The organism is Aquimarina sp. RZ0 (assembly GCF_008370685.1).
In the GTDB taxonomy this organism is placed as follows: domain Bacteria; phylum Bacteroidota; class Bacteroidia; order Flavobacteriales; family Flavobacteriaceae; genus Aquimarina.
Map to the genome: position 1 here is coordinate 1 of NZ_VTZU01000064.1, position 40,760 is coordinate 40,760.

Annotated in this window: 28 protein-coding genes; 15 read left to right on the forward strand and 13 right to left on the reverse strand. The window is 33.3% G+C overall.

Annotated features, from left to right (window positions below; genetic code table 11):
* Positions 1 to 249: 249 nt before the first annotated feature.
* Both dnaE and dinB read right to left on the reverse strand, forming a co-directional pair.
* Positions 250 to 3,240, reverse strand: coding sequence for a DNA polymerase III subunit alpha (dnaE, locus tag F0000_RS20515; protein ID WP_149626597.1), 2,991 nt, complete (start codon positions 3,238 to 3,240; stop codon positions 250 to 252).
* Positions 3,241 to 3,243: 3 nt separating this feature from the next.
* Entirely contained in the window at positions 3,244 to 4,458 is a 1,215-nt protein-coding gene (gene dinB / locus F0000_RS20520; RefSeq protein WP_149626598.1) for a DNA polymerase IV, read from the reverse strand.
* Between the two features lie 652 nt (positions 4,459 to 5,110).
* On the opposite strand from dinB, the gene ytxJ reads away from it, so the two are divergent.
* A complete protein-coding gene (gene ytxJ / locus F0000_RS20525; protein WP_149626599.1) occupies positions 5,111 to 5,506 on the forward strand; it encodes a bacillithiol system redox-active protein YtxJ in 396 nt (131 codons plus the stop codon).
* 25 nt (positions 5,507 to 5,531) lie between these two features.
* Here the strand turns inward: ytxJ and F0000_RS28140 are convergent, their stop codons facing one another.
* The 3 genes from F0000_RS28140 to fahA all read right to left on the reverse strand — a co-directional run bounded on the left by F0000_RS28140 (position 5,532) and on the right by fahA (position 10,153).
* Positions 5,532 to 6,953, reverse strand: a complete 1,422-nt coding sequence (locus F0000_RS28140) for a DUF4157 domain-containing protein (RefSeq protein WP_223148928.1) — start codon at positions 6,951 to 6,953, stop codon at positions 5,532 to 5,534.
* Positions 6,954 to 7,430: 477 nt separating this feature from the next.
* A complete protein-coding gene (locus tag F0000_RS20535) occupies positions 7,431 to 8,612 on the reverse strand; it encodes a hypothetical protein (RefSeq protein WP_149626600.1) in 1,182 nt (393 codons plus the stop codon).
* A gap of 260 nt (positions 8,613 to 8,872) precedes the next feature.
* The gene (fahA, locus tag F0000_RS20540) at positions 8,873 to 10,153 is read right to left on the reverse strand and encodes a fumarylacetoacetase (protein ID WP_149626601.1); all 1,281 of its coding nucleotides are present in this window, start codon (positions 10,151 to 10,153) and stop codon (positions 8,873 to 8,875) included.
* A gap of 204 nt (positions 10,154 to 10,357) precedes the next feature.
* On the opposite strand from fahA, the gene glyA reads away from it, so the two are divergent.
* Both glyA and F0000_RS20550 read left to right on the forward strand, forming a co-directional pair.
* The gene (gene glyA, locus F0000_RS20545; protein ID WP_149626602.1) at positions 10,358 to 11,632 is read left to right on the forward strand and encodes a serine hydroxymethyltransferase; all 1,275 of its coding nucleotides are present in this window, start codon (positions 10,358 to 10,360) and stop codon (positions 11,630 to 11,632) included.
* Positions 11,633 to 11,942: 310 nt separating this feature from the next.
* On the forward strand, positions 11,943 to 13,187 hold the full coding sequence (locus F0000_RS20550) for an outer membrane beta-barrel protein (RefSeq protein WP_149626603.1): 1,245 nt from the start codon (positions 11,943 to 11,945) through the stop codon (positions 13,185 to 13,187).
* Between the two features lie 137 nt (positions 13,188 to 13,324).
* Here the strand turns inward: F0000_RS20550 and F0000_RS20555 are convergent, their stop codons facing one another.
* From F0000_RS20555 to F0000_RS20565, 3 genes are read right to left on the reverse strand one after another with little or no spacing between them, the layout of a single operon-like run.
* On the reverse strand, positions 13,325 to 13,930 hold the full coding sequence (locus tag F0000_RS20555) for a carboxymuconolactone decarboxylase family protein (protein WP_149626604.1): 606 nt from the start codon (positions 13,928 to 13,930) through the stop codon (positions 13,325 to 13,327).
* A gap of 5 nt (positions 13,931 to 13,935) precedes the next feature.
* On the reverse strand, positions 13,936 to 14,466 hold the full coding sequence (locus F0000_RS20560) for a hypothetical protein (protein ID WP_149626605.1): 531 nt from the start codon (positions 14,464 to 14,466) through the stop codon (positions 13,936 to 13,938).
* 1 nt (position 14,467) lies between these two features.
* Complete coding sequence (locus F0000_RS20565; protein WP_149626606.1) at positions 14,468 to 15,001, reverse strand: GNAT family N-acetyltransferase; 534 nt, start codon at positions 14,999 to 15,001, stop codon at positions 14,468 to 14,470.
* 397 nt (positions 15,002 to 15,398) lie between these two features.
* Here F0000_RS20565 and F0000_RS20570 point away from each other — a divergent pair, with 397 nt between their 5' ends.
* From F0000_RS20570 to F0000_RS20595, 7 genes are all read left to right on the forward strand, one after another.
* Positions 15,399 to 15,752, forward strand: coding sequence for a DUF6348 family protein (locus tag F0000_RS20570; protein WP_149626607.1), 354 nt, complete (start codon positions 15,399 to 15,401; stop codon positions 15,750 to 15,752).
* A gap of 155 nt (positions 15,753 to 15,907) precedes the next feature.
* A complete protein-coding gene (locus tag F0000_RS28640; protein WP_223148929.1) occupies positions 15,908 to 16,108 on the forward strand; it encodes a DUF6348 family protein in 201 nt (66 codons plus the stop codon).
* 514 nt (positions 16,109 to 16,622) lie between these two features.
* Positions 16,623 to 17,393 (forward strand): hypothetical protein, encoded by a 771-nt coding sequence (locus tag F0000_RS20575; protein WP_149626608.1) that lies wholly within the window; start codon positions 16,623 to 16,625, stop codon positions 17,391 to 17,393.
* A gap of 731 nt (positions 17,394 to 18,124) precedes the next feature.
* On the forward strand, positions 18,125 to 18,997 hold the full coding sequence (locus F0000_RS20580; RefSeq protein WP_149626609.1) for a DUF5777 family beta-barrel protein: 873 nt from the start codon (positions 18,125 to 18,127) through the stop codon (positions 18,995 to 18,997).
* Between the two features lie 32 nt (positions 18,998 to 19,029).
* A complete protein-coding gene (locus tag F0000_RS20585; protein WP_149626610.1) occupies positions 19,030 to 19,569 on the forward strand; it encodes a YceI family protein in 540 nt (179 codons plus the stop codon).
* A gap of 8 nt (positions 19,570 to 19,577) precedes the next feature.
* Positions 19,578 to 19,979, forward strand: a complete 402-nt coding sequence (locus tag F0000_RS20590) for a hypothetical protein (RefSeq protein ID WP_149626611.1) — start codon at positions 19,578 to 19,580, stop codon at positions 19,977 to 19,979.
* Complete coding sequence (locus tag F0000_RS20595; RefSeq protein ID WP_149626612.1) at positions 19,976 to 20,824, forward strand: hypothetical protein; 849 nt, start codon at positions 19,976 to 19,978, stop codon at positions 20,822 to 20,824. Before F0000_RS20590 ends, F0000_RS20595 begins: the two co-directional genes overlap by 4 nt.
* 12 nt (positions 20,825 to 20,836) lie before the next feature.
* Here F0000_RS20595 and F0000_RS20600 read toward each other — a convergent pair whose 3' ends face one another.
* On the reverse strand, positions 20,837 to 21,139 hold the full coding sequence (locus F0000_RS20600; protein ID WP_149626613.1) for a hypothetical protein: 303 nt from the start codon (positions 21,137 to 21,139) through the stop codon (positions 20,837 to 20,839).
* A gap of 262 nt (positions 21,140 to 21,401) precedes the next feature.
* Complete coding sequence (locus F0000_RS20605) at positions 21,402 to 22,973, reverse strand: hypothetical protein (RefSeq protein WP_149626614.1); 1,572 nt, start codon at positions 22,971 to 22,973, stop codon at positions 21,402 to 21,404.
* A gap of 252 nt (positions 22,974 to 23,225) precedes the next feature.
* On the opposite strand from F0000_RS20605, the gene lpdA reads away from it, so the two are divergent.
* A complete protein-coding gene (gene lpdA / locus F0000_RS20610) occupies positions 23,226 to 24,632 on the forward strand; it encodes a dihydrolipoyl dehydrogenase (protein ID WP_149626615.1) in 1,407 nt (468 codons plus the stop codon).
* A 145-nt stretch (positions 24,633 to 24,777) separates the two neighbouring features.
* Positions 24,778 to 25,791, forward strand: a complete 1,014-nt coding sequence (mgrA, locus tag F0000_RS20615) for an L-glyceraldehyde 3-phosphate reductase (protein ID WP_149626616.1) — start codon at positions 24,778 to 24,780, stop codon at positions 25,789 to 25,791.
* An 889-nt stretch (positions 25,792 to 26,680) separates the two neighbouring features.
* Here mgrA and F0000_RS20620 read toward each other — a convergent pair.
* Both F0000_RS20620 and F0000_RS20625 read right to left on the reverse strand, forming a co-directional pair.
* Positions 26,681 to 26,917, reverse strand: coding sequence for a CDGSH iron-sulfur domain-containing protein (locus F0000_RS20620; protein ID WP_149626617.1), 237 nt, complete (start codon positions 26,915 to 26,917; stop codon positions 26,681 to 26,683).
* Positions 26,918 to 26,988: 71 nt separating this feature from the next.
* Positions 26,989 to 28,362: a DUF3179 domain-containing protein gene (locus F0000_RS20625; protein WP_149626618.1), complete on the reverse strand. Its 1,374-nt coding sequence runs from the start codon at positions 28,360 to 28,362 to the stop codon at positions 26,989 to 26,991.
* 1,213 nt (positions 28,363 to 29,575) lie between these two features.
* On the opposite strand from F0000_RS20625, the gene F0000_RS20630 reads away from it, so the two are divergent.
* Positions 29,576 to 36,307, forward strand: a complete 6,732-nt coding sequence (locus F0000_RS20630; RefSeq protein ID WP_149626619.1) for a fibronectin type III domain-containing protein — start codon at positions 29,576 to 29,578, stop codon at positions 36,305 to 36,307.
* 50 nt (positions 36,308 to 36,357) lie between these two features.
* Here F0000_RS20630 and F0000_RS20635 read toward each other — a convergent pair whose 3' ends face one another.
* On the reverse strand, positions 36,358 to 37,002 hold the full coding sequence (locus F0000_RS20635) for a hypothetical protein (RefSeq protein WP_149626620.1): 645 nt from the start codon (positions 37,000 to 37,002) through the stop codon (positions 36,358 to 36,360).
* 102 nt (positions 37,003 to 37,104) lie between these two features.
* Between F0000_RS20635 and F0000_RS20640 the strand changes: the two genes are divergently transcribed.
* The gene (locus tag F0000_RS20640; RefSeq protein ID WP_149626621.1) at positions 37,105 to 38,436 is read left to right on the forward strand and encodes an aspartate kinase; all 1,332 of its coding nucleotides are present in this window, start codon (positions 37,105 to 37,107) and stop codon (positions 38,434 to 38,436) included.
* A gap of 396 nt (positions 38,437 to 38,832) precedes the next feature.
* Entirely contained in the window at positions 38,833 to 40,371 is a 1,539-nt protein-coding gene (locus F0000_RS20645; protein WP_149626622.1) for a YifB family Mg chelatase-like AAA ATPase, read from the forward strand.
* The last annotated feature ends 389 nt before the right edge of the window (positions 40,372 to 40,760 follow it).

Genomic DNA, 40,760 nt, shown 5'->3' on the forward strand with positions numbered 1-40,760 from the left:
CGATTATTGAGTAAAGTCTATTGGGAAGAGTGGGGGAAAGAAGGATAAAGAAAATTACGAGTTATTGAATATTTTTTTGTAAACCAAGCATACTACTACTACTACTTATTATTATTATTAAACGTGGGATTACTGCACAGCTTCACATTCATCACAGATTATTATAGTAAAAATAATGTTCTGTAGACTTATCTCAGTAAAATTTTAATGAACAAGCTGTTTCCCAATTTAATTATTATTTTAAAAAAATTATGAACATATATTTTTGTTCGAATTTTCAGGTGTATGAAACCGAGGGTCAGGAACGATTGCTTGTCTTTCGGCTTTATCTGCTACAATATAAAAATATCCCAATTCTTCTATAACGCTTCCAAGGATCTTATATATCCCTTTACTTTTCATTGGGTATTCTAAAGCTACCTTTGGAAAGAGAACAACATCGAATATATCGCCTTCAGAATCTAATAAAGTTCCGAATATCATCATTTGATTTTTATTCGTTTTCACCCTTTTAGCAGTTATCAGATTTCCATAAATAATGACTTTTTTAGCAGAAAAATTTTTAAGAGTATTAGCCTTTAGCATGCTACTAGGTTCTTCTAATAGTAATTGAAATTGTGAAACTAATGGAAAACCTAATAACTCTATCTGATCATAGGCATCAATAACAAAATTACTAGAGATTTCAGGAAGTGTATAGTCTATCTTCTTCGGTTTAAAAAGAACAGGATGTATTTGAGTTGTTTTAGACGATTTACATTGCAAATATGCTTCCCACATTAAGTGATGTTTATCTATTGTTGTAAATCTAAAGGCATCAAGACGAATTAATAAAATCAATTGTTCTAAGCTAATATGAATTCGGTCAACAAATTCACTAAAAGACGTGAAACTTCCGTATAATTGACGTTCATTCAATATCTTTTGAATAGTTCTGGTTTCTATATCCCGAATCATTCCAAATCCTAAAAAAACGGTTTTTCCGATAATACGATTTGGATGATCACTCGTATTAATACAAGGAGGCGCCACAATACCCCCGCATTTTTTTATCTCATTAATATACGTAGGAATATTGTAAAATCCACCCCCATTATTCAAGACAGCCGTCATAAACTCCAATGGAAAATATTTTTTAAGATACAGACTTTGATAGCTTTCTACTGCATAAGAAGCAGAATGTCCTTTGGCAAAAGCATATCCTGCAAAAGCCTGTATTTGATTCCACACACTTTCTGTGTCTTCGGGAGTATACCCTTTCTGTATACAGTTCGTTTTAAACTTTTGAGCGATTCTAAGAACTTCTCCTTTAGAACGACTTTTACCTGATATGCCTCTCCTTAAAATATCAGATTCAGCTAAGGATAATCCTGCAAATTTATGAGCTACTTTCAGTACATCTTCCTGATACACCATAACACCATAGGTATCTTCTAAAATTGCTAACAAGACAGGATGAGCTTCTTTCTTTTTTTCTGGGTATCGATGTCTAAGGATATACTGATTTTTCATACCTCCATTTGCCACTCCCGGTCGTATAATAGAACTGGCAGCAACTAGTCCCAAATAATCCTGCGTTTGTAGTTTAGTCATCAAGGTTCTCATAGCAGGGGATTCTACATAAAATACTCCCATACAATCTCCAACCTTTAGTAAATTGTTAATTTCAGGATCAGACTTAAACTTATATACATTGTCAATATTTTCAATACTAGCTTCAGGTTGGTTTTCTCTAATGATAGTAATGGCATCTTTAATTTTTGATAACCCACGTTGTGCCAGAATATCAAATTTGTAAATACCAAGGTTTTCTGCAATATTCATATCAAACATAATGGTCTGAAAACCTTTTGGAGGCAGAATGGTTGCTGTGTAGTAGTATATAGGTTTTTTGGTAATTATAATACCACCCGAATGTATACTGATGTAATTTGGAAACCCATGAATCAATTTTCCATATTTGTGGATCAGCTTAAAAAACTCGTCATTCTTAGGATCAATAGTATAGCCTTTTAAGAAAGTATCAACTTCTATTTTTGGAACTCCAAATACTTTGGCAAGTTCTCTAACCACGGCTTTATACTGAAAGGTGACATAGGTTCCCATTAGCGCGGTATGCTCGAAGCGTTCAAAAATGTAACGCGTCACATCGTTCCTATCTTTCCAGGAGAAATCAATATCAAAATCAGGTGGTGAGGATCTATAGATGTTTATAAAACGCTCGAAATATAAATCTAAGTCTATAGGATCAACGTTGGTAATACCTATAATATATGCAACGATGCTATTTGCACCTGATCCTCGACCGATAAAAGGATACTCTTTGGAGATGGCATACTGAACAATGTCATAGTTGATTAGAAAATACGATACAAAATCCATTGTTTTGATCGCTTCTAATTCTTTCTCTACTCGTTCTATGATTGTTGGTTGCGCTTCAGGATAACGAGAATATAATTTGTCATAGCACAGTTTTTTCAGGTAGTCAAAATCCTGTTCTTTAGTGTTAAAATATCGATCTTGGTTCTGGTTAGTTCGATCATCATTAAAGAAAAAGTCAACCTTACATTGCTGAAGTATACGTTTGGTATTTTCAATCATAGAAGGATAATCCGCATATCTGGTTAACAAATCATCCTTTGTATGCATTCGGTCTGTTTTATTTCCCTGTTGGCTTTCGGGTAATTTGCTCAATACTATATTGAGATCAATAGCTCTTAATAAACGATGTGCGTTATAGTCTGATTGATTCCTGAAGGTGACAGTCTGGTGGATAACTAGTTTGTCCACATAGCCTTTGTACACAGAAAAAGGTAATTTATTCAAATCCTTTACAGAAATCCCAATAAACTCATTTGCTTTGAATTTTATTTTTTCCAATTCAAGTACTTTTTCAAATGGATAAATAACAAATGTATTTTCCAGTTCTGGTGCTTTTTCAGGAAAATCAGATTTGGAGTGAAGATGCTCTGATAGAAAAGTATTAATAGTCTGAAATCCGATATTATTTTTTGCTAGTACGACATACTGCTGATCTACACCATTCCTGAAATCTACTCCAATAATCGGATATATTTTATAGTTTCCTGATAGCTGTAAAAAACTTAATACAGCTGTAGTGCTATTGATATCCGTTAATGCTACATATGTGATATCATTTTTTTTTGCCATTTCCAAAAGTTCTACCTCCGAAAATGTTCCATATCGTAAAGAATAATATGTATGGCAATTGGTATACATTGCTTACTGTTTACGGTGAGCTAATAAAATTGGTGGTTCTCCATTGAACGGATTTCTATTATCCCTTACTGTTTTCACATCCAGAGTAGATGCACGCATTACACTCGCAGCTCCATACCGTTTTCTAAGGTGATCTAATGCAGCATACAAATTCAATTGCTTTTCGTTGTCATCAAATAAATTAATTTGATAATTACCTCCAGCCAAATGAGAAAATTTGACCCCTATCAGGCGTATCAATACTCTGCGTTTATACAACTTTTTAAATAATTCCTGAACCATGGGCAGTATCTTGTGATCCGCACTTGTGTATGGAATTTTTGCTTGTTTGGAATAGGTACTAAAATCAGAATATCGAATTTTTACCGAAACACAAGAAGTGAGTTTATCTCCCATTCGGAGTTGGAACGCCAAATTTTCAACCATTGCAATGATGGTAGATTCTAATTTCTGGATATCAATAGTATCTTTATTGTACGTCCTTTCGGTTGAAATTGACTTACGCTCATTATATGGTATGACTAATGAATTGTCAATTCCATTAGCACGTTTCCAGATAGTTTCTCCGTTTTTTCCTAAAACAGAAATAACCATTTCAACGGGCATTTCCTGCAATAATTTTATGGAATGCACTCCTAGATTTCTTAAAGTTTGTGCAGATATTTTGCCAACCATTGGAATTTTACGGATAGCTAGTGGTGCAAGGAAGCTTTTTTCAAATCCATAATCGATTTTGAGCTGATTGTTAGGTTTGGCTTCTCCGGTAGCTACTTTAGAAACTACCTTATTTTGAGATAACCCAAAAGAGATAGGTAAGCCTGTTTCTTTAATTACTCGTTGTCGTAATTCCTTTGAAAATTTATAACAGCCAAAAAAGCGATCCATTCCGGTTAAATCCGCATAAAACTCATCAATACTAGTTTTCTCAAAAAGAGGTACTTCTTCCTTGATAATGTCAGTTATCGCATTGGAATATTTCATGTAGGTTCCTGAATTACCACGGATACAAATGGCTTCAGGACATAACTGTCTAGCCATTTTCATAGACATCCCTGAATGGATACCAAATTGCCGGGTTTCATAACTGCAAGCCGCTACTACGCCACGACTTCCAGTGCCTCCTACTAGTACTGGTTTTCGTCGCAGTTCAGTATTGAGTATGCGTTCTACAGACACGAAAAAGGTGTCTAAATCTAGATGTAAAATTGATTTCTTCATTTGTATTTCCCTTCCCTGTTCAGGAAATACAAAACTAATCAAAAAATGCATGTAAATTGGAATTATTCCAAAAAAATGGATATATTCCTAGTTGTAATGGTGAGGTTGTATTATATCTAAATTGATTAAGAAGCCTTCAAAAATACTTGATCTCAATATTTCTTCTGGAATAAAATACGTCAAAATTTTTAACCTTTAACTTTTCTACACTCCAATCCTTACAAGTAAGCATATTCTAAAAACGTATATTTGGTTTACAACCCTTAATAATTCATAATGAAATAGGATGTTTACTTTCCTTGTTTTTTACCTTTGGAAAGAAGAATCTCGATTGATGTCATATGTTTTACTCGATAATCGAGATTTAAATGCTCCGAGGCTAGCCTTCGAAATCAAAATATTTTTTTTCAATAAATGTCTTGTGGACTTATCCCTAGGTGGTTTCCTTATGATTATAAGCTAAATAAGAAGGCTGGTTTAAGCATAGGAAAAACAATCGAGGTCATTTGATATGCTATTATTTTAGTATCTCGTATTGTGAACACACGATGAGTTTAATAACAAAAGATTAGTTAATCGATAGACTTATTATTAGTTATAGCTGTAATTTTTATTATTTTTATCCGACTTTTATATCTAGAAATTAGAGTTTATGGGAATATTTAATAAAATATTTGGATCAGAAAATAAAGAGCCTAAGGAAGAAAAACAGGCTTTACCGTGGCAAGAGTTAAAATCAATTGATCAGTTATCTGCAATTAATAAAGCATCAAGAACTAAGACGCAAGCTATTTTTAAGCATTCTACACGATGTGGGATTAGTCGAATGGTCATTAGAAATTTTGAAAGTGGTTTTGACCTTACCGAAGAAGATATTGATTTATACTATTTAGATCTGTTAAACCATAGAGATATTTCTTCAGAGATTTCTGCAAAGTTTCAGGTGTACCATGAATCTCCTCAATTTATAGTTATAAAAAATGGGCAGGTAGTACATCATTCTTCTCATAGCGCTATAACACCACAGGTTCTGCACCAGTTTGTTTGACAATAACAAAGAGAACTTTATTATATTATACGATTTTAGCATCAATCCAACCTTTGAGTGCGTTGATACGAGTATTGTCATTAACCGTGAGGTCACTGATTTTATTGGCAGTCTTTGTTAAAAATGATTTGGCACTCCTCAGTGCAAGTTTTTTGTCACTGGCATTCGTGATAAACCAATCGATGTGCTTAACTCTATCTGTTACAATATCGATTAATATATTAACCTGATCATTATGGGTTGCAGCTTTTAAGACTGTATTTTCCTGAGCTTGTGCCAGCACCGCATTTCCTGCAGCGAGGTTTTTATGTTCTGCATCATCAGTTCTGATGCTCATAGAACCTGTAATTTTTTCCTTTAAACTAGGGATAGAAGCTTTAGCTAGTGTTTCCATTTTATTCAGGTTTTCCATAGCTTTAGTAGCAAGACCGGTATGTGCTTCTATTTCGTGTACTAATATTCCTTGCCAGGTAGTCACAGCATTGGCAGCAGCTGGAGGAGATCCCTGAAGCCGACCTCCGGTTTTTACAGAGGTAGTGATAAAAAATGTATAGTCCTGTAATGGATACTCAAGACTATTGATCGTTGCTATAGAAGCTGCATCTAGTAAATCAAGAGAACCTTGGCGTACAGCATTTTTATCAGTGTATTGTAGTCTGATATTAGTACTTCCATCACCTCCAATTGTATTATCAAACCGAATACGAAAAGTTACGTGAGGACTATTCAAAAGAGCTTTCACTTTGGGCGAGGATGTTTTCATAAGCCATTTCAATAAGTTTGCTCTCGTTATTGGAGCTACCGTTGTAGCTTCGCTGGACATAAGCATTGTACGCTGGATAGGAGTATCTTTTTCTGAACTTGATGTGCCAACCGCAGTAGTATTTTTTACAGTAGTTATATTTTGAGACCACATAGCTTTTGCTCCCATAACATCGGCTTCTTTTTCTAAACCTTTATCGTCGTTAATATTTACTCCTTTTTTCATTTGTAAAGTAGGTTTTACCCTTCCTTGCTTTTGTTGTACAACATGCCAGGTTTCGTGCGGCAGATGTTTTTCCTGCCCTGGAGCCAGGTGAATGTTAGTTCCCTGAGCATACGCCTTTGCCTGTAATTGAGCAGGACTGGCAGAGTTATAATGTACTTTTACATCATCCATAGAGTATCCGGATAGATTTTCGATTCCAGTTTTTAGTTCATCAGGTAATCCTGTCTTATTGATTTTTTTTTGTAATACGGGACTATGATGTATCGTAGATTGTAAATGAGCTGCTTGTTTGGATTTGATACTACTGCTAATCATTTCTGATGTCTTTTTTTGATTTGATCCTTCCTGGCGATTATCAACAAATTGAAGCGTATTGTTGTAAACACTTTGCTCTTTAGAAAGAGAAGTAGAAATTGATTGGCGGTTGTTTCCTTTTGTTTTATCCTTGTGAATGCTCATAATTAATGCTTTAAATTTGTAGTCAAGTTGAAGTGTATTATATATAAGGAAGTAAGAAACACTTCCAAATTTATAATTACTTTTTTATTCAAATAATTGATAAAAGGATCCTGGTTAAAGTTAGGTTTTTTTATGCAATTTTTAATATTACTTGCTAAAATCATTTCTTTTGTTTCGCACTTCGAAATAAAAAGCATTGATAGCGCTACCATCTATAAATTTTCTTTCCTGTCTGAATTAAAAAATAGTTTGATTCAGTTTAACAGTGATTTTATCTAATAACGGGTGTAATAACCTGATTTTCATTAATTCCAAGCGTGTCAGATTGAGTGAAATTCTGATAAGAATTTTGTGTCGAAATCAGACGTTTTTAATCCTCTACACTAATTATTGAAAATCAGGTTGATATAATTAGATATAGTCCGAATAGGTATCTCGTGGAATGTTTGTGTAGTATAGCTATCATTTTAGAATGGTTTATCTAAAACGATAGCGAGTTATAATGTTTTTAAGCTTATTCTTCAAATCTTCTCCAGAATCATATACCATTTGTTCATTTGTAGGAAAAGGTACGGCTTGCGCTCCTAAAAACTCAATTAAATAATTATCGAGAGCTCTTTTATCTCCATTATAATTGGCATACACATGTTCAAAAACAAATTCACTAGATAGTGGAAAAGCATCGAGCAATTGACCAGTTCTGAGATCCTTATATTGCACATTTCCTATTACATTTGTAGCTTTAAATTGTGTGAATTCATAATATTCACAACGCACTTTGATCATTTTATCTACTTTAATCTTCTTACCATCTTCATCAAGAACATATTCGTCATTATCATCTAATAAATATTCCCAACCATCTTTGATTAGTTTTTCCTTTTCTAATTGCTTTTCTTTAATTCGTTCCGGAGAGATGTTTATTTCTCTGAATGCCACTTCCATGGCATAATCATACTCTATGGATGGTTGAGGTTTATTATGATAAATAGTCCATAAATCATCTAATCCATAGGTACTAAAATTCAGTAAATCTTTTTCTAACCTTTGTGGAATGATAACATTTGTTTTATTCTTAAGAGTTACTCTGATAAAATCGGTCCCCTTATAATGAGCTTCTTTGATCAGTTCGTTTGAATTTTTATAATTAGGGCTTATTTTGTTTAAGTAGACTAGATCTTCATATACCTGTCTATACTCTGATTTTCTTGCAGATTTGGATAATAATGATACAGCATTTTTATATAAATATGAAGATAATTTGTCTTTTGTAATTATGATTTTCTGATCATAATTGATCATAGAAAAATTAGCATTACGCCCCTGTTCAGCAAGGTAAAGAGGTAGTAAGGGGGTAATGCGCTCTTGTCTGTTTTTAAGGGTTTTATAGGTGTTGTATATGCGTTCTAAATTTGCTGGGTTCCCTTCTTTTTCTAGAAATGTTATAGCACTTACATCACGTTCTACAACTTTTGCATATGCTTCTTCCAGCATTAGGATATAGGGTTGCTTTCCTTTTTTGTCCTTATTAGTTCTCAGTTTGGCAATGGCTATATTAATAGCTCCGTCATAGTTACCAGTGTTAAGTGCTTTTTCAGTTTTTTTTACACTGCTGCAAGAGAATAAAAAAACAGATAGTAGAAGTAGATATCTTTTCATAATTTGATTCTTTTGGGGATACTCATTCAAGTTTGATGCCAAAAGATAATAAAAAAACCTCGAATGTGATTATTCGAGGTTTTCTGTATAAGAGCTTGTTTAAAAACCTTACTTCTTGAAAACAAATATTTTAAGAACCGTGAGCTTACTTCAAATTAATGTAAATATCTCGATATACTCATAATTAGAAGTGTACTCAGAACCTCAAACTATTGATTTTCAATTTGTATTCTTTTTAAACATACTCTAAATATTAGGTGTTATTTTTTAAAAACAGGTAGTAATTTAGAGGATACTTCTCCGAAACCTATTCTAACTCCATTTTTTTCGCAATGACCTCTGATGATCACAGTATCATTATCTTCAATAAACTTACGGCTACCGCCTTCATCTAATTGCACAGGTTTTTCTCCTTTCCAGCTTAATTCCAGCATAGAGCCATAAGAATCAGGTGTTGGCCCGGAAATAGTTCCACTCCCCATCATATCTCCAGAATTTACAGGACAACCATTGATGGTGTGATGTGCAAGTTGCTGAGCCATATTCCAGTACATATATCTAAAGTTACTCTTAGAAACGATAGTTTCCTTTGCTTTTTCTGGCTGTATGGCAACTTCTAGAGTAATATCAAAACTCTTTTTCCCGGTATATTGCAGATACGGAAGTTGTTCTTTTAAAGGTTTAGGTCCTGCAACTCGATACGGCTCCAACGCATCCAAAGTCACAATCCAGGGAGAGATAGAAGATGCGAAATTCTTAGCTAAAAAAGGCCCTAAAGGCACGTATTCCCATTTCTGAATATCTCTGGCACTCCAATCATTGAATAGTACAAGTCCAAAAATATAATCTTCAGCTTCTTCTATAGGAATAGGTTCTCCCAAGTGATTAGCATCCGTTGTAATAAAAGCCATTTCTAATTCAAAATCTACCAGTCTGGAAGGTCCAAAAATAGGTTTTTCTGTGCCATTAATTAGTTTTTGTCCTTGTGGACGATGCACAGGAATCCCCGAAGGGATAATAGAACTACTGCGGCCATGATACCCTACCGGAATATGTAACCAATTAGGAAGTAATGCATTTTCTGGATCTCTAAACATGGAACCTACATTAGTGGCATGCTCTATACTGCTGTAGAAATCTGTGTAATCTCCTACATTAACAGGGAGTTGCATTTCGATTTCATCCAAAGTAAATAAAACAATTTTTCTATGCTCAGGATTATTTTTTAAAGAATCATTTTCAGTATCAAAAATTTCAGCAATACGATTTCTTACCAATCTCCAGGTCTTTTTACCATCAGAGATAAAATCATTCAAAGAATCTTGCAGAAAAATATCATCGGTTAAGGGGATGTTATCAAAATAGCCAAGCTGGTGGAGTGCTCCAAGATCTATAGCTGTATCGCCAATTCTAGTACCTATCGTAATAATATCATCTCTCGTTAAGAAGACGCCAAAAGGTATGTTTTGGATAGGGAAATCAGTATTTTTAGGAATTTTTATCCAGGTTTTTCTATTAGGGTTGTTTGCTGTAATGGGCATTATTGTCTGTTTAATACGTTGTTGGTCATTTGCTCGATCAAATATATAATTTTCGAGCAGTTAAGGTATTTTATTTATGTGAAAGTTACTTAAAAAATATGATATTTTTAATTGTGAAGAAAATGTTGATATTTATTAGTATTCTATTAACTTATTTTGCGGAATGTTTATACTTTTGGGCATCTATTTTATAAATTATATAATATGCAACGCGACGAACAGATTTTTGATTTAATTCAAGACGAAAAAGAGCGCCAGATTAACGGATTAGAATTGATTGCTTCAGAAAATTTTGTGAGTGAACAAGTAATGGAAGCTGCTGGTTCTGTATTAACGAATAAATACGCAGAGGGATATCCTGGAAAAAGATATTATGGAGGTTGTTCTGTAGTAGATATTGTAGAACAGATTGCCATAGATCGTGCAAAAGAGTTGTTTGGAGCTGCATATGCTAATGTACAGCCTCACTCTGGATCACAGGCGAATACAGCGGTTTATCATGCCTGCCTTAAGCCTGGTGATAAAATTTTAGGATTTGATCTTTCTCATGGAGGGCATTTAACTCACGGGTCTCCTGTTAATTTTTCTGGAAAATTATATAATCCTGTTTTTTATGGGGTAGAAAAAGAAACAGGTAGATTAAATTATGATAAGATTCAGGAAATTGCTACAAAAGAGAAGCCACAATTGATTATTGCCGGTGCATCAGCCTACTCCAGAGAGATTGATTATAAAAGATTTAGAGAAATCGCAGATAGTGTAAGAGCTATTTTACTGGCAGATATTGCACATCCTGCCGGCTTAATTGCTAAAGGAGTAATAGCGGATCCAATACCATATTGTCACGTAGTCACGACCACTACTCATAAAACATTACGAGGACCACGAGGAGGATTAATTCTTATGGGTGAAGATTTTGAAAACCCATTTGGTATTACCTTAAAGAGTGGAAAGAAGCGTATGATGTCTTCATTATTAGACAGTGCTGTATTTCCAGGAAATCAAGGAGGCCCGTTAGAACATATTATTGCGGCCAAAGCAATTGCATTTAAAGAAGCATTATCCGATGCGTTCCTGCATTATATCGTTCAGGTAAAGAAAAATGCCGCTACCATGGCAGAAGCTTTTGTTAAAAAAGGGTACAAAGTCATTTCTGAAGGGACGGATAATCATATGATGCTAATAGATTTGCGTAGTAAAGGAGTAACTGGTAAGCAGGCAGAAGAAGCATTGGGAGTTGCAGAAATCACAGTGAATAAAAATATGGTTCCCTTTGATGATAAATCACCATTTGTAACTTCTGGTATTCGTATTGGTGTTGCAGCAGTAACTACTCGTGGTTTAAAAGAAAATGATATGCTTGATATCGTAGCCTTGATAGATCGAGTGATTATCAATATAGAAAATGAAGAAGAGTTGCACAATATAGCTAATGATGTTAATGCAATGATGGCAGATAAACCATTATTTATTGCATAATAGCAGATTAGTTTATTAAGTGTTTTTTATAAAAATGTTATCCATTTTAGTAGATTTTTAGATAAATCACAACTAAATGGGTAACATTTTCTTTTTTCAAGACACTACATGATAGTATAATTATAGTTAATGAATCGTTTTAGAGAACATAAGAATTACGAAAACAAGATTAAATACAGCATAGAAAAGAATGAAACTGTAGCTATAATTTGCTTTTTTAAAGTATGTAGACTGTATTATAATTAAATTCTTTTTAATTAATTGTAAGTATATTCTTGTATTTCAAAAATGTCTTTAAATTAAAAATATTATGAAAAAACAGTATGTATTAATATCCATTATTATCATATTCATTTCAACTTTTTCTGGATATTCACAAGTTAAATTTGAAAAAGGATATTATATAGATAATACAGATCAAAAAATAGATTGTCTTATTAAAAATGAAGGATGGAGATTGAGTCCTGTAAAATTTAGTTATAAATCTTCAGAAGAAGCTAGAACAGAAGAAAAAAGCATACATCAGGTCAAAGCGTTTGGTTTTGACAATGGATCAAAATATATTAAAAGAACGGTAAACATTGATACTTCTAGTGATAAAGTAAGTGATTTAGATACCGATGGTAGATTAGATCGAAAAGAAAAGACTGTATTTCTAGAGGTTTTGATTGATGGTAAAGCTATATTATATCAATATAGACAAGAACGTTATGAACGCTTTTTTTATAAAAAAGATGATGGTGATATACAATTATTAGTGTATAAGGCGTTCTTAAATATTGATAATAAAATTGGAAGAAATAATGGGTACAGACAACAGTTGTATAACGAACTTCAATGCACTGATAATAAGGCAGATAAAAATATAGAAAATGCTGATTATAAAAAAGAAGATTTAGTCACTCTTTTTAAGAGCTATAATCAATGTACAGGTACCAGTACCAGTACTGCATCAAATACAATTATAGACAAGAAAGAGAAAAAGAAACTATTTAGTCTTGCTGTAAGACCTGGGATTAATTTTGTTACCGTAGAAGCTGCCTCACAAGGTTTTTTCGAAAATTCATCATCTACTCTGGATGGTTTGGGATATAGATTAGGGATCGATATAGAAAGTACGATTCCATTTTTTAAAAATAAATGGGCATTTTTTATAGAACCTACGTTTCAGACTTTTAATAAAAAAGAAACCAGGTTTATTAGACCTGTAACGCTACTAAATGAAATAGAAGTAGAATCCTCTGTGGACTACAGATCAATAGAAATACCTTTAGGAGTTAGGTATTTTATGTTTTTAAATGATAATTCAAAACTCTTTCTGAATGCCGGTTTTTCTTACGATATTAATTTAGGTTCTACACTCGTAATTGATTCAGGAAGTGAACGAGAGTTTCGTACAGGAACAAATTTTTTATTTGGCTTTGGATATAAGTACAAGCGTTATGTAATTGAAGTTAGGTATCAAACAGAAAGGAGCGTACCTCAGGAAACTTTTCAAATAGATAAATTTGGTTACAAAGCAGTTTCTGTGATGCTTGGATATACTATATTTTGACTCGATAATCGAGATTTAAATGTTCAGAGGTTTGCCTCGAAATCGAAATGCTTTTTTTTCAATAAATAAATCGTGGGCTTACCCCAAAAATCGGGGATTGTTAGGGTATCATTGTAGATGAAACTTGATAGTCAACATCAAGAATGTCCCCAGTTATCAGGATCATTACTATCATTAGGTGAGAGTCCGATAATATCTCCAATTGTATTGACTCCAAGTCCAACAACGGTTCTGTTTACATAATTAAAGTAGCTTACAACTTGGTTGATTTCTAAGATTTCACCATCTTTTAATCCTGTATTTCGCAATTGATGGATATCTTCTTTTGTAATAGTTTGGTGTGATAGCGTTAATTTTTTGGCATATCGTAATCCCTCAAGGTATTGGCTCTCAAAGATTGAATCCCATTCATCCAAAGAAAGACAATCTATAATTTTTAAAAATTTAACATCATCTTTTAATAGCCTCTTTAATCCAGCAGTGTGATGATCTACACAATAGCTACATTGGTTAAGGTGACTTACATAAACACCCAATGTCTCCAGGTACCATTTTGGTAATGTATTATTAGAGTTATGCAATACGTTTTTATAAAGTCCCATATGTCCGATGAGTGTATGTGGCCTAAGACTATGAACAGAAAGTACATTATCTATAACATTATTAGGCCCTTTTACCCGATCATAAATTTTCTTGAGTCGCCCTATTGCATCCTCATAAGATATTTCCTTTATCCAGCTCATATTAATTATTTATTTTGCTTCCAATATTTTTTATAATCCAAAAGAGGAAAAGCCTGATCATATCGTTGCTTGTTTATCGTCTTATTTTCATTAGAATCATAGTCTATAAGTAGTTTCCAATAACCATCTTCTAGTTGTAAAACCACATGAAACTGCCCGTAAGAATATGTTACTTGATCTGTGTTATCATTATAAGTAACTCTATAAATACCTCTATCAGAGACAAGAGAATCCGAAGTAATTCTTTCAAACAGCCTAAAATCAATAAGAGCAGCCTTTTTTGTAGCTACACTCCATCTTTTTTGATATTCTTTCAGGTATGTTTTTGACTTTTTGATTTCACCTCCGTTGCCCGAAACTCGTATCATTTTTTTACTATGAATAGATGAGAAAAGCTCATAATCTAAAGTTTTATAGGCTTTCGAGAAATTTGTATACATATCCTGATTGATCTTCTGATGTAATGAGTTGTCTTGTGCATAGTTTTTTTGAACACAAGATATAGCAATGCTTAAAACATATATATATAGTTTCATATCATTTCTTTTTCTGGTATAATACACAAGATACTAAATCTTTATAATCGGTTAGTTTGGGATGTTCAAAGGTTGTAACCCTAGTCATTCCGATTTTTTTCATAATGAGTTCTGATTTTAGATTAATCTCTGGGGCAATAGAATAAATAGTTTGTAAACCAATAGTTTGGAATCCAAAATTCAAGCACGCTTTTGCACCTTCGGTAGCATATCCATTATTCCAGATACTTTTTTTTAACCTCCAGCCAATATCTATAAAACTATCAAACTCTTCGAGATAATTTTGTTGAGAAAGTCCTATAAAACCGATAAACTCATTAGTTTCCAGAATGTCCACAGCAAAGTAACAAAACCCAAGTTCTGCATACTGCTGCTGCATGCGGGTTATAAAGTTTTTAGTATCTTCTCTTGATGGTTTAAAAGGGAAGAATTCCATAACGGTATTGTCACAATTAATAGCAAATAAATTGTCTAAATCATTCATTGTCCAGTTACGAAAACCGAGTCGCTCTGATTGAAAAACATATGGCAGCATAAGATAATAGACCTGTTATAATAAATAATTTATAAAGGTAAAGGTACTGCTAAAATACAACTCAAAATACATGTTTACATCGAAAAAAAATGATAAAACGATTAGAAGATCTTGAAAATGTTTTATGAAGTGGTTTAAACTTTGTTCAATACAATAAATCACACTTTTAATTTCTGATATTTCTGGTTTTCGGATTTATTTTTAAAAACCTATTTAACAATTTAGGAAGCTTATTTCGTTACTTTACCTTAAAAAAGTAACACACCACTTTACTGAGAAACTATAAAAATATAGGTAACTATCAATAACTATTTAAAAATGAACAAACTCAACACTCTTTTAGTAGCATTTGCTATCACAACCTGCGTTACGGCTCAAGAAAGCGCAACACGTTTTTATGCTACCATGTCTTTTAAATAATGCAGAAGCATTACAAAAAGATTCTCCTAACGAGATACTAAAAAAAATATTCGAAGCCCACAATATGGAGTTTTCTGAGGAAAATGAATGGATAATACCGTATTCAAAACTTCCTGCAATTCGTTCTACTTGGTATCCCAATGATAAACAAGTATGTGGTCTTCTTCAAATTGAAGTTTTTATTGAGAAGGGAACAATATTAGAAGAATGCTTTGCCGGATTCCCTTCAGGTAAGGGAAAACTGAATGATGCTTATGAAAATTTCTCTCGAAATTCATTGCATGTAATGTTATCTGCATTTTGGGAAAAGCACGGCCCTCAGCAAGTCTAAAAAGAATCTTGGAATATTAATAACTCTAGTTACTCAATTTACATAGGACCATTTGGTAATCGCAGAGGCAATGGAATTGAACCAAGAATCCCCGAAAACACATTCGATGAAATTGCAATTGCAATCAAAAGGACGAATATAACCGATAAATATAATTGGTTTACACGAATTTTTTAGTTATAAATCGTATTAGAACATTTTATAGCAACGTTGGAAATAGTGAAACTGTTTATGAAGCTTTGAAAAATAACAGAACATGGTCAGAGGGATTAGATGCACTAAAATCTGTAAATTGGGAAATGAGTGATGAATATTACAGTACAAGAAATTTTATCATAGCAACAAAAAACACATAAAAATTTGTATAATGTATACAAACCCTTCGGGATGTAAACGCACCATACAAGAACCGATAATAAGGAAAAAAAACAAAGCCTGTTGTTTATAGCCAAAGGCTTCGTTTTTTTTATACGAATAATTCAATTCTCAACTGAGAAATTACCTCCTAGAGTCATTTCTTTGTGTTTCACACTTCAAAATAAAAAAATATCGAGTGCTGTTATCTATGAATTTTCTTTCTCGTCTGGATTAAAAAATAATTGGATTCAGTTTACGGTAATTTCATCTAAGAACTGGCATAACTTTATATCTGATGGTGATTTTGTTATTTTATGCCAATTCTGTTTTTTATTTTAGTGAAGAAAAAAATAGGTGTAGCGTGGTTATGAGTTCTTTTTATTCTGAAACTTAAGGAAAAAGACCAAATTTTAAAGGGTAATTTTAAAACCAGAAGGTATTATTCCGATAAATTCTTTTATAAAAGATTACCATAAATAATCAGAAGAGGATTTTTTTTTAAATAAAACAGTTATGGCCAGAATACATGTATTTGAGTTTGAAGATCAAAAATGGTTTCCAGTGTTCTTAAGAAATTATGGAACAGATTTCTTACAATTTTTATCAAATAAAACAATATTGTATAAACCAGTCATCCCAATGCTCGAAAAAGGGCTCAAAAAAAGTAATACTACTCAAATTGTAGACTTAGGATCGGGAGGAGGAGGAGGATTGATATGGCTGAATAGTGAATTAAAAAAAAGAATTCCTGACCTAAAAATAATATTAACAGATTTTTATCCAAATATTCCTGCTTTTGAATATACAAAAAATCAATCTGATAATTTTGAATTCACCGAGAAATCGGTAGATGCCAGAGAGGTTCCGGAACACCTAAAAGGATTTAGAACACAATTTTTATCCTTACATCATTTTAAACCTGTAGATGCTACGCAAATTTTACAGAATGCAATACGCTCGAATACTTCTATAGGGATTTTTGAAGCTCAAGAGCGAAGCGTTCCAAGCTTACTAGCTATGTTTTTTTCACCACTCAGTGTATTTCTAACAACGCCATTTATTCGTCCGTTTAAGATAGGTAGAATCATTTTTACCTATCTTATTCCAATTGTTCCTTTATTTGTATGGTGGGATGGAATAATTTCCTCTCTTCGTACATATTCAATTAAAGAAATGAATGAGCTGGTAGAAAGTCTAGACCATAAAGATAAATTTGATTGGGAAATAGGTAAGGTAAAATCTGGACCTGGTGTTATATTATACCTTCTCGGAACCAAAAAATAATAAAAGAGAGCACAAGAAAAGCTCTTGACTTTTTATTTTTAATCGAAATTGTATTAAAATTTGACTAAATGAATTTTTTTTGAATTCATAGCAATGAAGTGATTTAAACTTTTTTTCAATTCACTATAAAAATTTTCTTTTTGACTTAGTTTTCGGCTTTTTCTTACTTCGTCGCGCTGTTATGGAATGAAAAAAATACTCCAATTGATCAAAAAACAACTATTTTTTGCCAGATCAAAAAAGTGTTAATAACTTCAATATTTATGGGTAATGCAAGTATCGAAATATGGATGAATTGTATTTTCAGGAAATAAAAAAAGTCAAGATACGTTTTTAGTATATAAAATAGGTGTAATACTTGTTCAGGCTTATCTCTATTAATACCTTCTGCTAGCCTTTCTTTAGAAAAAAATATTGGTTATACTTTTTACAAAAAAGGTAATTTTTTGACTTTCTATACTGGAGGTAAAAAACACCAGAAAGGAGTATTGGTTGGATGTCATTATTGTATTGAATTAATGAAACGACTATTTCATTATTAATTAAAAAACATAAATAATAGTGTTTTTTATAATACTTTAACATGTTAGGCTTGTTTCTTAAGGTAAATTAACCCTTAAATGTCAGATAGCTAACATTTAAGGGTTCGAGGTTGGTTTATCTTGATTAAGAATTATTAACCTAGGTTATAACAAGCATTAATTAGACTATAACACAAACTCTCAAACCAGGTGAAATTTATTTTAACTATTCTAGTATTAGCGCCTTTATGCATGTTTTCTCAAGAAGAAGATTTGTTCAAAGAATTAGATGATCTCACAATAAAAGATAATAGCGAAGTTATCGCAACTTTTAAATCTACAAGGCTGATGCTAGGCCAATCTACAGAAAGAGTACGATCAGGACAATTGCATTTTAGAGTGTCTCATGTATTTAGTAAAATACGAGGGATAAGTAATTTTTTTGGTTTGGATAACCTTAATAATATGCATGTAAGTTTTGAATATGGACTTACCGATTTTATTCAGCTAGGCCTTGCCAGATCTAATAAACCAGATAAAACGTACTCAGGATCTTTAAAATTAACTTTGTTAAGGCAGAAGACAGGAGAAAAACCATTTCCTTTTTCGGTATCATATTTTGGAGGAATCGATTATAAATCTAGAAATTTTGCGCCAGAAGAACGAGATAGAAATTTTGAAGGCAGGTTGGATTATATAAACCAATTTTTGATTAGCAGGAAAATGGGAGATCATATTTCTCTGCAAGTTGCACCTATTTGGGTTCATCGAAATTTGACAGATGTTGTCACAGAACCTAATGATATTTATTCTATAGGGCTGGGAGGGAGATATTTGTTCTCAGGATCAGTTTCAGTAAACCTGGAATATTATTATACAATACCTACATTTGATTCGCATAATCGCGCTAAGGATGCATTGACTATAGGATTAGATATAGAAACCGGAGGTCATGTATTTCAACTTTTTTTTACGAATGCATTTGCGCTACACCCTGGTAAGTTTTCGATTAACCAAAATGGTGACTTTTTTAACAGAGATATCAATTTTGGTTTTAGTCTCCTAAGAACTTTTAATATATAGAAACTTCAATATAAACTCAAAAACTTCATAATATGAAAACACAAATTTTAATATTTGTATTACTCCTGGTAAGTGTAATGCAATCTCAAGAAAAAAAGGTGACAAGAGTAGGAGAAGTTACTTTTGAATCCAAAACCTCCATAGAAGATATTTATGCTAAAAATTCGCAAGCGGCAAGTATCTTTCTATTACACGAAAAAACTGTTGCTTTTAATGTGTTACTCAGGTCTTTTAAATTTGATAAAGCTTTGATGCAGGAACATTTTAATGAAAAATATGTACACTCTGATAAATACCCTTCTGCAAAATTTAAAGGAGTTATCATAGATGATATTGATCTAAAATCTCCTAAGAAACATTCGGATGTAGAATTAGATGGTATCATGGAATTTCATGGTGTTACCAAACCCATAAAAGTAACTGCAGATATTGTTGTAAAGTCAGATCAGTCTATTGTTTTTACATCAGTATTTAAACTAAAATTAGAAGATTATAAAGTAGCAGTTCCTGCATTGATGAAGGATAAAATATCTCCAGAGATAGTAGTGAATGTTAGAGCAAATTATAAATAATATAAAAGATGAAAAATAAAGTGGTTTTTGGTATGAGTTTTAGTCTTTTAATTCTTTCTGCAGCAGTGTATGGAATCTGTTTATATAATAAACCTCATATAGATATTTTAGAAACAGAATCAGAAATGAAGATGACCGCTCAAAAACTAATGGATACGTATACGACAGATAAAACAAGATTTTCTAATGAGTTAGTGGGGATGATCATTGAAATATCTGGAATAATTACTACAATAGAAAAAGGAGTAGAAAATACTATTGTAATTTTAGATAATACCATTAAATGTGAACTGAATAGCCAAACAGAAAAACTCAAAGAAGGACAGCGGTTAAAAGTTAAAGGCATATATAGTGGTTTTGATGAGATGTTTAATGAAATTAGTATGGTAAGATGTTATGTAATAAATTGAAATATATTTCTGTAATTCTGGTACTTTTTTTTACTGCCATAAGTTGTATTTCTGAGAGTGCAGATAATTTGTTTCCAACGAATGATGTTGAAGCTAACATAGTTTATGAAACAGAGCTTAAATCTGTAATAGAATCAAAGTGTATCAGCTGTCATAGCTATCATTTAGAAGGATCTAACAGGTACGATACTTTTGATAAGACAAAGTCATCTATCGGTCAAATGTTAGAGAGGATTAATGCTGTATCTAATATCGTAATGCCTCCTGATGAGTCGCCACAACTTACAGAAGGGGAAAAGCTGATTTTTCAAGAGTTTTTTGATGTTCTCAATAACGGATCAGAACCAGTTGTTTTACCATTTAAGTTAACCTGGACAGCCTATAAGTATGCAATATTTGAAGAAAGAGGTGGAGTCAGTGGTACTTTTGAGGATATTCAATATGTGCTTAATCAGGAGTATGAAGAACCAATTGATATCCTAAAAGATGCAGAAATTAGAATTAATACCGCCTCTGTAAATATTGATGGACTGGAAGGAGTAAGAACAATGAATGTAGGAACTCAATTCTTTCCTTTTTTTACTTCCCAAATTAAAGGTAAAGTATCTAGTTATACACAAGATATCGCTGTGATTAGTTTTGAAATGAATGGGATAGAACAAGAAGTAATATTTGATGTCATTATTGAAGAAGATATTCTGAAATTAACAGGTACTATTGATGATATGAGCTTTTTTGAATGGGATGAAGCCTATAATCAGTTAGAAACTGTTTGTGGAGAATTTCATGAAAATATGGTTTGGCCAGATATAGATCTCGAAGCAGAAATTTTATTAACAAAATAAAGCCACTACAAACTATTTTAGAAACCCACTAAATACTATACCAGTTGTAAATGCTATTCCGACTGTAGTACCAACCAGAATACTGGCAATGATAATACCAGTACCATTATATTTTTTTAATATGACTTTAGAAATAAATAACTGACCCAAAAATATAGGAACGGCATACATAAGAAATATCAACCATACCAGAGGCTCAGTAATCCAATTAAAATTATAATTTCCTTCATCTATAAAAAACAGAAATAGCGTACTAAGTATAGAGCTAGAACTTAATATAAGCAATTCTCTATTTTTGGATACAATAGTTTTCATTTTTGATGCCTTTTTACTTGATAATCTAAATATCTTTAGAGTATGTTTAAAAAGAATACAAATTGAAAATCAATAGTTTGAGGTTCTGAGTACACTTCAAATGATGAGAATATCGAGATATTTTAATTATTTGAAGTAAGTTCACGGTTCTTAAAATATTTGTTTTCAGGAAGTAAGGTTTTTAAACAAGCTCTTATACAATAAACTACCTCATGGGCTTGCCCCGAGACTTATTTACCATATAAAGATAAATAACTCATACTTAATTGTCTTCCTCTTCTTCAAACATAACACTTTCATATGCACCTATATCCGGAGCGGTAGCATCCCTCGTAGTTCCCAGAATATCTGTACCAGAAGTCGGAGTAGATGCCTGTCCGTTTGCAGCAGAATCTTCTCCTATATTTAATAAGCTTTCAGAGGTATCTTTAAAATCAGGATCTTCATTAAAAATAACATTTTCGAATAAAGTTGTATTATCAAAATCATACAAAGGATTATCAATAAACTCTTCGTTAAAGTCGTTAAAGCGTATGAGGTTATTTTTAAAGTTATAATTAAAAACAGTGCCTTCTACCCGGTTGATCCCCAATTCTAAGTTCTCATTACCATAAATAATACAATTCGTAAAATTGGCAGCAATTAGATCTGTTACAAGAATCTCTGTTACCATACCATTTTCATCTGTAACAGGGAATAGGTTATCTATAAGAACACTTGGGGAATCTCTAAAACTGGCATTCCAGTAATTCGCAAAAGTACAATGGTTAAAATTGTAAGTACCGCCAAAAGAACAATATAAAGATGAAATACCAGAGTTGTTTATCACCAGATTTTCTCCCAAAATATTGGCTGTTCTTGCCAATATTCCATACACTGAGTTATTGTATATCTGTGTATTTGTAATCGTTAGTGTAGGGTCAGCACCGCCATCATTAGAGTCCATTAGTACACCTACGGTTCCATTTTTGATAGTAGCATGATTAATTACATGACCTGTACTACCAGCAGTAAGCCATATAAAACCCCATTGTCCGGGAACATCACTAAATCCAGGTTCCAGACGATCACTTTCGAAGATCACTTCGTTTTCCATAGCTTCGGGATCTGTACTTAATTCACCATTCACCAGTAGTGTAGCATTATCAGAAGCAATAATTCCAGATCCTTCGTGAAAATGTATTCTTGCTCCAGCATCGATGGTCAATGTTTCTCCAGTAGGAATAGCTGCAAATCCGTAAATGACATAAGGTTTTTCGTTGGTAAAATTAAGTTCATCACCTTCCAGAAAGAAGCCTTCTATCCTGACCTCCTCCATATTGTCATCAACACCCAGAAGTAACGTTTCTACCTCTCCTGTCATATCATCTCTGGAAGGAAACAGGAATACTGCGTCTTTGACCAGTGTTACTAAATCTACATCTTGCTGATTTCCAGAGGGGTCAAAAAGAATTCTATCTGTATACAGAAATTCGGTATCACCCGTTTGCTCTACTATATCGGTTGTGGTTTCTACAAAAATAAAAATACTATCTTTTGCTAATATTTGTATATCCTGAAAAGATTGCCCGGGAATTCCATCAACATTGAGACGATAACTAGAACTGCTACCTCTTTCTAATGCGATACCAGGTATTGTAAAATCATCATTAGTTCTGTTGTAAACCTTAAAACTATAGGTGCTGGAACCAATATTGGTAAAAACAGTATCTAGAAATAAAGTATCTGTTGAGAATTCTAAATTACCAACACTAGGATCAGATTCAAAATCATTACGACAAGAACTCCATAAAATGATAATGGCAAGTAATAGAAAAGTAGATAAATAACGCATTGTTTTGCTTCAATTTTTAGTGTGTATTTAATAGTGTAGTCATTTTTAAAAATCATTTTTTTCATGAATACACATTAAAGGACTAAATGTATAACTTTTTAATTAGTACTAATATTGCTTTTTTAATAAAAATTTGACAAGATCATCCTTTTAGTATCCAGCAAAACATTTGTACATTTGTTAATCCCTTGGAGACAAGGGATTTTTTTAGAAAAATGATATAGTTATAATACTTCAATATAAAAATCTCTTATGAGTACATATGATGTAGCCGTCATCGGCTCTGGACCTGGTGGATATGTTGCAGCTATCCGCTGCGCACAACTGGGTATGAAAACAGCAATAATCGAAAAATATTCAACCCTTGGAGGAACTTGTCTTAATGTAGGCTGTATTCCCAGTAAGGCCTTATTAGACTCTTCTCACCACTATGAACATGCAGTGAAGCATTTTACGGATCATGGAATCGAAATTCCCGGAGATGTAAAAATCAATCTGGAAAAAATGATCGCTCGTAAACAAACAGTAGTAGATCAGACCTGTGATGGAGTTAGCTTTTTGATGAAAAAAAATAAAATTGATGTTTTTGAAGGCCTCGGATCATTTAAAGACGCAACTCACATCAATATAACCAAAACTGATGGTGAAACAGAAACGATAGAAGCAAAGAATGCGATAATAGCTACCGGTTCCAAACCGTCTACATTGCCCTTTATTTCTATAGATAAGAAACGGGTAATCACTTCTACCGAAGCATTAAAGCTAAAAGAAATTCCTAAACATCTCGTTATTATCGGTGGTGGTGTTATAGGATTGGAATTAGGACAGGTATACCGAAGATTAGGGTCAGAAGTTTCTGTGGTAGAATATATGGACAGGATTATTCCGGGAATGGATAAAGCGTTATCGAGAGAATTACAAAAAGTGCTGAAAAAACAAGGCGTGAAATTTTATACTTCTCATAAAGTTACTGGTGTAAGTACTGCAAAAAATGAAGTGGTAATTACGGCAGATGATAAGAAAGGAAACCCAGTAGAGTTTACAGGAGATTATTGTCTGGTATCTGTAGGGCGCAGACCATATACTGATGGGTTACAGGCAGAAGCTGCCGGAGTAAAACTTACCGATAGAGGGCAGGTAGAGGTAAACGATCATTTGCAAACCTCTGTGGCTAATATATATGCTATTGGTGATGTAATAAAAGGAGCGATGCTGGCTCATAAAGCAGAAGAAGAAGGAACTTTTGTTGCAGAGACGATATCAGGACAAAAACCCCACATTGATTATAATTTAATCCCGGGAGTAGTATATACCTGGCCAGAAGTTGCAGCAGTTGGTAAAACAGAAGAAGAATTAAAAGAAAGCGGAGTAAAGTATAAATCCGGGCAATTTCCGTTTAGAGCATTAGGAAGAGCACGTGCCAGTACAGATTTAGATGGTTTTGTAAAGATTCTTGCAGACGAGGCAACAGACGAAGTGTTAGGTGTTCATATGATTGGAGCGCGTTGTGCGGATCTGATAGCAGAAGCAGTTACAGCCATGGAGTTTAGAGCATCTGCAGAAGATATTAGCAGAATGTCACACGCACACCCTACATTTACTGAAGCCATAAAAGAAGCCGCATTAGCAGCTACAGATAACAGAGCATTACACGTATAAAAATCTTATAGATACTTCATAACTTATTTTAAAGTTATTCCTGAAAAAAAGGACTATGGTGGTGGGTCATACTTTATAGGATGGCCCATTCTATTTTTATAATTAAGAAAAACTACAAATATTCGTATTCTAAAAAAACAAGACCATGCATATTAATGATAAAACAGCAATAAAAGAGTATCAAGCTTCATCAGATAGATATGATACCATGAAGTATAGACGCTGCGGAAAAAGTGGAGTGCTTTTACCTGCAATTTCTCTAGGTTTATGGCATAATTTTGGTGCTGTAGACTCTATTCACAATGCACGGGAAATCCTTAGATGCGCTTTTGATTTAGGAATTACTCATTTTGATCTTGCTAATAATTACGGACCTTCTTATGGATCCGCTGAAGAAAATTTTGGTTTGCTGTATAAAAAGGATTTTAGATCGTATAGAGACGAACTTTTTATAGCAACAAAAGCGGGATATGATATGTGGCCAGGTCCATACGGAAACTGGGGTTCACGTAAATATTTAATCGCAAGTATAGATCAGAGCCTTCAGCGTATGGGGCTTGATTATGTAGATGTTTTTTATCACCATAGACCTGATCCGGAAACACCTATAGAAGAAACTATGATTGCACTTTCTGATATAGTACGCCAGGGAAAGGCATTATACGTAGGGATTTCTAATTATAAACCCAAAGAAACGGCTGAAGCTGCATCTTTGCTGAAAGAAATGAAAATTCCTTTTATATTACATCAGGCAAGATATTCTATTTTTGATCGATGGGTAGAAGATAGTTTACTGGATACATTAGAAGAACATGGAGCTGGTTGTATTGCTTTCTCGCCATTAGCGCAGGGAATGTTAACGGATAAGTACCTCCATGGAATCCCACAGAATTCTCGGGTAGCAAAGGATTTTACATACCTTACTAAAGAACAATTAGAAGCAAAGCTTGAAAAAATACAAAAGCTTTCAACAATAGCAGATCAACGAGGACAGAAACTATCACAAATGGCTATTGCCTGGTTGCTTAGACAGCCGCAGGTTAGTTCAGTACTTATTGGAGCAAGTTCGCCAGCACAGCTTAGAGAAAATGTTAAGGCACTGGAAAAACCTCTGTTTTCTGAAGAAGAATTAGAATTGATTGATGTGCTTTCAAAATAATGATTAATAAAAAATCGACTTTAAAAACTGAATTATTCGTTTGATTTTAAAGTCGATTTGATATATTATTATTTCTGTTTTAAAATTACCCAAACAAAAATAACTGTATTTTATTTTGGTAATTTTAAGGTAGAAACGGTATTATACGATTTACGGATGAGAATTTCGTAAAAATAATGGCAAGGATTTTTCGCTAGATTGATGAATCAAATTAAAGAATAGCCATAGCTATTGTTTCATTTTATGAAGAAAATATAGTAGAAAAAGAATGTCATTAGATGCGAAATTTTTATTCGTAAATCGTATTAATGAGTATTCCTGCCAATATTACCATAAGCAACTACTCTAGGCGGGTTTTCCTTAGTTAAGATTTTGATATGACCATTAAATTCTATCAGTTGATTATATGAAATAGGACAAATATTTCCACTGTCTTCATAGTGATCATATCCATGTAGAATTGTATTACCAATATTACCATCATAAATTTCTCCTAAAGGGATTGCGATATCGCCATCTTCTAGAGTAGAATTATTATATATATTAGAAGTATAAGGTGTCCCTTCCTGAGTTCCCAGAAGCTGAATATTGACACTGCTCGTAAAAGTGGGGAAAGTATTTAATTTTGTAATGATTACTTATCCAGAAATTCCTGAATTGTCTACTTCGACAAGCCTATACATGTTATATTTTTCTTGATTGTTGTCATCATCTTTTTCACAAGAAATAAAGATGTAAGAGATCATTGATACTGCTAAAATTATTTTTTTCATCGTAACTATATTTTAAGTTTTCCAAAAGACCTTCGTCTTAAAATGATGTTACGGTTTTAGTTTTTTTTTAATTTTATTAAGTCTAGAATACGGAGTTACGAAAACAATATAATATACTATGAATGTGATCCATCACAATAAGGAGGATTGCTAGTCAATTTGCAGGTACATAGATAGGCTTCTTTTGCTTCAGTAACACTAAAAATAGTGGGAGGTGTTCCCTCTGCTGTTTTATGGGTTCCATTACAAAATGGCTGATTATCACTATGACCACACGTACACCAGGCATAATTTTTATCAGCTTCTAATTGACATGCGATAGGTGCATCACCACCTCTTTTATTATTTTCCATAAATATCTTATTTTTTTTCTAAATTATTAAATATAGTGTTAAGATTGATTTTAAATTAATGAAGGATGGTATTACTTTATCAATGTTACGTCAGGGAAAGCAGCTTTGTACCCAAACCAAAAGGCGTTATGAGTTGGTAATCGTGCTATTGATTCTTTAGTTTTACTATTTTCTAATCGATCTTCGTATAGTTGCCAAGTATTTCCTTGTTCATCAATCGCTATAGACTGTCTATTATAAGAAGAGAAGGACGTGTCAGCAGTAAGATAGGCACGATGTGCTCCGCTTTTATCAGTAAAAACGGTAAAAATTTCACGATTGATTTTACCTTTATACATGGGATTTTGTTGTAAGAATTTTGAAGAAATAGCAAGATTCTCCTCTGTTTTATCAGGAATTCTGATCGCTAATATTTCTTGTTTATTCTTTAGTCTTTTATCTTTTTTTGGAACTGTAAACATTAGGTTATCATTAGAAAAATAGTCTTTGTAAGCTACACCTTCCCCATAGTCTCGATTGTGTCCTGTTTTTAGTGATAATACCTTAGTATTTGGATGCAATTCTTTCCATGCTCCCCAGGTCGTGGTAACTACGCTGAGGTATTCTAACTCAATGCCTTTACCCACTAATGGCCCGATGACAGGTTTTCCCCACAGCGTATTCCAAAGGCTCTGTGTTTTTTTATCATACATTAACTTATTAGATCGATATAAGAATCCACTGGTTCCCAGTTGATATTGTACACCATCTTTTTCTGTTTTGTATAAAATGACAGTTCCACATAAGGTACAATATACTCCTGCTACTGGCGTATCGCCCACAGTATCCGTAAACATTTCGTGCCAGGCAAGTATTCTCTTGGGGTATGCTCTCGTATCTCCATTTACAGAAATCCCAAATACAATATCAGAATCATGCAGATACCTTGCCTTTGACACATCTATCATTTCTGGATTTCGCAACGGCGGAATGCCATCTTGCATAACACCACCCCAGCGGACTTCATCTAATCTGATTAAGGATTGTTGTGATCTGGCACTAAAGTATTTAGAAAATCTACTGTCTAATGCCTGATGAAGAATTGCTTTGAACTCATAATAAGATACGGTATAATTAGGATCTTTTTGCCAAAGGTATTCAAACCATTTATTGAAATCATATCCAAAATGTTTTCTGGTTTTTCTATCTAATATATTTAGAATTTTTATGGAGTGGGGAGAGTTGTTCAGAAAATACAAGGTTTCAACAGCTAAAATTTCAAAACTTTCTTTCCAGTTTCCGTTTATATATTTTACTGCTTGTTTATGAATTTTTGGATTTGAAGAAGTAAAGAAATCCAGAAAGTATTCATAATCCTGTTTTGTTATTACAGGGTTTTCTGAATTTTGAGAGATTATACCAGTGCTAGTAGTGATAAGAATAAAAAAGATTACTAAATTTCTCATGCGACTTACTTTTTTTAAGTAAGTCGTATTTGTTAGTCAATCAATACAAGTTTGTTTTTTGTGAGGATTATTATTATCTCAATTAAAAAAGACATCAACTTTTTTTAGAAACTGGTTGTGATCAATCCTTAAATACTCCAGAATAATTTCGCGAAAAACATAGAGAAAACAAAGCCAGGTAATACAAAGCTTTAGTCAACTAGGTATTTATATAGGTTTTACCGACCATACGAACACCTAATTATTAGTGGTTTATTTTGTTCTAATAGAATGTCAGCAATTTTTCGATAATTTTGAATCACATCAATATTCCTATCATCAGACCATACCTGAATTTTGTCCTTATATGTTATTCTAATATTTAGCCAATGGTTATTTTTTTTATACGTTTTAACGTGTTTTTACTATCAAATTTCAAAAAATTAGGTATTATACGATTTATAACTAAAAATTTCGCATATTCATCGTTTCTTTTTCCTTTCTACTTCGTTTAAAAAATAAACCGTAGCTATAGCTATGCTTGATTTTTTTGCCTTGCATAAAGAAAAAATAATTCAATGAATTTATACGAATTTTTTAATCACAAATCGTATTAGTTAGTTACGTTTTGAATGTTTACGTTTTTATTATTAGAGATGATTCCTTCCTCTATTTTTTTGAAGTAGTGAGTTGTAGATATCACCTTTTTTATTAAAGGATCGCGATTTGAATGCTTCGAAGCTTACCCCGATGTAGTTTATATGTTAAAAAAGGGGTATTTTCCCTGTTTTTAAAAAGTTGTTAATCAAATAAATATGAATATTTTTGTTTTTTAATTGATTGATATATAATGTTTTGAATATTTTTTTAAAAAAAGAAAGATTTACAGGTAACATTTATATCATTATAGACATTATTATATAGAATTACAGATCATTACCTATGGTTAATAAGGAAGTATACTAGTATATACCTCTATTATGAACTGTAATTCATTACCCCCTTACAACTTTGATTATTTTTTTGAATATGGATGATATTAAGTAGTATATCACTATAAGTACTGCTATGAAAATCATTTTTTTATTAAAATAAAAGATGCGTTGGGGACGGTTTTTAAAATAACATAATATTTCTGAAGGTATTATAAGGTGAGCAAAAACAAATAAAAGCCTTACATATCTGATGAATACTTAATAATTGAAATTCAGTTCATTTTAAAATTAGAGTATCTATGAGTAAAATTACTTTTACATTGTTTATTGGTATATTTTTTATATCGATGCTATCTTCTTCATTGTTAGCGCAAGATATTTGGTGGCAAACTTCCGTAAATCAATACGCCAAGCATGAGGTTGGTATCGAAGGAGAATATTTAACTTTTGATATACATAAAGAAGTTTTAGAAACTGTTCTTAACGATGTTTCAAACAGGTTTGTTGATAAAAAAGGGCAGCACATTATACACTTTCCTACTGAAAATAACAGCGTAAAGAGCTTTGTAGTAAGGAAAACAGACGTTTTACATCCTGATTTAGCCTTAAAATATAAAGAGATCGAAACTTTTGTAGGTTTTGCTGTTAATGATCCAACAGAAACCATACGATTTAGTTATTGTAGTAAGGTAGGCTTACAAGCAAGTATTATAAAACCCGGCAGTGCTACTATGATTATAGAACCTACTGCCAATTTTTCACATATTCTATACGACTCTAAGGCAGAAGTATCTCCATCAGCTTTTGAGTGTCAAATGGAAGAAGTCTCTAGAAAAATATATTCTCAAGCTTCTCATCACAACAAGAACGCTAATGATGGTAATTTGAGAAGATATCGCCTGGCACTTTCTGTTAGTGGAGATTATTCTCAATATTTTTTGGATGGATCAGAAGCAGATGACCTGGAGAGAAAGACGAAGGTTATGGCAGCCATGGTTTCTACAATCAATAGAGTGAATGGTATCTTTGAAAGAGATTTGGGAGTAACCATGCAGATTATTCCAGAAAGTGATACTGTATTGTTTTTAGACCCTTTGTCAGACCCATACTCTACAGGAGGAGGTTTGAATAGTGAGTTGCAAAATACACTTGATACCAATATTGGCGGTGCTTTTTATGATGTAGGTCATTTATTTCATAAAGAAAATGCAGTATATGGTAATGCGGGATGTATTGCTTGTGTTTGTACAGATGGTTATAAGGGTAGTGCTTTTACAGTGCATGAACGACCAGATTCTGATAACTTTAATTTAATCGTATCTCATGAATTCGGACATCAGTTTGGGGGATATCATATACAGAGTAGTCGTAATTGCAGGAGTGGTCTTAATAGTGAAGTAGAACCAGGCAGCGGAAGTACAATTATGGGATATGCTAGTATTTGTCCTCCTAATGTTCAGGAAGCACCAGATGACTATTTTAATTATGTAGATATAAGAGATATTGCAATTTGGACAATAGACAATAGTGATTGTGCAGAAATAATATCTACAGGAAATACAGCTCCCGTAGTGAGTGCAGGAAATGATTTTGTGATTCCTAAATCCACACCTTTTGTTCTGGAAGGAAGTGCTACTGATATAGACGGTAATGATAGCTTAACGTATTGTTGGGAACAAAATAATCCAGAAGACCCTGCATCGACAGCTACGCCTCAACCTACCTGGCAGGTAGGCCCTTTGTTCAGATCCCAATTACCGTCTGCTTCGGCTAAAAGATATATGCCAAAATTAGAAGATCTCCTTACAGGTAATCTTACACCAACCTGGGAGGTACTGCCATCTGTGGCACGTACTATGAATTTTGAATTTACCGTGAGAGATAATGTATTAGCCGGTGGACAAACAAATACAGATGCTATGCAAATTACTGTCGATGAGAACTCAGGGCCATTTATGGTAACCTCTCAGAATACAGAAGAAGTATGGAATGTGGGAGAACAAATGACGGTAGAATGGGATGTAGCTAATACAGATCAAACTCCGATAAACAGTCTTACAGTTGATATATTGCTTTCTATTGATGGAGGATATACGTATCCATATATCATCCAGGATGACATTCCTAATGATGGTTCAGAAACTTTTATTTTACCCATTGTAGATCGTTCTACTACTGCAAGATTAATGGTAAGATCCTCTGATAATATATTTTTTGCAATTAATAGCTCAAATTTTACAATACAAGCTTCTGATTATATTATCGATATTTCTGATACCCTAGAAACCGTATGTCAATCTAATGACGCTATAGTTAATTTTGAATATAGTACCGTATTGGATTTTGATGAAGAAGTTATCTTTTCATTACAAGGTTTACCTGTAGTAGCAACAGTGAGTTTTAGTCCTCCCCTTATTTCGGGCTCTCATCCGGAAGCAGTGCCAGTGCAGATAACTATTGCAGGAACAGAAAATCTCTCAACAGGAACATATCCTCTACTAGTAAAAGGAGTTTTAGCTTCTGGTATTGAAAAAACAGTACCCATAATCTTAGAAATATATGACGAAGAAATTCCTGTATCAGACTTAATTTCTCCAATCGATAATGCGCAAGGTTTTTTGATCAATCAATCTTTTGAATGGTCTGCGGATTCAAATACTGAATTTTATGAAATTCAGATAGCCTCAGATATTAATTTTTCTAACATCATAGAATCTGCAGAGATCAGTGAGAATACTTATGTTGCTAATAATCTATTATATAATACTGCCTATTTTTGGAGAGTTAGAAATAAGAATTCTTGTAGTGTGGGCGAGTTCTCAGCTATTCATACTTTTAGCACGCAATGTTCTGATCCGGAAAACTTCGGATTCATAGGTGTTGGGCCGTCTTATATAAATCTTGGATGGACAGATGAGAATTCAACAGAGTGGGAGATAGAGTATGGACTTTCTGGTTTTCAGATTAATAGTGGAACAAAGGTGTTAACAACTACAAACCCATATGAAATAACAGGTTTAGATTCACTGACAAATTATGATTTTTATATCAGATCTACTTGTTCAGAAGGAGGGGAAAGTTCCGTAATAGGGCCGATATCAGTAACTACAACAGAAGATTTTTGTAGTGGTGATCGTTTTTATGACTCTGGTGGGGTTGATGGGAATTATTCAAATAATGAATATATTACAACAGTAATAAGTCCTGATAGTTCTGGAGAAAGAGTACGAGTAATCTTTGATTCTTTTCAGCTGGAGAATGGTTATGATAATCTTTTTTTATACGATGGATTGGATGCATCTGCACCCCTCATAGGAGTTTATAGTGGAAACAGATCACCAGGACAACTTATTTCTACGAATGAATCGGGATCACTTACTTTTGTATTTGTTTCAGATAATATTGTAACAAGTTCAGGGTGGGATGCTCGGGTAATTTGCGAGCCAAAACCTAATTGTGATATCCCTGAAAACTTTGTAGTGGATATTGTAAATGATACAAGTGTCACCTTAGATTGGGATACGGATAACGAGTCTTCTTCCTGGGATCTGGAGTATGGTTTACAAGGGTTTGAAGAAGGCACAGGAACAGTTCTTAATAGTATAGATAGTACCTATACGATCGATGAATTAGATCCTATTACAACATATGATGTCTATATTAAAGGAAATTGTACTGCAGGAGGTTTCAGTGATGTAGTAGGTCCTTTATCTTTTGAGACTTTATGTACAGTTTATTCTGCACCGTTTGTTGAGAGTTTCGAGAATCGAAATATTCCAGAATGTTGGAATGGATCTGGAACAGGTTTCTGGTTTTACAGTCTGTTTGCGAGTTATGATGCTGCCTTAGCTGGAGATCGTAACAATATGAGAAATACAAATTATGCCTGGGTAGATGGTTCATCACCTAGTGGAGCACAACAAATTTCAATATTAACAACTCCTCTGGTTGATATATCGACACTAACAGAGCCTGCAATTCAATTCTCCGTATTCAGTAAGAATACCATTGATCATACATATAACACCTTATTAGTAGATTTTTATGATGGTACAGATTGGAATATAATCACAGAGCTTCAGGAAAATACAGGGGATTGGAGAGATATTGTTGTTGATCTGGAAAATTATACAATCACAGGAGCAATACAGCTTAGGTTTACAGTTACTGAAAATAGTCCTGGAAATTCTGACTATAATGATATTTTGATTGATGAGATTAAAATAGATGAAAAACCATCGTGTCTTAATCCTTATACATTAGAAGTGTCTAATGTACAAAACAGATCAGCTGAGATATCCTGGGGAGTCTCTGGAGATGAAACAATATGGGAATTACAATATGGACTTGAAGGCTTTACTCCATCAACTGCCATTACAGAAATAGCGACATTTAATCCATATGAACTAACAGGGTTGACTCCCAGAACCACCTATGAACTATATATGAGAGCTGTTTGTGGGATAGGAGATTCGAGTGAATTTATTGGGCCAATAACTTTTACAACAGATTGCGATCCGTATCAAACCCCTTTTGAAGAGAATTTTATAAATTTTGGAAGACCACAATGTTGGGATGAAGAAGGGAACTCTAATTGGTCCTATAGTAGTTATTATGATGGGACATTAAATGCAGAAATTCCTGATAGAACAGAAGGTGTTACATCAAGGTATAGCTGGAAACCGAATAATTTTAGTAATATTCAGGATACATCCTATTTAATTAGCCCATGGATCGATATTTCAGCATTATCGATACCATCAGTTCAATTCTCCTTATACAGTAATTTAATTGCAAATGAAAATTACAATACACTTACAGTAGAATTTTTTGATGGTACGGTTTGGAATGAGTTATTAATATTTGAAGAGTCAACACAAGGCTGGAAAGATTTTTACTTTGATATTTCCTCTTATACGATTACAGATCCTATAAAAATAAGGTTTGGGATACTGGATAATCAGAATAGCTCCACTTTTAACTATATACTAATAGATGATATAAAAGTAGGAGAACTACCATCCTGTTTTAATCCAAACTCTCTTTTAGTAGAAGAAGTTAGTACCGATAATATTATTGTAAGCTGGGTAAATGGAGGAGATGAAGATGCCTGGCAACTTCAATATGGAGAGAGTGGTTTTGTACTTGGTGAGGGTGAGATTCTAGATACCGAAAATAATCCCGAAACTATTTCTGACCTTAGTTCAGATACAAGGTATGATGTGTATATAAGATCTAATTGTGATGCTAATGGATTTAGTGATTGGATAGGTCCTGTTTCTTTTAAGACTTCAGCAGATTTTTGCAATGGTGAACGTTTTTATGATTCCGGAGGTGCCGATGGTAATTATTCAAATAATGAAAATGAAACGACTGTTATTGCTCCTCAAAATACAGGAGAACGAGTACGGATAGTATTTCAATCTTTTAGTCTGGAAAGCTGTTGTGATAGGCTTATGGTTTATGACGGACCAGATACGAATGCACCTTTCATTGGTTCTTATTCTAATACTTCTCCGGGAACAATTGTTTCTACTCATGATTCGGGAGCGCTTACTTTTGTTTTTATATCAGATAGTAGTGCTACCAGATTTGGTTGGGAGGCAGAAGTGTTTTGTGAACCGAGACCCAAGTGTCTACCACCAACAGATGTTACAGTTATAGAGGTATTGTCTAGAGAAGCGAGTATGTCCTGGCAGGCTATAGGAGATGATACCAACTGGCAAATAGAATATGAAGTAACTGGTTTTAGTGAAGGAGAAGGAATACTGGTCAACTCATCCGATAATACCTATACCTTAGAGAATTTAGCAGGAGATACTTCATATGATGTATATGTAAGAACCGTTTGTGATGAAGGAGGTCTAAGTGATTCAACTGGACCTATTACTTTTAGAACCTTGATTTCATGTTCGATTCCATCAGGATTTGAGATTGTTACTGCAGAAAGTGAGATGGTTAATTTAGTTTGGGAAATAACTGGAGGTACAGAAATGTCGTGGGAGTTAGAATATGGATTTAATGGATTTACTCAAGGTAATGGAAATGTTAGTCAAGTAGATACTAATGCCGTAGAGATATCAGGTCTGAACCCTACAACCTTCTATGATGTGTATCTAAGAGCTTTTTGCGGAGATGATGATTATAGTCTTTGGGTCGGACCTCTTACGTTTAGAACCTATTGCAATCTGGAACCGGATAATCCTAATGAATATATCCAGAATGGAAGTTTTGAATGTGGAGATCTGGGATCATGGAGGTCTACTGGTCCTGGTATTGATTCAGGTTGCAGAATGAATTTTACAGTATTAGAGAATGCAGATACTGTTTGTTTAATAACCGATATAGCTCCTGCCGAAGGGCAATATGCAGCGTTTACCAGTTTTGAGGGAGAGGCAGGAGATACGTATGTTTTGGAACAAACCATCACACTACCTGCTGATTTGTCATCAGTGGGACAGGTCATGGTTTCTTTCGATTTTAAAGTTGATTATTATATGTTTAACACTCCGACAATAGAACGAACATTGGACGTTGGGCTTTATGATAGTACAGATCATTTAATTGTAGCGATAGATCAGCAATCTTTTGGAGTTGATCCATTAACTGAGCGTATTGATGTTACGATCACCAAAGATATTGCAGATGATATAAGAACCTATGCTGGTCAAAATGTAGTTTTAAGATTTACGGCATTAATTCCAGAGTCATACATGGGGGTCTCAACAGCACTTATAGATAATGTGTCTTTTACTATTGATAATGTTCTTGGTGTAGAAGAAGTGTATGATGATCAAATTTCTATTGTGCCAAACCCAAATACTGGCAAATTTGTAATCAAGAATAGAAGTCAAAAAAACCTGAATGAAGTACATATATTTGACCTTACAGGGAAACTGGTGTATAAAGAAGTTTTGTCTCAATTTGAAACAGAAAAAGAGATACAGCTAGATGCTCCGGAAGCGGGAATGTACCTTGTGAGAATTATTTCAGAAATGGGGACAGAAACAAAAAGAATTATTATCGAATAAAAGTTAAAAAAAATGTTTAAAGCCTGCTTATTTTGTAGTAAGCAGGTTTTTTAATTTTCTTTAATTTCATTCATCAACAAGAAAGCATCGTTAACAAATTCTTTTTCTAAAAAAAGAGTAAAATAATTAGAAGTAGAAATAATTTCAAAAATTGGAATTCCTTCATATGCCAATAATTTAAAAATATAAAAATACAATCCTATCGTTTTTGAACTATCATCAGGTAAGGCAATAGACATAGATGATAAATTATCTGTGATAGAAATACATGTTTCTGCCTTAAAATGATCTTCGACAATTTCTTTTAAAGAAGAAGAAACCAATATGTTACTCTCTTGAAAATTACTGGAATAGGTAAAATATGTCTTGGTTTTATCTTTTACTGTATTTAGTAAATTAGATTGACTGGTAAGAATTGTACTAGAGTTTAAAAAAGCATATTCCGTAATTCCCGATCGAACAACAATATCTCCCAAATTTCCTAAATTCTCAGAATGCTTAATACGTTTAGGATGGTATCTGCGAAGTGCCATTACAATAGATCCTGCTTTTACAGGTTTTCTCATTTCTTTTTCTACCTGAGGTAATAAATCTACAGCAAGAGAGCTAAAGTTGATAATATCTCTGGATAAGGCATCTTCAAGAAAAGGTTGATGCCTTAATATGTTATGTACGCAATCTGTAATAGTTTTCATAATGTTATATATTTAACACATTGTACAAATATATTATTTTTCTATTAAAATATTTATTCTTTATCTATTATTGTTTAATTATGCATTGTAAAAAACAACCTAATGAAGATTTTAAAGTTTGGAGGAACGTCTGTTGGATCGATAGAGAATTTACAAAAAGTAAAGGATATTCTAACTACTGATGGGGAAAAAAAAATAGTTGTATGCTCTGCAATGTCCGGAGTCACTGATCAATTAGTAAATCTGGTAGAATATATTAAGCTAAAAGATGCAGATGCTATCACCAGAAGTTTACATCAGTTAGAGACTAAACATCATAATGTTGTTGACGTTTTAATAAAGGATACATCGATTAGGAATGGGGTTAAAGAGCAGGTATCTTTAACGATAACTGAAATGTTTGAGTTGTCCAACCAGCTACATGTAGAAAATTTGAGTGCTAGAATTGTTACCTATGGCGAAACATTATTGACATACATTTTTTCTAATTTTCTTACTGCTGTTAACGTTCCTAATATATTGCTTAATGCGCAAGACTTTATGCACGTGGATTCTGTTGAAAATCCTAATATAGAGAAGGTCTCTACCAGGTTACAAGAGATTCTTGATAAAGAAGATTCACAACTATATATAACACAAGGATTTGTTTGCAAAGATCACTTAGGACAAATTGATACGCTCAAAAGGGGAGGAAGTGATTACTCGGCAACGATTATAGGAGCTGCAATGAAAGCAGAAGAAGTTCAGATATGGACAGATATTGATGGATTACATAATAATGATCCAAGATATGTAGAGGGAACAAATCCAATAGCTCATCTTACTTATAACGAAGCAGCCGAATTAGCTTATTTTGGAGCCAAAATATTACACCCCCAAACAGTTTCTCCTGTTGTCGATAGTAATATACCAGTATTGCTTAAAAATACGTTTGACCCTGCTGCTTATGGAACTATTATATCTAATAAGACGCATAAGAAAGGACTGAAGGCAATTTCTGCAAAAGATGGTATTACTGCCATAAAGATTAAGTCTAATCGTATGTTAATGGCACATGGATATCTAAGAAGAATTTTTGAAGTATTTGATAATTACCATACTTCAATTGATATGATTACTACGTCAGAGATTGCTATTTCGTTAACTATTGATAATACAAGTCACATAGACGATATACGAAAAGAAATTGAAGGATACGCCGAAGTTACGGTAGAAGATAACCATAGTATTATTTGTATAGTAGGAGAATCAGTCATTAATGATCATAATTCTCATAAGCTTTTTGAGATACTAAATTATATCCCTGTAAGGATGATTTCTTATGGAGGAAGTAATAATAATATATCACTTTTGGTCGAAACAAAAGATAAAATACAAACGCTTAGATTTTTGAATGAAAAACTATTTCTGACACATAAGGAGGCGGTTATTTAATAATGACTATTGACTTATAATTAGCAACAAAATAATAATAATTTCTTAAACCTGAATTCCTATACTTGTATCATAAGTTAGGAATTCTGTTTTTTTGATATAGGGTATTCTTAAAGTGAACTGTTTATATAAAGAACGAACCAACTAAACAATAAATCAGATGCTTAAGAAAATTGTCGAGAAATATCGTCTTGAAATTGTTATACTCGCCTTTTATGTGATACTAGTAATTACTTTTATTAAGCTTTTTTGGAATATTTAGAATCTTGTGTGTCGGTATAAGGAATAGTTTGTAAACCGTATGCTTTAGATCTTAATTTAAAATATACTTGATATTTTACTGCATAGTTTCTTTATTATTAACATAATTCTTTACATTTAAGCAAAATATAGAATATGCTCATTAAAGTCTTTGGGAGCGCCGTTTTTGGTGTTGAGGCTACTACAATCACGGTTGAGGTTAATATAGACAAAGGAATAGGATACCATCTGGTAGGGTTGCCTGATAATGCAATCAAAGAAAGTAGCTATAGAATAGCTGCAGCATTGCAAAATAATGGCTACAAACTTCCTGGTAAAAAGATAACAATTAATATGGCTCCGGCAGATCTTCGTAAAGAAGGATCAGCATATGATTTAACATTAGCCTTAGGCATTTTAGCAGCAAGTTCTCAGATCAAAGGAGATACTATTGGTGAGTATTTGATCATGGGAGAACTTTCTCTTGATGGAAGCTTACAGCCTATAAAAGGAGCATTGCCTATAGCTATCAAAGCGAGAGAAGAAGGTTTTAAAGGGTTTGTCTTACCCAAACAGAATGCCAAAGAAGCTGCAATTGTAGACAATCTCGAAGTTTATGGAGTAGAGAATATCAAAGAGGTTATTGATTTCTTTGATGGTCATACAACATTAGAAAGAACGATCGTAGATACCAGAGAGGAATTTTATAAGGAATTAGATAATCCTGAGTTTGATTTTGCAGATGTAAAAGGACAGGAAAGTATCAAAAGATGTATGGAGATTGCTGCTGCTGGCGGTCATAATATTATATTAGTGGGACCTCCTGGCAGTGGTAAAACTATGCTAAGTAAAAGATTGCCTAGTATTTTACCTCCAATGTCTTTGCAAGAAGCATTAGAAACGACAAAAATACATAGTGTAGTAGGGCGTGTAAAAGACAATGTAGGACTTATGGCACAGCGGCCATTCCGTAGTCCACATCATACTATTTCTAATGTAGCATTAGTAGGTGGTGGTAGTTATCCGCAACCTGGAGAAATTTCACTGTCTCATAATGGAGTCCTATTCCTGGATGAACTTCCCGAATTTAAGAGAGAAGTGCTAGAAGTGATGCGTCAGCCATTAGAAGATAGGGAAGTAACTATTTCCAGAGCTAAGTTTACCGTAACCTATCCATCCAGTTTTATGTTAGTAGCGAGTATGAATCCCAGTCCGGGAGGATATTTTAATGATCCGGATGCTCCGGTAACCTCTTCTCCGGCAGAAATGCAACGATATCTTAGTAAAATTTCTGGACCGTTACTGGATCGTATAGATATTCATATCGAGGTGACTCCTGTGCCTTTTGATAAGTTGAGCGAAGATCGAAGAGGGGAATCCAGTGTAGCGATTAGGAAACGGGTAATAAAAGCAAGAGATATCCAAACAGACAGATTTGTCAAGTTAGAGAAGATTCATTATAATGCTCAGATGGGTGTAAAACAGATACGAGAGTATTGCCAACTTGATGATGCCTCAAAAGAATTATTAAAAACAGCCATGGAGCGCCTCAATCTTTCTGCCAGAGCCTATGACAGAATTCTAAAAGTATCCAGAACCATTGCAGATCTGGAGGGAACCGAAAATATTCAGGGAACCCATATCTCTGAAGCGATACAATATCGAAGCCTTGATCGAGATGGTTGGTTGGGATAGGTGCATTTTAGTCTTAAGTTAAAACTTCCCAATTTTGTAACTTGAGGATAACTTATAAAGGAAAAAGGAATTCTGATCTATACTTGATAGTATTCAGGAAGAAAACCAAAAGTAATAATTACTTCAAAAATCTAAAAGGTTTTAAAAATTTGATAAGAATTCTGTCGAATACAATAATTAAAACTAAACTGTCATAATTGGAGATTACTTAATCTATAGAATACCTCGACGGCTCTGCCTCGGGGATTATTTATTTACGTATAATATAATACTCCCCATTTTTAAGACAGCTACTTAAATTGTAAATTTAATGCTGTACATATGAAAAAATCGAGAAGAAAATTTAGTTCTGCATTCAAGGCAAAGGTTGCTTTGGAGGCTATCAAAGA

Coding starts and splice junctions, on each gene's coding strand:
- dnaE (WP_149626597.1), bottom strand. CDS start 3,240: ATGTATACCAATTGCCATACATATTATTCTTTACGATATGGAACATTT.
- dinB (WP_149626598.1), bottom strand. CDS start 4,458: ATGAAGAAATCAATTTTACATCTAGATTTAGACACCTTTTTCGTGTCT.
- ytxJ (WP_149626599.1), top strand. CDS start 5,111: ATGGGAATATTTAATAAAATATTTGGATCAGAAAATAAAGAGCCTAAG.
- F0000_RS28140 (WP_223148928.1), bottom strand. CDS start 6,953: ATGAGCATTCACAAGGATAAAACAAAAGGAAACAACCGCCAATCAATT.
- F0000_RS20535 (WP_149626600.1), bottom strand. CDS start 8,612: ATGAAAAGATATCTACTTCTACTATCTGTTTTTTTATTCTCTTGCAGC.
- fahA (WP_149626601.1), bottom strand. CDS start 10,153: ATGCCCATTACAGCAAACAACCCTAATAGAAAAACCTGGATAAAAATT.
- glyA (WP_149626602.1), top strand. CDS start 10,358: ATGCAACGCGACGAACAGATTTTTGATTTAATTCAAGACGAAAAAGAG.
- F0000_RS20550 (WP_149626603.1), top strand. CDS start 11,943: ATGAAAAAACAGTATGTATTAATATCCATTATTATCATATTCATTTCA.
- F0000_RS20555 (WP_149626604.1), bottom strand. CDS start 13,930: ATGAGCTGGATAAAGGAAATATCTTATGAGGATGCAATAGGGCGACTC.
- F0000_RS20560 (WP_149626605.1), bottom strand. CDS start 14,466: ATGAAACTATATATATATGTTTTAAGCATTGCTATATCTTGTGTTCAA.
- F0000_RS20565 (WP_149626606.1), bottom strand. CDS start 15,001: ATGCTGCCATATGTTTTTCAATCAGAGCGACTCGGTTTTCGTAACTGG.
- F0000_RS20570 (WP_149626607.1), top strand. CDS start 15,399: ATGCTACCATGTCTTTTAAATAATGCAGAAGCATTACAAAAAGATTCT.
- F0000_RS20575 (WP_149626608.1), top strand. CDS start 16,623: ATGGCCAGAATACATGTATTTGAGTTTGAAGATCAAAAATGGTTTCCA.
- F0000_RS20585 (WP_149626610.1), top strand. CDS start 19,030: ATGAAAACACAAATTTTAATATTTGTATTACTCCTGGTAAGTGTAATG.
- F0000_RS20590 (WP_149626611.1), top strand. CDS start 19,578: ATGAAAAATAAAGTGGTTTTTGGTATGAGTTTTAGTCTTTTAATTCTT.
- F0000_RS20600 (WP_149626613.1), bottom strand. CDS start 21,139: ATGAAAACTATTGTATCCAAAAATAGAGAATTGCTTATATTAAGTTCT.
- F0000_RS20605 (WP_149626614.1), bottom strand. CDS start 22,973: ATGCGTTATTTATCTACTTTTCTATTACTTGCCATTATCATTTTATGG.
- lpdA (WP_149626615.1), top strand. CDS start 23,226: ATGAGTACATATGATGTAGCCGTCATCGGCTCTGGACCTGGTGGATAT.
- mgrA (WP_149626616.1), top strand. CDS start 24,778: ATGCATATTAATGATAAAACAGCAATAAAAGAGTATCAAGCTTCATCA.
- F0000_RS20620 (WP_149626617.1), bottom strand. CDS start 26,917: ATGGAAAATAATAAAAGAGGTGGTGATGCACCTATCGCATGTCAATTA.
- F0000_RS20625 (WP_149626618.1), bottom strand. CDS start 28,362: ATGAGAAATTTAGTAATCTTTTTTATTCTTATCACTACTAGCACTGGT.
- F0000_RS20630 (WP_149626619.1), top strand. CDS start 29,576: ATGAGTAAAATTACTTTTACATTGTTTATTGGTATATTTTTTATATCG.
- F0000_RS20635 (WP_149626620.1), bottom strand. CDS start 37,002: ATGAAAACTATTACAGATTGCGTACATAACATATTAAGGCATCAACCT.
- F0000_RS20640 (WP_149626621.1), top strand. CDS start 37,105: ATGAAGATTTTAAAGTTTGGAGGAACGTCTGTTGGATCGATAGAGAAT.
- F0000_RS20645 (WP_149626622.1), top strand. CDS start 38,833: ATGCTCATTAAAGTCTTTGGGAGCGCCGTTTTTGGTGTTGAGGCTACT.